Origin of the sequence: Streptococcus sanguinis (assembly GCF_026781265.1) — a bacterium.
GTDB lineage: Bacteria > Bacillota > Bacilli > Lactobacillales > Streptococcaceae > Streptococcus > Streptococcus sanguinis_T.
The window spans coordinates 634386-692056 of record NZ_JAKUVC010000002.1 but is presented as its reverse complement, the minus strand read 5'-3'; the positions used below and the strand labels follow the sequence as shown (position 1 = coordinate 692056).

Genomic DNA, 57671 nt, shown 5'->3' with positions numbered 1-57671 from the left:
CTATGCTCTTTGCCTTCATGGGAATCTTGATTGGTGTTGTGTACGGTCTCAAGGAAGACAAGATTATCTCTGCCTTTATGAACGGTGCAGCTGATCTGCTTAGCGTAGCCCTAATCGTAGCAATCGCCCGTGGTATCCAAGTAATCATGAATGACGGTATGATTACAGACACTATTCTCAACTGGGGTAAACAAGGACTCAGCGGTCTGTCATCACAAGTATTTATCGTCTTGACCTATATTTTCTACCTGCCAATGTCCTTCCTTATCCCATCATCATCTGGTCTAGCCAGTGCGACTATGGGAATCATGGCTCCTTTGGGAGAATTTGTCAATGTCAAGGCTAGCTTGATCATCACAGCTTATCAGTCTGCTTCAGGTGTGCTGAATCTGGTTGCACCAACTTCTGGTATCGTTATGGGAGCTTTGGCACTCGGACGTATCAATATCGGTACTTGGTGGAAATTTATCGGCAAGCTGATTGTAGCGATCATTGCGATCAGTATTGGTCTCTTACTCCTAGGAACTTTCCTACCATTCCTATAAGCTAGAAGCTGAGGTGATTCCATGAAAAATTTTATAACGGAAAAAGTTAAAGAAGATTTTCTTGAATCTTTGAAAACAATCGTTTCTTATCCTTCAGTACTGAAGGAAGGTCAAAATGGAACACCTTTTGGACAAGCTATCCAAGATGTCCTAGAAAAAACTTTAGAAATCTGTCGGGAGCTAGGTTTTACAACCTACCTCGACCCTAAAGGTTATTACGGATATGCAGAAATCGGTCATGGAGCTCAGCTCCTGGCCGTTCTCTGTCATTTGGATGTTGTTCCATCAGGTGATGAGTCGGACTGGCAGACGCCGCCTTTTGAAGCCACTGTCAAAGATGGCTGGATTTTCGGCCGTGGGGTGCAGGACGACAAGGGACCTTCCATGACCGCTCTTTATGCTGTAAAGGCATTGCTGGACAGCGGAGTGGAATTTAAAAAGCGGGTTCGCTTTATCTTTGGTACAGATGAGGAGACGCTTTGGCGCTGTATGGGTAGGTATAACCAGCTAGAAGAGCAGGCTGTACTTGGCTTTGCACCGGACTCTTCCTTCCCTTTGACCTATGCTGAGAAGGGGCTTCTGCAGCTCAAGCTGGAAGGGCCTGGCTCTGACACTATAGAGCTCGAAGCTGGTCAAGCTTTTAATGTTGTTCCTGCCAAGGCTTCCTATTCGGGCAGCCTACTGGAGTCAGTAGTTGCTGACTTGGAAGATTTAGGCTATGAATATGAGCGAACGGCAGAAGAAGTAACGGTTATCGGCTTGCCCAAGCATGCCAAGGATGCCGCCCAAGGAATCAACGCCATTATTCGCCTAGCTAAGGTCTTGCAGCCCTTGGATTCGCATCCGGCTCTTGCATTTCTGGCTCAGGCGGTCGGTGAAGATGCAACAGGCAGCCATCTCTTTGGTCCTGTGTCTGATGAACCGACGGGCTTTCTTTCCTTTAATGTTGCTGGTCTGACTTTAACTTCTGACCGCTCTGAGATTCGGATTGACATGCGGATTCCGGTATTGGCAGACAAGGATAAGTTGGTTGAAAATCTAGCAGAAATAGCCAGTCAATACGAGCTGACCTATCAGGAGTTTGACTACTTGGCTCCGCTCTACGTACCTTTGGACAGTGAGTTGGTCAGCACTTTGATGGAAATTTATCAGGAGAAAACAGGAGACGACAGTCTAGCTATGTCTTCTGGCGGAGCGACCTTTGCTCGTACGATGCCTAACTGTGTTGCCTTCGGTGCTCTCTTTCCGGGAGCTGACCAGACAGAGCATCAGGTCAATGAACGATTGCTCTTAGATGATCTGTATCGGGCCATGGATATTTACGCGGAAGCCGTTTATCGTTTGGCTACAACACCTTAAATGCTGACTTTTTGAAAGCATCTTCAAATCTTATTTGTACTGCATCGCTATGGTCAAGTATGGCTTGCTGATGATTTTCATTGAGGCAAAAATCGAAAATAGAAAAAGCTGAGGCAATTTGTCTCAGCTTTTATTTACTAAAGAAAAATGGTGGGGTGAATTCTTTGAGCTTCTCAAAGCAGTCAAGGGCACCTTGGTTATCCTCGCAGATAATCAGACAGACGTCATCTCCACAGACAGTAGCTACAATCTGTGGTAGCTCTAGAGCGTCTAAAATTGCACCGAAAGACTGGGCCAGACCAGGCAGGGTTTTCATGACGACTTGATTTTGAACTGGCCGCAGCATGACCAAAGCATCCTCCATATAGAAACGAAGGCGTTTTTCCCAACGGGATGGTGCGATGCTGTTGATGATATAGTAGGAAATATCGTTCTCACTGACCTTGACCAGATTGAGTGCTTTCATATCTCGTGAAAGAGTGGATTGGGTCACGACGACACCGTTTGCTTCCAAATGCTCCTGAAGTTCTTGCTGGGTATGGATTTTTTTCTCCATGATTAAGGAGCGGATGAGACGGTGTCTGCTTTCAATTTTATTCATAAATTTTCACCTATAGTTATTTGATAAACATAGCATCACCAAAGCTGAAGAAGCGATAGCGCTCAGCAATAGCGTGCTCATAAGCTTCAAGTGTTAAGGAACGTCCGGCAAAGGCAGAGACTAACATGACAAGAGTTGACTTGGGCAGGTGGAAGTTGGTTGAAAAAGCATCAACGACCTTCCAATCGTACCCCGGCTTGATGAAAATATTGGTCCAGCCAGAGTCAGCCTGAATCTGACCCTGAAATTTACTACCAATTGTCTCCAAGGTGCGGATAGATGTTGTACCGACTGCAATGATACGTCCGCCATTTGCCTTGACCTGACGGAGTATCTGGGCAGCTTCCTCGGACAGACTATAAAATTCGGAGTGCATCTCGTGATCATCTAAGCTGTCTACAGAAACCGGTCGGAAAGTTCCCAGTCCGACATGAAGGGTCAGATAGACCAGCTTGACTCCCTTAGTAGCAATCTGCTCCAATAGCTCTTCTGTGAAATGAAGTCCAGCAGTTGGCGCAGCGGCAGAGCCGTTTTCCTTGGCATAGACAGTCTGGTAGCGTTCGCGGTCTGCCAGTTTTTCGTGGATATAAGGCGGAAGCGGCATTTCTCCCAAACTTTCCAAGACCTCTAGGAAAATCCCTTCGTAGCTAAAGCGCACAATTCGGCCACCGTGCTCAAGCTCTTCTACCACATTAGCAGTTAAGCGGCCATCGCCAAAGGAAATTTGAGAACCTACTCTGAGGCGCTTGGCTGGCTTAACTAGCACTTCCCAATCATCGCCCTGAGTATTTTTAAGTAGCAGCAGCTCGACATGGCCCCCTGTCTCAGGCTTGATACCATAAAGGCGGGCAGGCAGGACACGCGTATTATTCATAACTAGGGCATCGCCGGGCTGGAGCTGATCAATAATCTGGTCAAAGTGCTGGTCGGAGAAGGCTCCCGTTTCTTTATCAACCACTAGCAAGCGGGAAGCATCCCTTTTCTCTAAAGGCGTCTGAGCAATCAGTTCTTCAGGCAGGTCAAAATCAAAATCAGCGGTATTCATCGTATCTCCTTATATTGTTTTCATCAGCCAGAGTAGGTAGGCGGCCAGTAGGAAGGGACTAGCTGTAAGCAAGCCTCCTAAAATCAAACTTACAATCTGCCAGCCTGGTTGTTTTTTCATGAGGAAACTCAAGCTGCAGAGTAAGACTCCGACTAAAAATAAAATCAATAAAACAATCAGTAAAAACATGTCTCTATTATAACACGATTTGCCGCAAAAGGAAGCGAGCACGACTAGAAAGTATGTCTATTTTGCAAACTTTTTCTTGACAAAAATTGGTCTATACCATATAATAAAGTTAAGAAAAGATGTGGAGGTGGAAAATGAAAATTATTCAAGTGGAAAACCAAGTAGAAGGTGGCAAAGTAGCTCTTGAACTGCTCAAGGAAAAGATAGCTCAAGGAGCAAAAACTTTGGGCTTGGCTACAGGAAGCAGCCCAGAAGAATTTTACAAGCAGATTGTTGAGAGCGACCTTGATTTTTCAGAGATGACCAGTGTCAATCTGGATGAATATGTCGGTTTGCAGGAGGAGGATCCTCAGTCTTATCGTTATTTCATGAATCAACACCTCTTTAACCAAAAGCCTTTTAAAGCAAGCTTCCTGCCTAATGGAGCAGCGAAAGATTTAGAAGCAGAGGTGGCGAGGTACAATCAGCTTCTTACAGAGCATCCAGCTGATTTGCAGATTTTGGGAATCGGTACGAATGGCCATATCGGCTTTAATGAGCCGGGGACTAGTTTTGACAGCCAGACTCACTTAGTAGATCTGACGCCGTCCACCATTCAGTCCAATGCTCGATTCTTTGACAAGATGGAAGATGTTCCGACTCAGGCTATTTCCATGGGGATTGTCAATATCCTCAATGCTAAGTTCATCATTCTCTTTGCTTATGGTTCAGCTAAGGCCAAAGCCATAGCAGGGACTGTTGAGGGTGAGGTGACAGAGGAGCTGCCAGGCAGTGCCCTCCAGAACCATCCAGATGTTGTGATTATCGCTGATAAGGAAGCACTTAGCTTGTTAAATCACTAAGATTTTGACGTTGTTGCTAGAAAACTGGCTTTGCCAGATAAAAGTCTCTTAATTTCCTATCTATTTTTTAGGTAGGATTTTTAGATTTATGATTGACTTTGCGTAAAATATGATATACTAGATAGGAATAATTGTTCTTTGGAGGATCCTGTGAAGAAAAAGCTTTTGTTATTGGGAATTGTGTTCCTGACCTCGTTAGCGCCACTAGCTGCTAGGGCTGATGAATTGGTGGATATGGCTAAAAAGATGTATCCGCATGATAATGTTCAGGCGATTAATCGTCCCAAGTCTTCTCTCGTTATTGACGGCAGTACAGGTGATGTTGTCTGGGAGGATAATGTCGATGAGGTGCGTGATCCCGCTAGTATGAGTAAGCTCATGACGCTTTACTTGGTCTTTGAAGCGATTAAGGAAGGAAAAATCAGCGAAAAGACGGTCATTACAGCTACACCTCAGGATCAAGCTACCGCTAATATTTATGAAATTTCTAATAATAAAATTGTCGCTGGTGTGGACTATACCGTAGCTGAGCTGATTACCATGACAATCGTGCCTTCATCCAATGCGACAACAGTCATGCTGGCCAATTATCTATCTGACAATGATCCAGATGCTTTCTTGGATCGGATGAATACCAAGGCTCAAGAGCTGGGCATGACCAATACCAAGTGGTTCAATGCCAGCGGTGCAGCAGCGGTTTCTTTCAAGGGCTATTATAATCCTCAGAATTATGATAATACTCTCAGCAATCAGACCACTGCTCGTGATTTGGGGATTCTGGCTTATAACTTTGTCAATCACCATCCTGAAATTCTAAACTATACTAATAAAGCCAAGGTTACGGTTAAAGCCGGAACTCCTTACGAGGAAACCTTTGAAACCTATAATTACTCCCTGCCGGGTGCTAAATACGCACTCAAGGGCGTAGATGGCATGAAGACAGGCTCTAGTCCTAACGGTGCTTTTAACTATATCGCAACCATTAAGCGTGGCGATCAGCGAATGATTGCTGTGATTATGGGAGTCGGTGACTGGTCTGACCAAGACGGTGAGTATTACCGCCATCCTTTTGGTAATGCTTTGATTGAGAAGGCTTATGCGGACTATGAGTACAAAAAACTCCTCTCCAAGGGTGAGCAGGAGATTGATGGACAGAAATATAAGCTGCCTGAGGATTTCTACGCTACTGTTAAAAAGGGCACCGAGCCTAAAGTCAAGGTTGAAAACAATGTTCTCAAGGCTGAAAATGGCTTGAAGACCTTGTCTAGCAAGATCTCTGATGAAATGAAAGTCGAGAAAGTTGAGAATCCTGTCGTTCAGGCCATTGAAAACGTGACTGGCAGCAAATCAGAAAGCAAGCCTTGGTATGGTGTGTTCTTCAGCGATAAGATGTTAATTCTGCTGCCTGTTGGCATCCTGCTAATCATTCTGTACTTTGAATACCGCAGTCGCCAAAAACGCAAGGCTGCAAAGCAGGAACGTCGTAGAAATACAGATGTTGAATAAAGGGAATGTCCTCTGTCACATACGAACGGAATGACTTTCCAAGCTAAAACTCAGTGATTTTGCTGAGTTTTCTTTCTGTTTTAAGGAGATTTTCATGCGAAAAAAGTTTCACAACAGCTATCTGGCTCATTTTTTACTTTTTAATTTTTTCTTTCTGGCCTATTCTCTTTTTTCGACCCTGATATCAGTCTATATGCAGGACTTAGGCTATTCTAATGCCCAAGTATCGATGGTAGTGTCAGCTTCATTCTTTGCTTCCATGTTGGCTCAGCCGATTTTTGGACTTCTCAGCGACGCTTTGGGAATTAAAAAGATCTTCCTTTTTAGCTTTCTAGTTATGATGGTTGGGGCTGTATTTTTCATGAAAGCGACTCAGCTTTGGCAGTTACTGGTCTGGTATAGCCTAGTTCTCATGTTGGTTAACGGGGTCAATCCAGTCATGGATGTTTTGGCGGCTCAAAGTCCTTATACTTATGGTAAGATTCGGATTTGGGGAACCATTGGCTATGCCTTAGGCTCTCAGCTGGCAGGATTGATTTATCAAAGAGTCGCACCACAGGCTATTTTCCCAGTCTTTATTGGTATGATGCTTATCAGTAGTTTAGGACTTTTGGGAATCCAGCCCAAGCACGACCGAGCAGCCCTAGAAAGCAAGAATACCCGCAAGCAGACAGGTCTGGGGAAGCTCTTGACCAACAAAACCTATCTCTTTTACCTGCTTTTGGTCGCCCTCTACTCAGGGGTGGGGAATACTGGTCATACCTATATCCCTGCCATGCTACAGCATAGTGGCTTAGAGGTGGATATGGCTTCGACTGTTGTTGCCCTATCAGTTCTGGTTGAAGCGCCTTTTATCTTTTATTCCTATCTCTTTATGGACAAGCTTTCGATGAAAAAGCTTCTTTATATCTGTCTGGGAATCATCTTTCTCCAGTACAGTGTTTATGCCTTGGATCTAGGTTTGATTTCGAAAATCGGGATGACTCTCCTTTCCAAGCATGTGACCGGCATGGTTTTGATTATGGTGACTTTAAAAATCGTAGCCAGCTTGGTTGATGAAAAATATCTGGTAACTGCCATTGCTCTGGTCCAGACAGCCCGCAGTCTAGGAACCATTCTCATTCAAAATCTGGCCGGCCATTTTCTAGACAGTTGGGGTTACGAAGGAATGAACCTCTTTCTAGCAGCAGTCATCTGTCTAGTCTGCTTGTTGTCCCTCTTTCTGAAATTACCAGAACGAAAAGGAAATCAATTATTTGGATAATGAAAAACGAGTCGGAGAGATGTTCTCTCGACTCGTTTTTGGTGGTGTAGATAGCTTCTCTTTTCTTTTTGCGAATATTTTAGTAAATGAGAGAAATTTTAGAGGGGACTAGGATATGTTTGTGGCGCGAAATCATAAGGGACTTTTGTGTAATGCTCTGGAGGAGAAGATTGAGAAGGGGGCTGATTTTGTCTGCCCAGCTTGTTCGGGGGCAGTCCGTTTTAAAAAAGGTAAAGTTATGCAGCCACATTTTGCACATATTTCGCTAGAAGAGTGTCGTTTTTATAGGGAAAATGAGAGTGCTGAGCACCTCAATCTTAAGGCAGAGCTTTTTCGCTGGGCTGTCCAGACAGAAGAAGTTGAGGTGGAGGCTTTTTTGCCTGCTCTGCAGCAGATTGCTGATTTGCTGGTTAATGAAAAACTGGCGCTTGAAGTCCAGTGCAGCTCCCTAAGTATAGAGCGGCTGCATGAACGGACGCTTTCGTACCGCCAGTATGGCTATCAGGTTCTCTGGCTTTTGGGGCGAAAACTTTGGCTCAAAGATTCCTTAACACGCCTGCAGAAGGATTTTCTCTATTTTAGTCAAAATATGGGCTTTCATCTTTGGGAGCTGGATCAAGAAAAGCGAGTTCTGCGTCTCAAATACCTGATTCACGAAGATCTGCATGGAAAAGTCCAGCACAAGACTAAGAACTTTCCCTTTGGTTACGGCCAGCTTTTGGACATTTTGCGTTTGCCCTTTCAAAAGCAGGAGATGACCAGCTTTCTGGCCCAGCAAGATCCGCACATCTGCAATTATATCCGTCGTCAGCTTTATTACCAGCATCCTAGATGGATGAGGCTGCAGGCCCAGCTCTACCAGGCTGGAGATAATCTCTTGACTAAGACTGCAGAGGATTTCTATCCACAGATTCGACCAATACAAGCTGCCTCCTTCTGTCAGATAACTAATGACCTGACTGGCTATTACCAGCAGTTTGAGACCTATTATGCCAATCTCCAGCAAAAAAATCTGCAAATTGTTTATTCACCGGCTTTTTATACAAGGATTTTACGTTGATTTGTGATAGAATAGGGGAGTCGGAGGATTTTTTTATGGCAAAACAAAGAAATGAAATTGAAGAAAAATATACTTGGGATTTGAGTACCATTTTCCCAACAGATGAAGCCTTTGAAGCGGAGTTGGCTCAGGTTTCAGAAGAAGTGAAGAAAGCAGCTAGTCTGGCTGGGCATTTGCTGGATTCAGCGGACAGTCTCTTAACAACGACTGAAGTACAGTTGGACTTGATGCGTCGTATTGAAAAGCTTTATTCTTATGCTCACATGAAGAATGACCAAGATACACGTGTGGCTAAGTACCAAGAGTATCAGGCTAAAGGCATGACTCTTTACAGCGATTTTGGTCAAAGCTTTGCCTTCTACGAGCCCGAATTTATGGCGATTACAGAAGAGCAGTACCAAGCTTTCTTGTCTGAGCAGCCAGCCTTGCAACTTTATCAGCATTATTTTGACAAGCTTTTGAAAAAGAAAGTCCACATCTTAACACAGCGCGAAGAGGAGCTATTGGCCGGTGCTGGTGAAATTTTTGGTGCAGCGGGCGAAACCTTTGCTATCTTGGATAATGCAGATATCGTCTTTCCCATGGTGCTTGATGAAGATGGAAATGAAGTTCAGCTCAGCCACGGTAACTATATCACCCTGGTCGAGTCTAAGAACCGAGAGGTCCGTAAGGAAGCTTATGAGGCTCTCTACAGCGTATACGAGCAGTATCAGCATACCTATGCTAAGACTCTGCAGACTAATGTCAAGGTTCACAACTACAATGCGAAAGTCCGCAAGTTTTCATCTGCCCGTGAAGCAGCCTTGTCAGCTGACTTTATTCCAGAAAGTGTTTATGATAGCCTAGTTTCAGCTGTCAATAAGCATTTGCCTCTCTTGCAGCGTTATATCGCTTTGCGAGCGAAGATTTTAGGCATTTCTGATTTGAAGATGTATGATATGTACACACCTTTGTCAGAGACAGACTACAAGTTTACTTATGAGGAAGCCTTGGCTAAGTCTGAGGAAGTCCTGGCTATTCTAGGTGAGGATTATTTGAGCCGAGTGCAGACAGCCTTCTCAGAGCGCTGGATTGATGTTCATGAAAATCAAGGCAAGCGCTCAGGGGCATACTCAGGCGGTTCTTATGATACCAATGCCTTTATGTTGCTTAACTGGCAGGATACGCTGGATAATCTCTTTACCTTGGTGCACGAGACAGGCCACAGTATGCACTCAAGTTATACTCGTGAGACCCAGCCTTATGTCTATGGAGACTATTCTATCTTCCTAGCTGAGATTGCTTCAACGACTAATGAAAATATCCTGACAGAGAAGCTCTTGGAAGAAGTAGAAGATGATGCTACCCGCTTTGCTATCCTCAATCACTTCTTGGATGGCTTTAGAGGTACGGTCTTCCGTCAAACCCAGTTTGCTGAGTTTGAGCATGCAATCCACAAGGCTGACCAAGAAGGTCAAGTTTTGACTAGCGAGTTTCTCAATGAGCTCTACGCTGACTTGAACGAAAAATACTATGGACTGAAAAAAGAAGACAATCCGCAGATTCAGTACGAATGGGCTCGGATTCCGCATTTCTACTATGATTACTATGTTTTCCAATATTCGACAGGCTTTTCAGCAGCTTCTGCCTTGGCTGAAAAGATTGTCCATGGCAATCAGGAAGACAAGGACAAGTATTTGGACTATCTCAAAGCTGGGAACTCTGACTATCCACTCAATGTCATCAAGAAAGCAGGTGTGGATATGGAAAAAGAAGACTACCTAAATGCTGCTTTTGCTGTCTTTGAGCGTCGTCTGGATGAATTTGAAGCCTTGGTAGAAAAGTTGGGATTAGCATAAGATGGTCGAGACTTATAACCAAAACTCTAATCCCAATATGCGCCGGCCAGTGGTCAAAGAAGAAATTGTAGACTTTATGAGACAGCGTCTCCAGCCGGTCGCTGGTGGACTCAAGGAGCTGGAGGATTTTGCTAAAGCTGAAAATGTACCTGTGATTCCCCATGAGACAGTGGCTTACTTCCGCCTGCTACTCGAAAGTCTCCAGCCAGAGAAGATTTTAGAAATCGGGACGGCTATTGGATTTTCGGCTCTTTTGATGGCGGAGCATGCTCCTCAGGCTCAGATTACGACTATTGATCGCAATCCAGAGATGATTGAGCTGGCCAAGGCTAATTTTGCTAAGTATGATAGCCGTCAGCAGATCACCCTGCTGGAAGGTGACGCAATGGATTTGCTTGAGACACTGGAGGATTCTTACGACCTTGTCTTTATGGACTCTGCTAAGTCTAAGTATGTGGTGTTTTTGCCTCAGGTCCTCAAGCGCCTCAATCATGGTGGGCTGATTCTCATTGATGATGTCTTCCAAGGCGGTGATGTTGCCAAGTCTTTTGAGGACATTAAGCGCGGTCAACGGGCTATTTACCGAGGTCTGCATAGTCTTTTTAACGCAACTTTGGACAGTTCAGATTTAACTTCCAGTCTTCTTCCCTTAGGAGATGGACTGCTTATGATTAGAAAAAAATGACATCTCTGATTTTTTCCTAATTTCCAAAAATTTTTAGTAAAACTTAAGATATCAATTCAAATTTGTGCTACAATAGAAAACATGAACTTTTAAGAATAAGGAGTCAATATAAAATGAAGAAAAAAATATTTGCAGGAGCTGTGACACTCTTGTCAGTCGCTGTATTAGCAGCATGTTCTAACTCAGAAGGCAAGGATATCGTGACCATGAAAGGAAACACGATTACTGTCAATGAATTTTACGATCAAGTGAAAAATAATGGTGCAGCTCAGCAGGTCTTGCTGCAGATGGCCATTAAAGATATCTTTGAAGAAAAATACGGCAAAGACGTCAAAGACAAGGATGTTAAGGATGCTTTCGAAAAGTCTAAAACGGCTTACGGTACAGCATTTGCCCAAGTCTTGGCTCAAAACGGATTGACCGAAGATGCCTACAAGGAGCAAATCCGCACCAATATGCTGGTAGAGCATGCCGTTAAGAAGGCTGCTGAAAAAGAGCTGACTGACGAAAACTACAAGGCTGCCTTTGAAAACTACACGCCAGAAGTAACAGCTCAAATCATCAAGGTTGACAGCGAAGACAAAGGTAAGGAAGTTCTCGAAAAAGCTAAAGCAGAAGGAGCAGACTTCAGTCAAATCGCTAAGGAAAACTCTACCGATGCTGCCACTAAGGAAAAAGGCGGAGAAATCAAGTTTGACTCTGGCTCTACTGATGTTCCAGATGCTGTCAAAAAAGCTGCCTTTGCTTTGGAAGAAAATGGCGTTTCAGACCTTGTGACTGTGCCAGATTCACAGTACTCAGCAAGCTACTATATTGTTAAGCTGGTCAAGAAGTCAGAGAAATCTTCTAACTGGAAAGACTACAAAGATAAACTGAAAAAGATTATCATTGCGCAAAAAGAAAAAGATACTAGCTTCATCCAAAGTGTTGTGGCGAAAGAGTTGAAAGATGCCAACATTAAGGTTAAGGACAGTGCTTTCCAATCTATCTTTGCTCAGTATATCGAAACGACAGGTTCTTCAACTTCTTCATCAAGTGCTGCCAGCAGCTCAAAGACTTCTGAATCTAGCTCAGCAGCTGAAAGCAGTTCAGCGGAAGCTTCATCATCAGCCGCAGAATAAGGTTGACGAAAAGAGAATAAGCAAGTATAATAAGACTGGTGAGAATTGATTTTTCAAGTTCTTAGTTCAGAGAATTGGCGGTGCTGCGAGCCATCTGAGATGGAGAATCATGCTACTCATCTAGCAAAATAGAATACGAAATGAGAATGACAAGTTCATTGAATGAAGGTGGTACCGCGGTTTTTCGCCCTTCGGACAAGGAACTTGTCTTTTATGTTGACTCTGGAGGTAATATAATGAAAAACTATCTTGTTAAACAGAAATTTCGCTTAGGCGGCGAACGCTTTGATATCAAGGACGATCGAGGAAATGTGGATTACCAAGTGGAAGGTTCTTTCTTCCAGATTCCTAAGACCTTTACTATCTATGATAGTCAGGGTCAAATCGTCAGTCAGATTACCAAGACCCTTATAACCCTCCTGCCCCAGTTTGAAATTAAACTCAGCAGCGGGCATAGCTTTTATATCCGTAAGAAATTCTCTTTTTTGCGTGATAAGTATAAATTTGATAATTTGGGTCTTCGAGTTGAAGGGAACATCTGGGATTTGAACTTTCGTCTGCTGGATGACAGCAATCAAGTCGTTGCAGAGATTACCAAGGAGCTCTTCCATCTAACCTCTACTTATCAGGTGAGTGTCTATGATGAGACTTATTCAGATTTGGTGATTTCCCTCTGTATCGCTATTGATTATGTCGAAATGCTGGAAAGTTCGTCCTCATAATGCAATTTTTTAGAAAAAATTTAAGGAGAAAAAACAAATGAAACAAATGTCAAGTGCTCAGGTTCGTCAAATGTGGCTGGATTTTTGGGCAACGAAAGGTCATGCAGTAGAACCATCTGTCAGCTTGGTGCCGGTCAACGATCCAACCTTGCTCTGGATTAACTCTGGTGTTGCGACCCTCAAGAAATACTTTGACGGAACCATTATTCCAGAGAATCCTCGGATTACCAATGCTCAAAAGGCCATTCGAACCAATGATATTGAAAATGTCGGAAAGACTGCCCGCCACCATACCATGTTTGAAATGCTGGGCAATTTCTCTATCGGCGATTATTTCCGTGATGAAGCGATTGAGTGGGCTTATGAGCTTTTGACTAGTCCTGAGTGGTTTGATTTTCCCAAAGACAAGCTCTATATGACCTACTATCCAGACGACAAGGACTCTTACAACCGCTGGATTGCTATGGGCGTTGAGCCTAGTCATTTGATTCCGATTGAGGACAACTTCTGGGAAATCGGTGCGGGACCTTCTGGACCAGATACAGAGATTTTCTTTGACCGAGGTGAGGCTTTCGATCCAGAAAATATTGGGGTTCGTCTCTTAGAAGAAGATATTGAAAACGACCGTTATATCGAAATCTGGAATATCGTTTTGTCACAATTCAACGCTGACCCTGCTGTACCGCGTAGCGAGTACAAGGAATTGCCACACAAGAACATTGATACGGGCGCTGGTTTGGAGCGTTTGGTCGCTGTTATCCAAGGGGCTAAGACCAACTTTGAGACTGACCTCTTTATGCCAATCATTCGTGAAGTAGAGAAGCTGTCTGGCAAGGTATATGACCAAGATGGCGACAATATGAGTTTCAAGGTTATCGCAGACCATATTCGCTCGCTTTCCTTTGCCATTGGTGATGGCGCTCTTCCTGGAAATGAAGGTCGTGGTTATGTCCTTCGTCGTTTGCTTCGTCGTGCTTCAATGCATGGCCAAAAGTTGGGTATCAATGAGCCTTTCCTTTACAAACTTGTACCAACTGTGGGCAAGATTATGGAAAGCTACTATCCAGAAGTTCTTGAAAAGCAAGACTTTATTGAAAAGATTATCAAGAGTGAGGAAGAGTCTTTTGCTCGTACTCTGCACTCTGGTCAACACTTTGCCCAAGGCATCGTAGCAGATCTGAAAGAAAAAGGTCAAACAGTCATTTCTGGTCAAGATGCCTTCAAACTCTACGATACTTACGGTTTCCCGCTGGAGTTGACTGAGGAAATCGCTGAAGAAGCAGACATGACTGTAGACCGCGCTGGCTTTGAAGCAGCTATGAAAGAGCAGCAGGATCGGGCTCGTGCGTCTGTCGTCAAGGGCGGCTCAATGGGCATGCAAAATGAAACCCTGCAGGCTATCACCGTAGAGAGTACCTTTAACTACGAAAAAGAAGAGCTGACAGCTGAACTCCTTGCTATCGTAGCGGATGATGCAGCAGTCGAATCTGTTGAGACAGGGACAACTGCTCTCATCTTTGCAGAAACGCCATTCTACGCAGAAATGGGTGGTCAGGTGGCCGACCACGGTCAAATCTTTGATGGAGCAGGCAATCTGGTAGCGCAAGTTACGGATGTGCAAAAAGCACCAAATGGTCAGCCGCTGCATACTGTAGAAGTTTTGGCTCCTCTGGCTCTGGGTCAAAGCTATAAACTGGAAATTGACCACAGCCGCCGCCATCGTGTTATGAAGAACCATACAGCGACTCACCTCTTGCATGCAGCTCTACATAATGTTCTTGGGAACCATGCAACCCAGGCAGGATCTCTGAACGAAGTAGAATTCCTGCGCTTTGACTTTACGCATTTCCAAGCGGTGACAGCAGAAGAGCTGCGCGCGATTGAGCAAGAAGTCAATGAGAAAATCTGGGAAGCCCTTGCCATTGAGACAGTAGAGACGGATATTGACACGGCTAAGGAAATGGGTGCCATGGCGCTCTTTGGTGAAAAATATGGTAAAGAAGTTCGTGTCGTAACTATCGGCGACTACTCTGTCGAGCTTTGCGGAGGAACCCACGTAGGCAACACTTCTGAAATCGGTATTTTCAAGATTGTCAAAGAAGAGGGTATCGGATCTGGAACTCGCCGTATCTTGGCAGTCACCAGCAAGGAAGCTTTCACAGCCTATCGTGAGGAAGAAGAGGCTCTTAAGGCTATCGCAGCGACCCTCAAGGCACCGCAGATCAAGGAAGTGCCTCACAAGGTAGAAGCGCTGCAAGAGCAGCTGCGTCAACTGCAAAAAGAGAATGCAGAGCTCAAGGAAAAGGCAGCAGCAGCGGCCTCTGGTGAAGTTTTCAAGAATGTTCAAGAAGCAAATGGATATAGCTTTATCGCTAGTCAGGTCTCTGTTTCTGATGCAGGTGCCCTGCGTACCTTCGCAGACACTTGGAAGCAGAAGGACTATTCAGATATTCTCGTACTGGTCGCAGCTATTGGTGACAAGGTTAATGTGCTAGTAGCCAGCAAAGTTTATGATGTTCTTGCTTTTAAACTGGTTAATGCTTTGGCACCAATTGTAGATGGTCGAGGGGGCGGTAAGTCAGATATGGCTATGGCCGGCGGCAGCAAGCAATCAGCTATTCCGGACCTGCTAGCAGCAGTTCCTGAAAAAATAGAACCTCATGTTGATTATTGATAAAAGGTCTGCTCTTTGGGCGGACCTTTTTCTGTGCTCTCAGCTCTCTTACTTCTCTATATGAGAAGCAAATAGGCCGCTTTTCGGCAAGAAATCATGAATGTTCTTTCACATAATTAATGATATTTCCAAAAATATTGCATAAAAATACAGAAAATACTTGACAAAGGGAAAATATACGAGTAAAATAAAACGCATATTTATACGGAGGTGTTTCAAAAATATGCGAATTTCGATTGTAGGAATTACTGGTTACTCAGGAATGGAACTCCTTCGTATTTTACTTCAGCATCCGCAGGCGGAGGTCGTTTCTCTTCATGCCAGTCAAGATATGGAGTCTCCTGTGTCAGAGCTTTATCCTCATTTGAAGGGGATTTGCGAACTGAAAATAGAAGCTTTCGACAGTCAGGAAATAATGCGACGAGCAGATCTTGTTTTCTTTGCAACGTCAAGCGGAGTGGCTAAAGATTTGTCAAAAGACTTTGTAGAAGCAGGATTTCCAGTCATTGACCTATCTGGTGATCATCGTTTGCCAGAGAATATTTATAAAAAATGGTATCAAAAAGAGTCCGCTGAAGACTACGTTCAAAAAGAGTTTATTTATGGGCTGTCTGAGTTTACAGATGTCAGAGGGAAGCGATTTATTGCCAATCCTGGCTGCTATGCGACGGCTACAGAGTTGGCCTTGATTCCCTTGCTGAAGGCTCAGGCTATTGAGCTGAATTCCATTATTGTCGATGCAAAAAGTGGCTTGACAGGGGCGGGGAAAAATCCAGCTGCATCCAGCCATTTTGTCCATGTGCATGACAATTATGTGACTTACAAGCTGAATCAGCATCAGCATATTCCTGAGATTGTGCAACAGCTGCAGCGTTTTGATGAGGGATTGCAGCAGATTCAGTTTTCAACATCCCTCATTCCGCTCAATCGTGGTATCGTGGCGACAGTTTATTGCAAGTTAAAAGAACCTTTGACTCGAGAAGAGCTGGCTGCTATTTACCAGGAATGCTATCAGGATAAGCCTTTTGTCCGTATCCAAGCTGCTCTGCCGAATTTGCATCAGGTTGTCGGTACTAATTATACAGATATTGGTTTTGACTATAATCCTGTGACAAACATTTTAACTGTAGTGGCTGTGCTGGATAACCTGATCAAAGGGGCTGCTGGTCAGGCAATTCAAAATATGAATTTGATGCTGGGGTTCCCTGAAACAGATGGCCTGCTCAGTCAACCGTCCTATGTCTAGATGAGAAAGGGTTAGATATGAAGATTATTGATGGAACGATTGCCAGTCCGCTAGGCTTTTCGGCTGACGGTTTACACGCTGGCTTTACGAAAAAGAAGTTGGATTTTGGCTGGATTGTATCAGAAGTGCCGGCCAGTGTGGCAGGAGTCTATACAACTAATAAGGTCATTGCTGCTCCGCTTCTAGTGACCAAAGCATCAATCCAAAAGAGCCAGAAATTGCAGGCTATAGTGGTTAATTCTGGTATTGCCAATTCCTGTACAGGCCAGCAGGGGTTGGACGCTGCCTATGAAATGCAGCGATTGACTGCCCAAAAGCTGAAGATTGAGCCTGACTTGGTAGGTCTGGCTTCTACAGGAGTCATCGGCGAGCAGCTTCCAATGAATGCTCTGAAAAATGGCCTGTCACAGATTCTGGTGAGTGGGAAGGCAGATGATTTTGCTGAGGCTATCTTGACGACGGATACTTGTACCAAGACCTGTGTAGTCACAGAAGAGTTTGGCACCGACCTGGTGACTATGGCGGGAGTAGCCAAGGGCTCGGGCATGATTCATCCGAATATGGCGACTATGCTGGCCTTTATCACTTGTGATGCTAATATTTCTAGCGTTACCTTACATAAGGCTCTCAGTCAGCATGTGGAGACAACTTTCAACCAAATCACGGTGGATGGAGATACATCGACTAATGACATGGTGCTAGTCATGGCGAACGGCTGCCGGCAAAATGAAGAAATTCTGCCAGATACGGAAGAATTTGAAAAGTTTTCCAAAATGCTCCGCTACCTTATGGCTGACTTGGCTAAGAAAATTGCCAAGGATGGCGAGGGAGCGACCAAGCTGATTGAAGTCAATGTTCGGCATGCCAAGGATGAACAGAGTGGCCGTATGATTGCCAAGAGTGTTGTTGGCTCTAGCTTGGTTAAAACCGCCATTTTTGGTCAAGATCCCAATTGGGGACGAATCTTAGCAGCTATCGGCTATGCGGGAGCAGATGTCTCGGTGGACAATATTGATATTTGGATTGAGGGGATTCCAGTCATGCAGGCTTCTAGCCCTGTGGCTTTTGACCCCGAGGAGACTAGTGATGCCATGGCAGGGGAGTTACTAACCTTGACCATTGACCTACACGATGGGGACGCTGAAGCTCAGGCTTGGGGCTGCGATTTATCCTATGATTATGTGAAAATCAATGCCCTTTATAGAACCTAAGGAGAAATGCGATGAAAGATGTGATTGTTATAAAAATTGGCGGTGTTACTGCGCAAAAGCTGTCTGATAAGTTTATCAAGCAAATGCAAGCGTGGATAACAGCTGGTAAGAAAATCGTTGTCGTTCACGGGGGTGGTCTGGTCATTAACCAGCTTATGAAAGAGCGCCAGCTGCCTACTCGCAAGGTTAAGGGGTTGCGGGTGACAGATAAGTCTGACTTACCCATTATTGAGCAGGCCTTACTAGGTCAAGTCGGCCGAACGCTGACACAAGAACTGAACGACTCAGATATTGAAAGCCTTCAGCTGGTTTCACATTTGGGGAAGACAGTTTCGGCAGATTTTATCGATAAAGATCTCTATGGCTATGTAGGTCAGGTGAAGGCGATTCAAACTGACTATCTAGAGCAGCTGCTGGCTGCGGACATGGTACCGGTGCTGGCTTCGCTTGGGGAAAATGCAGCTGGTGAGCTCTTAAATATCAATGCAGACTATTTGGCTGCGGCAGTTGCTAGCAGCTTGCAGGCAGAGAAGCTGATCCTGATGACAGATATAGAAGGAGTTTTAGAGGATAAAAAAGTCCTGCCCCAGCTTCTGACCAGTCAGGTGTCCAAGAAGATTCAGACAGGTGTCATCAAGGGCGGCATGATTCCTAAGATCGAGAGTGCTGTTCAGACTGTGCTTTCCGGTGTCGGGCAGGTTTTGATTGGCGATAATCTTTTGACGGGCACCTTGATAGCAGAGGGATAACGATGACTTATTTATTTGAAAACTACAAGCGGGCGCCTATTGAGTTTGTTAAAGCAGAGGGCACCTATCTGATTGACAGTGAGGGAAAGGCTTATTTGGACTTTTCATCGGGGATTGGCGTAACCAATCTTGGCTTTCACCCTCGGGTACAGCAGGCTTTGATCCAGCAAGCAGGGCGCATCTGGCACAGTCCCAATCTATATCTTAGCTCTCTGCAAGAGCAGGTAGCTCAGGAACTGGCAAGTCCTTATGATTATTTAACTTTTTTCTGCAATAGCGGAGCAGAAGCCAATGAAGCAGCTATTAAGCTAGCCCGCAAAGCTACTGGCAAGCAAGGAATTATTACTTTTCAGCAATCCTTTCATGGTCGGACCTTTGGCGCTATGGCCGCAACAGGACAGGATAAGATTAAGGAAGGATTTGGTGATGGGGTGCCCCATTTCAGCTATGCGGTTTACAATGATTTGGCCAGCGTAGAAGAGTTGGCCAATCGGGATACGGCAGCTGTCATGCTGGAATTGGTCCAAGGAGAATCAGGAGTTCGTCCAGCAGAAGCAACTTTTGTCAAAGATTTGGCTGATTTTTGCCAACAAGAGGGGATTTTGCTGATTGTTGATGAGGTGCAGACAGGTATGGGGCGCACGGGTCAGCTTTATTCCTTTGAGCATTATGGGATTATACCGGATATTGTGACGCTGGCTAAGGGTCTGGCCAATGGCCTGCCTGCAGGTGCTCTATTAGGAAAATCCAGCTTGGCTCCTGCTTTTGGACCTGGCAGTCATGGTTCTACCTTTGGTGGCAATAAATTAGCTATGGCAGCCGCCTTGGAGACCTTGCATATCATGAAAGAAGCGGGCTTTCTAGAAGAAGTCAGGACTAAGAGTGACATCTTGATGGAGCAACTACAGCTTGCTTTTCAGGACCATCCAAAGATTTCTGCTGTTCGAGGTCTGGGCATGATGACTGGAATTGAAACAAGCGCCAGTCTATCAAAGATTGTTGAAGCCGCTCGTCAGAAGGGCTTGATTATCCTGACAGCCGGAGAGAATGTTATCCGTCTCCTGCCACCATTGACTATCAGCATGGAGGAAATCCAGCAGGGTATTGCTATTTTAAAAGAAGTATTTTCTCAAGTAGATGAATAAAGGAAAAGAATTCAGTTTGAGCTGGATTCTTTTTTGTCTATGATAATGGTATTTCTGACAATGATTATTATTTTTTTGACAAATATACTTGTCAAAAAGAAAAGAATCTGTTACAATGATTTTATCCAAGGGAGAATAATAAATAAGGAGTTTATGATGCAGCTTAGAAATCGACTCAAGGAGTTGAGGGCGCGTGACGGTCTCAACCAGACAGAACTGGCTAGGCTGGCCGGTGTTTCCAGGCAGACAATCAGCCTTATAGAGAGAGGCGAATATACCCCATCGATTGTGATTGCCCTTAAGATTGCCCATATTTTCAACGAAAACATTGAGAATGTCTTTCAGCTGGTGGAGGAAGCAGAATGAAGAAGCAATTAGAATTCATTTCAACAGGAGCTAAAACAGTCCCTCAGCCTCAGCATTCTTGTATCGTCTATTGTAAAAAAATAAAGGAGAAGAAGTCGTGAAAGAGCAAAAACGTATGTCTACACAGAAAAGAATTTTACACAATATCCTCATATTATTGGCTGGAGCTTTAATAGGTGCCCTCTTCGGTTTCTTTTCTGGTTTAGGTGTCTTTGAAAACTTCAGCTGGTCGTCTGCTTTAAATGTCGGATTGCTGCGCCAGCTAGGCTGGGCCAGTCTAATTATTCTTTATCCTTTAACCTTTTTCTTGATTTATCGGACTCGAAAATACAATGAAGCCTATGAAAAAGAAGCAGATGAGGATAAGAATTATGAATGGTACCGGCTAACCTTTAAAAATCTGGAATATGCGGGCATTGTCTTTAATATCAGCAGTGCTGTTGCTCTTTTTACGATTTTAGTCGGAGCTGTTTATATCGGAAATATCACGAACGATAAGAGCCCTCTTCAATGGAGCCATATAGATTGGGTGATTGTGATTCTGCTCATCATTTCACAGATTGTATTTTTTAAAACACTCCAGAAAGTTCGTCATTATAACTTTTCGGCCTTCCCGACTACTAAGGAAATGCAGGAATTTGCCCTCTCTTATGATGAGTCAGAGCTACAAGCTAACTATGAGCAGAGCTATCTGATTCTTCTGAGTCTCAATCAGCGAATTCTGCCGGCCTTCTATGTCATTCTAGCAGGACTAGGAACTCTCACACCTCTCAATGTTGTTTCTGGCTTTATCATTCTGCTGGTGATTCATATCTATATCAATGTCATGTATTATCCAATAGTTAAAAAATATTTCAAATAAGTTTATTTTTCAATGAAAGGTTGAGGCTATGAAACTACTGAAAGAACTTGATTTTATCCATAATAAAAAGGTCATTCTGGCTCTGAATATAACGGCCGTGCTGCTGATCTTCCCTTTTCTAGCCCTCTTTACCTGGATTGCTATTCTAATGTATGGCAAGGGCAGCGAAGTTTTTCATTTCTTTGACTTATTCTACCTCCTTGTTCTAATGGTCATCCATGAGCTGATCCACGGCTTTTTCTTTAAGGTCTTGGGGGATGAAAATACCAAGGTCAAGTTTGGTTTTAAGAGCGGCATGGCCTATGCGACTAGCCCAGGCAGTCGTTACAGTCGGAAAAGGATGCTGGTCATTATCCTGGCACCATTCTTTCTGATTAGCCTAGTCCTGACCTTAATCTATGCCTTGCATATTTTGCCCGCCACTTCTTATATCGTCCTTGCTAGCTTTCACGCAGCTGGCTGTGTAGGAGATTTTTTCCTCGCTGCGGCTATTATTCGGCAGAAGGGGGATATCGCTATTGAGGACACAGAAGTCGGTATCAATATCTATCAAAAGGAGAATCTATAATGAACAACTTTAAAGCAATTGCCTTAGGAATCGTAAAATGGCTAGGTTTAATCCTTCTCAATATCCTTATAAATGCTACCCCGATGCTCTTCTTGATGTATGGGAAAAATGTGCCCATGTATGTAGAGATACTATTGGTAGCAATGTATCTGATTTTAGTTTTCCTGATTTTCCGTAGTTTATGGCGGCATTATCAGAAGCATGTGCCAGAAGAAAAGAAGCAGTTCAGACTGTCTGGCAAGGATATCGGTTTTGCTTTTCTATTCTTTTTCCTTGCCAGAGTGGCTGCTATTGTCGGTGTTTATCTCAATCTCATCCTGATCGGCAATTCCCAGACTAGTAATGACAGCGCCATACAAGGGCTGGGGGGAATGATGTCTTCGCAGCATATCTTTTTTGCCTTGCTCTTTGTTGCAACGATTGCCTTTATCGCTCCTATCATGGAAGAACTAATTTTCCGCGGTTTTGGTACTGCCTTCTTTTTCAAAAATAATCAAAAGGTTTTGGCTGCTATTGTGACTTCTGTGGTCTTCACTCTGCCTCATATCACCCAATTGACAGAGTTCCCAATTTATTTTGCAATTGGACTGGTTTTTTATTTATCCTATGCTCGTCGGGGGAATATAAAAGATTCCATGTTGGTTCATATCCTGAACAATCTCCCCATGGCTGTAATTCTGCTGCTAGCTATGTTTCAGTAAAGCAAACTATAAGGAGTCACTATGAAATTAAAAACTTTTCTTACTAATTTTGGATTATATTTACTAGCTTTTTTGTCTTATCTCTTTATCTTTTTTACTATAGTTGCCTATACTGTTCATTATCTGGCAGGAGGATTTTCTCAACTATTGATTTTGCCAATCTTTGTCATACTTGCTAGTCTCTATTCTTTTGCCATGTGGAAATGGTACCAGAAAGATTTGGAACTGGAAATCAAAAATACCAAGCTGACCAGCTCTATCTGTCTTCCCAGCGTCCTCTTGCTTGCTTTTATTATCTTCCAGCAGCTTGTTCCTATTGATTCTTCTGCCAATCAGAATACTGCCGTACAATTGATCCAGCAGCAACCGGGCTTTGCCTTTTTCTACATTGTAATCTTCGCTCCTATTCTTGAGGAGTTACTGGTGCGAGGATTTTTGGCTAAGTTTCTCTTTCCTGACCAAAAAAGCTTGGTGAAAATCCTGATCTATTTAACGCTATCTTCCAGCCTTTTCTCTCTTCTGCACATGCCAGGTAATCTAGTCCAGTTTCTGGTTTACTTTATCTTGGGAGCTATCTTTGGCTTAGGCTATCTAGCCAAGAAGGACCTGCGCTATGCAATGGGCCTGCATCTGGCCAATAACCTCATTGCCTTTCTTCTCCTTGTCTTCTTTTAATAGAAAGAGCAAAATATCAGACAGCACTTCTAAAGTTAGACAGAAAAATCTAACAGCAGAAGTGTTTTTCTGTGGAATGGAGTTTAAATACCAAACTGCTTTTCTGGTTTCTCGAAAGTCAGCAGTTTCAAATAGTTGTGAAAGTGTTTTCCAGATGGTATAATGAGCTATCAAATGAAAAGAGGTTTACTTATGTCTAAAGTCCTATTAATTGTCAACCCTAGTTCGGGGGGCGAAAAAGCCAAGTCCTATGAAGACTTAGCAAGGGAAAAGCTGGCAAAATGTTTCGATGAGGTAGTGGTCAAGCATACTGAAAAAGGCGGAGACGCAGCAGCTTTTGCTAAGCAAGCGGCAGAAGACCATTATGATAGCGTCTTTGTCATGGGCGGCGATGGAACGGTCAATGAAGGAATCAGCGGTCTGGCTGAACTAGACTATCGTCCGACCTTTGGTTTCTTTCCACTTGGTACGGTCAATGACTTGGCACGTGCTCTCGGCATTCCCCTAGACGCTGAAGAAGCCATCCAAAATCTCGATATTAACAAAGTCAAGCCACTTGATATCGGCAAGATTAATGACCAGTACTTTATGAATGTGGTTGCCATTGGAACTATTCCTGAGTCAATCAACAATGTAGATTCTGAAGACAAGACCAAGTGGGGCAAGTTTGCCTACTTTATCTCTGGCTTCAAGCAATTGATGGATACTAGTTTTTACGAATTTCACTTAAAGATTGATGGAGAAGAGCGCACAATAAAGAGCAGTACCCTCTTGATTGGCTCTACCAACTCAATCGGAGGTTTCGAGAGTATTCTCCCTGAGGCCACTGTCAATGACGGCTTGCTCCACCTCTTGTACCTTAAGGATAAAAATCTCTTGGACACCTTGGTTTCTGTGCCGGATTTGATTTCGGGCAATGGAGAAGAAAGCGATAATATCGAGTATCTGACCTTCAAGGAAATCACAGTTGAGTTGGCTGACGATAAGGCAGAGCTCAGCGTCAACGTTGACGGAGATGAGGGCGACCAACTGCCAGTAACGATTCGTGTTTTGCCTTCTCACTTGAATGTGTATTGCTAATTATTTTGGAGAATTCAGAAAAGCTAGATGATATTTGCTTTATCTGTATTCCTTGCTAGTTTAGATTACAAAATCCCTCTTTCCGTATTTTGGAAAGAGGGGTTCTTTGTCCTATAAACCGTAATTATAGTCGTCATCCTGCATGGCTTCAACTTCGCCTAGCAGGTAGCCGTTACCCACTTGGGAGAAGAAGTCATGGTTGGAAGTACCAGTTGAGATGCCGTTCATGACGATAGGATTGACATCGTCCGCTGAGTCTGGGAAGAGAGGATCTTGTCCCAGATTCATCAGAGCCTTGTTGGCATTGTAGCGCAGGAAGGTCTTGACCTCTTCGGTCCAGCCGACTGTGTCATATAGGCTTTCAGTGTAGCCTTCTTCATTTTCATAGAGGGTGTAGAGCAGGTCGTACATCCACTCTTTGAGTTTGTTCTGCTCGTCTTCTGGAAGCTCGTTAAAGGCCAGCTGGAACTTATAGCCGATATAGGTTCCGTGGACAGATTCATCACGGATGATGAGCTTGATAATCTCAGCAACGTTGGCCAGTTTGTTATTACCCAGATAGTAGAGCGGAGTAAAGAAACCAGAGTAGAAGAGGAAGGTTTCCAAGAAAACGCTGGCTATTTTCTTTTCCAGTGCTGTACCGTTCAGGTAAATTTCGTTGATAATCTCTGCTTTCTTTTGCAGGTATGGATTGGTGTTGGTCCAGGCAAAGATTTCATCAATTTCTGACTTGGTGTTGAGCGTAGAAAAGATAGAAGAGTAAGACTTGGCGTGAACGGACTCCATAAATTGGATGTTGTTGAAGACAGCTTCTTCGTGAGCTGTGCGGACATCCTTACGTAGGGCATCCACACCAGATTCAGACTGGAGTGTATCCAGCAGGGTTAGGCCACCGAAGACCTTGCCGACCAGGTCTTTTTCCTTGTGGGATAGCTTTCTCCAGTCATCCAGGTCATTGGATAGGGGAATCCGCGTATCCAGCCAGAATTGCTCAGTCAGTTTTTCCCAAGTGGACTTATCGATGACATCTTCGATAGCGTTCCAGTTAATGGCTTTGTAGTAAGTTTGCATTCTTTCTCCTTTAGTAGATGGTACGACCTGATGTGGTATCAGCTATCACTTCTTGGATACCGTCCCAATCTTCCACGATTTTACCTTCCTGTCCATGATGGGGAAGGTAAAATTGTGACATGGTCGAATTTCCTTTTCTTTCTTCTAAAATCTCTTGTTAGATCACACAGCTTTCACAATGGTTAGCACCTACTTCGCCACCATCATCAGTGAAGGTACGGACGTAGTAGATGGACTTGATACCCTTGTTGAAGGCGTAGTTACGCAGGATAGAAAGGTCGCGGGTTGTTTGCTTGCTTTCTTTTTTCCACTCGTAGAGGCCTTTAGGAATATCGCTGCGCATAAAGAGAGTCAGGGAAAGACCTTGGTCTACGTGCTCAGTTGCGGCTGCATAGACATCGATAACCTTGCGCATGTCCATGTCATAGGCGCTGGTGTAGTAAGGAATAGTCTCCGTTGACAGACCAGCAGCAGGATAGTAGATCTTACCGATTTTCTTTTCTTGACGTTCTTCGATCCGTTGAGTAATTGGGTGAATTGAAGCAGAAACATCATTGATGTAGCTGATAGAGCCATTTGGTGCAACAGCTAGGCGGTTTTGGTGGTAGAGGCCATCAGCCTTGACCTTGTCGCGCAACGCTGCCCAATCCTCTGCAGACGGGATAAAGATGACTGCGAAGAGTTCTTTGACACGGTCAGACTTAGGTACAAATTCACCCGTCAGGTATTTGTCAAAGTAAGTGCCATTAGCATAGTCAGATTTTTCAAAGTTATGGAAGGTTACGCCACGCTCGCGAGCGATATTGTTAGACTCAACCAAGGTCCAGTAGTTCATAAGCATGAAGTAGATGCTGGTGAACTCTACAGCTTCCGCTGATCCATAGTCAATCAATTGCTGCGCCAAATAGCTGTGCAGTCCCATAGCTCCCAAACCAAAGGTGTGCGCCAGACTATTACCGTTGTCGATAGATGGCACAGCTGTGATGTGTGAGCTGTCTGTGACAAAGGTCAAAGCGCGTGTCATAGTTCGGATGGATTTTCCGAAGTCAGGCGAAGTCATCATGTTGACAACGTTGGTAGACCCTAAGTTACATGACACATCTGTTCCTAGGTGAAGATACTCTTGCGCATCATTCAAAAGGCTAGGCTCTTGTACCTGCAGGATTTCAGAGCAAAGGTTACTCATGACGATTTTACCGTCGATTGGATTGGAACGGTTAGCTGTATCAATGTTTACGACATAAGGATAGCCAGATTCTTGTTGAAGTTTGGAAATTTCTGTTTCCAAATCACGGGCCTTGATTTTGGTCTTAGTGATATTTGGATTAGCGACCAACTCATCGTATTTTTCAGTGATGTCAAGGTAGGCAAATGGCACTCCATACTCGCGTTCAACAGAATATGGGCTGAAGAGGTACATTTCTTCATTCTTGCGCGCTAATTCATAGAACTTATCCGGAATGACAACACCGAGTGAGAGGGTTTTAACCCGAACTTTTTCGTCGGCATTTTCTTTCTTAGTAGAAAGGAAGGCGATGATATCTGGGTGGAAGACATTGAGGTAAACAACCCCAGCTCCCTGACGTTGGCCCAGCTGGTTAGAGTAAGAGAAACTGTCCTCAAAGAGTTTCATAACAGGCACAACGCCAGACGCAGCTCCTTCATAGCCCTTGATAGGTGCTCCGGCTTCCCGCAGATTGCTGAGGGAAATACCGACCCCACCTCCGATACGAGACAATTGCAGGGCAGAGTTGATGGAGCGGCCGATTGAGTTCATGTCATCTGTTACTTGGATGAGGAAGCAGGACACCAATTCACCGCGACGAGCACGACCAGCGTTGAGGAAGCTTGGTGTCGCCGGTTGGTAGCGCTGGTGGATAATTTCATTGGCAATATCCTTGGCAATGGCTTCATCTCCGTTGGCAAAGTAGAGGGCGTTGAAGAGTACCCGATCTTCCATGCTTTCCAGATAGTATTCACCATCATTGGTCTTCAATGCATACTGGTTGTAGAACTTATAAGCAGCCATGAAAGATTTAAACTTGAAATCTTGAGCATGGATGAAAGCAGTCAGCTCCTCGATGTATTCTGGAGAATAGAGCTGGATAAATTCCTTTTCTAAATAGTTTTCTTCTATTAAATACTCAATCTTTTCTGTAATAGAAGAAAATTGCTTGGTGTTCGGCTCAACATTTTCCTTAAAGAAAGCCTCCAGAGCTTCTTTATCCTTATGGAGCATAATCTGTCCGTTAATCGGACGGTTGATTTCGTTGTTGAGTCGGAAGTATGTCACATCCTCTAAATGTTTGAGTCCCATGTTTTCCCTTTTCTATATAAATAAGATAATTAGCTAGCGGAAAAATATCCGCCTTACAAAAGAAACGGCTCCTATGAGCATAGGAGCTGCAGTTTGCCCTGATAATATGTCTTTTAGTTTATCTCCCGATCAAGGCGCGCTGCCCTCAAAATAAACTACATTAAGACAGTTTTTTCAATTTACCAGGTTGGAAACCAGAAAATGCCTCAGTTGCTGTCTGAATCACAGGAGCAGCATTGAAACCGAGATCTTTGACATGGTCAATAAATTCTGGCTGTTCGTCCAAATTGATTTCGCGGTATTCTACATGATTAGTATCTAAGAAGCGCTTGGTCATTTTGCACTGAACGCAGTTGTTTTTTGAGTAAATAGTTACCATTAAAGATTCCTCTAAACTTTCTTTTTTTCTTTTAAATAAATACGAACCTAGTATATCTAAAAGCAAATAGAATGTCAATAGTTTTGAACTAAATATTGTGTGACATTTTGTTATAGGATAGATTGGAATACAATATATAGTGTTTATGTGAACAATGAAAAGGAGTGAAAAATTGCAGAAAGGGAGCAAAATGCTGATGCGGCAATGCTTAAACAAGTCTTAAAACTTTAGACAAATGACTGGTAGCTTTTCTTCCCAAAAACCAAAATCCAATATCTTGTGTTACAAAATTTAGGGAATCACTAGGAGGAGTGGAGGGGGAGTTTATATTCTTAATTTATGGAAATTAACTACTATAAAAATAAGAAATTTATGATTGAAAACTTGGTGGAAGCCATTTTTGAATAAAGCTTGAGGAATGTAGGATTTTGCTCGAAAATTTCCTCTTCAGTATAATAAGAAGAGTTTTCACTTCCTAAGAAATATTTTGTAAGCGGGCCATAAAATTCTTGAAAAAGATTTCAAAAGGTGATATAATATCAACTTGTAAGGGTTATCACAATAACTCAAAAAGAATTATTTAAAAGGAGAGTCTAACTATGGCTTCTAAAGATTTCCACATTGTAGCAGAAACAGGTATTCACGCACGTCCAGCAACTTTGTTGGTTCAAACTGCTAGCAAATTCGCTTCAGATATCACGCTTGAATACAAAGGTAAATCAGTAAACCTGAAATCAATTATGGGTGTTATGAGTCTTGGTGTAGGTCAAGGTGCAGACGTAGTTATCTCAGCTGAAGGTGCAGATGCAGACGATGCCATCGCTGCAATCTCCGAAACAATGGAAAAAGAAGGATTGGCTTAATATGACAGAAATGCTTAAAGGAATTGCAGCATCTGACGGTGTTGCCGTTGCTAAGGCATATCTATTAGTTCAACCGGATTTATCATTTGAGACTGTTTCAGTCGAAGATACGAATGCAGAAGAGGCTCGTTTGGATGCAGCTCTTGAAGCTTCACAGAACGAGCTTTCTGTTATCCGTGAGAAAGCAGTAGATAGCCTTGGTGAGGAAGCCGCTCAGGTATTTGACGCTCACTTAATGGTACTTGCTGACCCTGAAATGGTTGGGCAAATCAAAGAAACAATCCGTGCGAAAAAGACCAATGCAGAAGCTGGTCTGAAAGAAGTAACGGACATGTTTATCACTCTCTTTGAAAACATGGACGACAATCCATATATGCAAGAGCGTGCGGCAGATATCCGCGACGTGACAAAACGTGTTCTTGCTAACCTTTTGGGCAAGAAATTGCCAAACCCAGCGTCTATCAATGAAGAATCAGTTGTCATTGCTCATGACTTGACTCCTTCTGATACAGCACAGCTGGATAAGAAATTCGTTAAAGCTTTTGTAACCAATATCGGTGGCCGGACAAGCCACTCTGCTATCATGGCTCGTACGCTTGAAATCGCAGCAGTATTGGGAACTAATAATATTACTGAGCTTGTAAAAGACGGCGATGTGATTGCAGCTAACGGTATCACTGGTGAAGTAATTATCAATCCAACTGAAGAACAAATCGCAGCATTCAAGGCAGCTGGTGAGGCTTATGCTAAGCAAAAAGCTGAATGGGAATTGCTTAAAGATGCTCAGACTGTGACTGCAGATGGCAAGCACTTCGAATTGGCTGCCAACATCGGTACGCCAAAAGATGTTGAAGGTGTCAATGCTAACGGTGCAGAAGCAGTTGGTCTTTATCGGACTGAGTTCCTTTATATGGATTCTCAAGACTTCCCGACAGAAGATGAGCAGTATGAAGCATACAAGGCTGTGCTTGAAGGAATGAATGGAAAACCAGTTGTTGTTCGGACTATGGACATCGGTGGAGATAAGGAGCTTCCTTACTTTGATATGCCGCATGAAATGAACCCATTCCTTGGTTTCCGTGCTTTGCGTATCTCTATCTCTGAAACTGGTGATGATATGTTCCGTACACAAATCCGCGCTCTCTTGCGTGCTTCTGTACATGGACAATTGCGCATCATGTTCCCAATGGTAGCCCTTCTGACAGAATTCCGCAAAGCTAAAGCGGTTTATGACGAAGAGAAAGCTAAGCTGCAGGCTGAAGGCGTTGCAGTAGCAGACAATATCCAAGTGGGTATCATGATTGAAATCCCAGCAGCAGCTATGCTAGCGGATCAATTTGCCAAGGAAGTAGATTTCTTCTCAATCGGTACCAACGACTTGATCCAGTACACTATGGCAGCTGACCGGATGAATGAACAAGTCTCTTACCTCTATCAACCTTACAACCCATCTATCCTTCGCTTGATTAACAATGTTATCAAGGCAGCTCATGCTGAAGGCAAGTGGGCAGGTATGTGTGGAGAAATGGCCGGCGACCAAACTGCGGTACCATTGCTCGTAGGTATGGGCTTGGATGAATTCTCTATGAGTGCGACTTCTGTTCTTCGGACTCGTAGCCTCATGAAGAAGCTGGATACGAAGAAGATGGAAGAACTGGCTCAGCGTGCACTGACTGAATGTGCAACGATGGAAGAAGTTCTTGAGCTTGAAAAAGAATATCTTGACTTCGATTAATCTGAAAAATTAAGATCAGGGAAATTTTCCTGGTCTTTTTTAGTTTTCTTCAGGGGCATAGTGAAGCTTGTACAGAAAGTTGAAATCAAAGAAAACAGAAAATAAGCAGTTCTAATATGAACAAAATTTAATAATCTATCTTAATTGTGAAAAAATTCTTTAAATTCATAACTTTTGGTTGAAATTTTCAGAAAATTTGGTAAAATAATATTTAATAATATTTTGGAGGGGACAAGTGACACAATATAAAAACTATATAAATGGAGAGTGGAAAGTTTCTGAAAATGAAATTACCATCTCATCTCCTATCAACAATGAGATTTTAGGAACTGTGCCTGCCATGACTCAGTCAGAGGTTGACTATGCGATGACAAGCGCTCGTGCGGCTTTGCCAGCTTGGCGAGCTCTTTCAGCAGTTGAACGTGCAGCTTATTTGCATAAAGTTGCGGATATTTTGGACCGTGATCAGGAGAAGATTGGTGAAATCCTTGCTAAAGAAGTTGCCAAGGGGATCAAAGCGGCAGTCGGAGAGGTAGTCCGGACAGCAGACTTGATTCGCTATGCGGCTGAAGAGGGGATTCGTATCCACGGTCAGGTTATGGAAGGCGGTGGCTTTGAAGCTGCCAGCAAGAAAAAACTAGCTGTGGTCCGTCGTGAGCCTGTAGGAGTTGTATTGGCTATTGCGCCATTCAACTATCCAGTTAATCTGTCTGGTTCTAAGATTGCTCCTGCCCTTATCGGCGGAAATGTCGTGATGTTTAAGCCACCTACTCAAGGTTCAATCTCTGGTTTGCTCTTGGCTCAGGCTTTTGCTGAGGCTGGTCTGCCTGCTGGTGTTTTCAATACCATCACAGGACGTGGTTCAGAAATCGGGGATTACATCATTGAGCATAAGGAAGTAAACTACATTAACTTTACTGGCTCCACTCCAATTGGTGAACGCATCGGTAAGTTAGCTGGTATGCGTCCAATTATGCTTGAATTGGGTGGTAAGGATGCTGCAGTTGTGCTAGAAGATGCTGACTTGGAGCATGCAGCTAAGCAGATTGTTGGTGGGGCATACAGCTATTCCGGCCAGCGCTGTACGGCTATTAAACGTGTCATTGTTATGGAGAGCGTAGCAGATAAATTAGCGGCGCTGATTAAGGCAGAGGTAGAGAAACTGACGGTTGGTGATCCCTTTGATAATGCGGATATCACACCAGTCATTGATAATGCATCAGCAGATTTCATCTGGGGCTTGATTGAAGATGCTCAAGAAAAGGGAGCGTCAGCCTTGACAGAAATCAAACGTGAAGCAAATCTCATTTGGCCTGCCTTGTTTGACCATGTGACACTGGATATGAAATTAGCTTGGGAAGAGCCATTTGGTCCTGTTCTTCCAATTATTCGCGTGACTTCCGTTGAAGAGGCTATCCAAATCTGTAACCAGTCAGAATTTGGTCTTCAATCTTCAGTCTTTACAAATGATTTCCCTAAAGCATTTGAAATTGCTGAGAAGCTGGAAGTGGGTACTGTACACATCAATAACAAGACTCAACGTGGTCCAGATAACTTCCCATTCCTTGGTGTTAAGGGATCTGGAGCAGGAGTGCAAGGGATTCGTTACAGTATCGAAGCGATGACACAAGTGAAATCCATCGTGTTTGATGTGAAATAATGAGAAAGGCGGCTTTGTGCGGCCTTTTTTCTTACCTTGATGAACTTGTAAATCTAATAAGATTAACGCATGATTTGATAAGAATTAATCATTTATATGTTTAATTGCTTATTATTTTAAAATGTAAATTTACATATTGGTCTATATCTTTATGAAAATTTTCATCTTTTTCTTGTTTTTGATAGCTCCTATATTTAGTGAAAAAGGAATTAAAAGATATCGAGAGGCACAAAATGCAGTGTTTTCTCTCTCATTTATTACTAATTTCAGCTAATGTTCGGTTTTAGTAATTTTCCGTAAGGATATTTGAAATTTACTTGAAAAAGAGATAAAAATAATGTAGAATAGTATTATAGAAAACGCTTACAAATAGAAAGGTGATCGCATGGATAAGAACGAAGCATTAAGAACCTTTACAACAGGTGAAAACTTTCATTTACAGCATTATCTAGGGGCGCATCAGGATGAAGTGGACGGCAAGTCTGGCTACTCTTTCCGCGTTTGGGCGCCTAATGCTCAGAGTGTCCATTTGATTGGAGATTTCACCAATTGGTATGAAGAGCAGATTCCTATGGTCCGAAATGAAGCGGGTGTTTGGGAAGTCTTCACAGAGCTACCTAAGGAAGGAGATATTTACAAGTACAATATCAAGCGCAGCAGCGGTCAGGAAATTTTGAAAATTGATCCGTTGGCTATTTATCTGGAAGAACGTCCGGGAACGGGAGCAGTTATTCGCAGCATTCCCGAGAAGAAGTGGAAAGACGGTCTTTGGCTGGCACGCCGGAAGCGTTGGGGCTTCTTCTCTCGGCCGGTCAATATCTATGAAGTGCATGCCGGATCGTGGAAACGCAATGAAGACGGCAGTCCTTATAGCTTTGCCCAGTTAAAAGAAGACTTGATTCCTTATCTGGTGGAGATGAACTACACACATGTGGAATTCATGCCGCTTATGGCTCATCCGCTGGGACTTAGCTGGGGCTATCAGCTTATGGGCTACTTCGCCTTTGAGCATACCTATGGCACACCTGAGGAATTTCAAGACTTTGTCGAAGAATGTCACTTGAACAATATTGGGGTCATTGTGGACTGGGTACCAGGTCACTTCACTATTAATGATGATGCTCTGGCCTACTATGACGGGACACCGACTTTCGAGTATCAGGATCACGACCGGGCTCATAACTATGGCTGGGGTGCTCTCAACTTTGATTTGGGCAAGAATCAGGTTCAGTCCTTCTTGATTTCCAGTATAAAATTCTGGATTGATTTCTATCATTTGGACGGGATTCGGGTTGATGCTGTCAGCAATATGCTCTATCTGGACTATGACAGCGGTCCATGGCAGCCAAATAAAGATGGCGGTAATCGCAATTATGAAGGTTATTACTTCCTGCAACGCCTCAATACGGTCATTAAGCTAGCCCATCCTGATGTCATGATGATTGCAGAGGAAAGCTCCTCAGAGACCAAGATTACTGGCATGAAAGAGCTGGGTGGTCTTGGATTTGACTACAAGTGGAATATGGGCTGGATGAATGATATCCTACGCTTCTACGAGGAAGATCCGATTTATCGTAAGTACGATTTTAATCTAGTGACCTTTAGCTTTATGTACGCTTTCTCTGAAAACTTCCTCCTGCCATTCTCGCATGATGAAGTGGTTCATGGCAAGAAGAGTCTCATGCACAAGATGTGGGGTGACCGTTACAATCAATTTGCAGGGCTCCGCAACTTGCTGACCTATCAAATCTGCCATCCGGGCAAGAAACTGCTCTTTATGGGCTCAGAATTTGGTCAGTTCCTAGAATGGAAGTCAGAAGAGCAGCTAGAATGGTCTAATCTGGACGATCAGATGAACAAGAAGATGCAGGGCTTTACTGCTACGCTCAATGCTTTCTATAAAGACAATCGTCCGCTTTGGGAAATTGATCTGAGCTACGATGGCATTGAAATCATTGATGCGGATAATACCGATCAAAGTGTCCTCTCCTTTATCCGTAAGACAGAAAAAGGAGATATGTTAGTTTGTGTATTTAATATGGCGCCGGTAGAGCGGAAGAACTTTACCATTGGTGTTCCTGTGGCAGCCATTTATGAAGAGGTATGGAACACTGAATTAGAAGAATGGGGAGGTGTTTGGAAGGAACATAACGAAACAGTTCAGTCTCAAGAAGGACTTTGGAAAGATTATCCACAGACCTTGACCTTTACCTTGCCGGCTCTTGGAGCCAGCATCTGGAAGATCAAGCGTCGGATTGCTCGTAAAAATGTTAAAAAAGATTCCACAAAGGAGTAATAGTCTATGAAGAATGAAATGCTAGCTTTGATTCTTGCCGGCGGGCAAGGAACTCGTCTTGGAAAGCTCACACAGAGTATCGCAAAACCTGCGGTACAGTTTGGCGGTCGCTATCGTATTATTGACTTCGCCTTGTCTAACTGTGCCAACTCCGGTATTCATAATGTCGGTGTCATTACTCAGTACCAACCACTCGCTCTGAACAGTCATATCGGAAATGGTTCTAGCTGGGGGCTCGATGGTATTAACTCAGGCGTGTCCATTCTTCAGCCTTATTCTGCGAGCGAAGGAAATCGTTGGTTTGAAGGTACCAGCCATGCGATTTACCAAAATATCGACTATATCGACAGCATCAATCCTGAATATGTCCTGATTTTGTCTGGGGATCATATCTACAAGATGGACTATGATGACATGCTTCAGTCTCACAAGGACAACAATGCCAGCTTGACAGTAGCCGTTCTGGATGTGCCTCTCAAAGAAGCCAGCCGTTTTGGCATCATGAATACAGATGCTAATAATCGGATTGTTGAATTTGAAGAAAAACCAGAAAATCCTAAGTCAACCAAGGCTTCTATGGGGATTTATATCTTTGACTGGCAGCGTCTGCGCAATATGCTAGTAGCTGCTGAAAAGAGCAATGTGGATATGTCTGACTTTGGTAAGAATGTTATCCCTAACTACCTTGAATCTGGCGAAAGCGTTTATGCTTATGATTTTGAAGGCTATTGGAAAGACGTTGGTACGGTAGAATCTCTCTGGGAAGCCAACATGGAATACATCAGCCCAGAAAATGCTCTGGATAGCCGCAATCGTCGCTGGAAGATTTATTCTCGCAACTTGATTTCTCCGCCAAACTTCATCAGTGAAAATTCCCATGTAGAAGATTCGCTGGTCGTTGATGGCTGTTTCGTTGACGGTACAGTAAAACACTCTATTCTTTCTACTGGTGCTCAGGTCAAAAAGGGCGCAGTCATTGAAGACTCTGTCATCATGAGTGGAGCTGTTATTGGCAAAGACGCTAAGATCAAGCGGGCCATTATCGGCGAAGGTGCTATCATCTCTGATGGTGTAGAGATTGATGGTACAGAGGAAGTATATGTTGTCGGATATAACGAGAAAGTGGGGGTACCAAAAGATGAAGATTGATAAATACTCAGCAATTTTAGGAAACACAGTCGGCTTCCATGATATGTCAACTCTGACAAATCATCGTCCAGTAGCCAGCTTACCATTCGGTGGGAAATACCGCTTGATTGACTTCCCGCTTTCAAGTCTTGCCAATGCTGGTATCCGCAGTGTCTTTGGTATCTTCCAGCAGGACAATATCAGCTCTGTCTTTGACCATATTCGTTCAGGCCGCGAGTGGGGTCTGTCTACTTTGCTTAGCCACTATTACCTGGGAATCTACAATACCCGTGTAGAAAGCTCTACAGTCGGTGAGGAATACTATGATCAGCTATTGACCTACCTGAAACGTTCTGGTTCCAACCAAACAGTTGCACTTAACTGTGATATCTTGGTTAATATTGACCTCAATCAAGTTTTCCATTTGCACAATACAACAGAACAGCCGATTACAGTTGTCTATAAGAAATTGCACAAGGAAAATATCTCAGATGTAAATGCTGTCCTAGATATTGATGAGACAGACCATGTCAGAGGGCATAAACTCTTTGATGGCCGAGAAGATGCTGAGCTCTTCAATATGTCCACAGACATCTTTGTGGTAGATACTCCATGGCTGATTGAAAAACTGGAAGAAGAAGCTAAGAAAGAGCATCCGCAAAAACTGCGCTATGTCCTGCGTGATTTAGCAACTCAGGAAGGGGCATTTGCCTACGAATATACAGGCTATCTGGCGAATATCTATTCTGTAGAGACCTACTACAGATCCAATATCGATATGCTTGAAAGTAAGAAATTCTACTCTCTCTTCAGTCCGAATCAAAAGATTTACACCAAGGTTAAGAATGAAGAGCCAACTTACTATGCTAAGTCTTCAAAAGTATCTCGCTCCCAGTTTGCGTCAGGAAGCATTGTGGAAGGTGAGGTCATCGATTCTGTGATTTCACGGAATACCAAGATTAAGACTGGAAGCAGTGTCAAACACAGTGTTCTCTTCCCTCGAGTGAAGGTTGGGGAAAAAGCAACTGTCGAGTATGCGATTGTGGACAAGGGTGTTGAAATTGGCGAAGGAGTGGTGATTCGCGGAACAGCAGAAGACCCAATCGTAGTCAAGAAGGGCCAAAAAGTTACAGAGGACATAATTCGATGAAGATTTTATTTGCAGCAGCAGAAGGAGCCCCATTTTCTAAGACAGGTGGTTTGGGAGACGTTATCGGCGCTCTCCCCAAATCTCTGGTCAAGGCTGGCCATGAAGTTGGTGTCATTCTGCCTTACTATGACATGACCCATGCCAAATTTGGCGATCAGGTGGAAGACCTTTTCTACTTTGAAGTCAGTGTTGGCTGGCGTCGTCAGTATGCTGGAGTCAAAAGGCTGGTCTTGAACGGTGTATCTTTCTATTTTATAGACAATCAGCATTATTTCTTCCGCGGCCATGTTTATGGAGACTTTGATGATGGTGAGCGCTTTGCTTACTTCCAGTTAGCAGCGGTAGAATTAATGGAGCGGATTGATTTCATTCCGGATGTTCTGCATGTTCACGATTATCATACGGCTATGATTCCTTTCTTGGTTAAGGAAAAATACCATTGGATTCAAGCATATCAGAATATCAAGACTGTCTTGACCATCCATAATCTGGAGTTCCAAGGTCAATTCCCTGACAGTATGCTTTGGGAACTGTTTGGTGTAGGCTATGAGCGCTATGCAGACGGAACTCTGCGTTGGAATGACTGTCTCAACTGGATGAAGGCTGGTATTCTCTATGCGGACCGAGTGACAACTGTATCACCAAGCTATGCAGGTGAAATCCGTACACCAGAATTTGGTTGCAATTTGGATCAAATCCTTCGGATGGAGTCCGGTAAGCTGGTCGGAATTGTCAACGGTATTGATACAGATATCTATAATCCAGAAACGGATCCGCTGCTAGCCCACCACTTTGACAAATCTGACTTATCTGGTAAACTAGAAAACAAGCGGGATTTGCAAGAGCGAGTTGGTCTACCTGTGCGTGACGATGTGCCGGTTGTTGGGATTGTTTCCCGTCTGACCCGTCAGAAAGGCTTTGATTTGGTAGTGGAAGAGCTGCACAATCTCCTCCAGGAAGATGTGCAGATTATCCTCTTGGGAACAGGCGATCCAGCTTTTGAGCAGGCTTTTGCTTGGTTTGGTCATGCCTATCCTGATAAGCTTTCAGCTAATATTCTTTTTAATGTGACCTTGGCTCAGGAGATCTATGCTGCCAGCGATATTTTCCTCATGCCAAGCCGTTTCGAGCCTTGTGGACTGTCACAAATGATGGCTATGCGCTACGGAACCTTGCCTTTGGTGCATGAAGTGGGCGGTCTGCGTGATACCGTAGAGCCTTACAATGCCTATACAGGACAGGGAACTGGCTTTAGCTTCAATAACTTTTCTGGCTACTGGCTGACTTGGACCTTCAAGGAAGCACTCAGGCTTTATGTCGATGACAAGGAAGCTTGGAAATCTCTGCAAGAGCAGGCGATGGAGAGAGACTTCTCTTGGGATACAGCTAGCCAGGCTTACAGTGATTTATATCAATCACTGCTGTAACATTTACTTTGGAATCAGTATAAGAAAATCCTCTCTTGCCCATGGGACAAGGGAGGATTTCTGTGAGAATTACATTTTTATATATTATCATACTGTATTGGAGCCCCTGTTTTTAGCTTGTGGCTGAAGTGAGTGCTTCCCATCTTGATTGAAAAAAAGTATTTCTACGTTTAAATCTGCTTCCCGCTATTAAGAAAGGGAGATAACCATCCACTATGGAACTAACAAAAGAACGTTTTATTAGAGATTTTAAAGATATTCTACATGAAAGACAGCTGATTAAGGTTGCTGATGCGACTTCAGTGGAGCTCTTTCAGGCTTTGGCCAGCACTGTCCGCAAGTATATCACGCCCCTGTGGCTGGAGCGCCGCAATCAGTTGATTGAGCAGCAGCAAAAGACAGCTTATTACTTTTCTATCGAGTTTCTTCCAGGACGCATGCTGGAAACCAATCTGCTCAACTTAGGTATCCTTGATACGGTCAAGGAAGGCTTTGCCGAGTTGGGAGTTGACTTTGAGGATGTTAAGAATGCTGAGTATGACATGGCCTTGGGCAATGGCGGTCTGGGCCGCTTGGCGGCTGCCTTTATGGACTCGCTGGCAACCACTGGCTATCCAGGATTTGGAAATGGGATTCGCTATCGCTATGGCCTCTTTAAGCAACGCATCGTAGATGGCTATCAGGTAGAAATTCCTGATGCTTGGTTTGGCAGTCTAGGCAATGTCTGGGAGACCCGTAAGGACCATGATACTGTTGATGTTAAAATCTTCGGAAATGTTTCCCTCCATGCCAATGAAAAAGGTCGGATTGTGCCTCTTTATGAGAATTCTAAAACCTTGCGGGCCGTTCCTTACGATGTGCCGCAGATTGGCTTTGGCAATGATAATGTCAATAATCTCCGGCTTTGGGATGTTGAAATTCCAGAGGAGTATGAACTGGACTATCCGACCATTGAAGCTCGTCGCCGGGTGCAAGACATCACTGCCATTCTCTATCCAGACGACTCTAGCTACGAAGGAAAAGAGCTGCGCTTGATCCAGGAATACTTCATGACCAGTGCAGGTCTGCAGACCATTATCAAATCCTACCTCAAGCAAGGTCGTCCGCTCAAGGATATTCATGAGAAGGTCTCAGTCCATATCAACGATACCCACCCAGCGGTTGCACCGGCTGAATTTATGCGTCTCTTGGTGGATGAGTACGACCTGGAATGGGCAGATGCTTGGAATGCTACGGTTAAAACCATGAGCTATACCAACCATACCATTCTGTCTGAGGCCTTGGAAAAATGGGATGCAGAGCTCTTTAAGAATGTCCTGCCGCGGGTTTATCAGATTATCCTAGAAATTGACAACCGCTATGTAGCTGAAATGGCTGGGCGTGGCCTTGATCCGCAAGTCATCGAAAACACTCGGATTGTCAAGGACAATCAAATCCACATGGCTCACTTGGCTATCATTGGTGGTCATTCAATCAATGGTGTTGCTAAACTCCACACCGAACTGCTCAAAGAAGACACCTTGCGTGATTTCTACAGCATTTACCCAGAGAAGTTTAATAACAAAACCAACGGGATTATCCAGCGCCGCTGGCTGCAAATTGCGGACCAGCCTCTGTCAGCTGAGATTGATAAGCTGATTGGTCAGGGTTGGAGAAGTGATATCCATGAGCTGCGTAAGCTTTTGGAATTCAAGGATAATCAGCAAGTGCTGGGCGATTTCTACCGAGTGAAGCAGGAAGCCAAGGCTCGACTGGCTGACTTCATCAAGGAATCAACAGGAGTGGAAGTCTCTACAGAAGCCATCTTTGATGTGCAGGTGAAACGCCTCCACGCTTATAAGCGTCAGCTGCTCAATCTGCTTCATATCATCAAGCTCTACTGGGACCTCAAGGACAATCCTGATAAGGATATGGTTCCTCGCGTCTTTATCTTCGGTGCCAAGGCTGCTCCAGGCTACCACTTTGCCAAGTCGGTCATCAAGCTGATCAATGAAGTGGCTAATCTGGTCAACAAGGATGAAAGCCTGCAAGGAAAACTCAAGGTTGTCTTCTTAGAAAACTACCGCGTCAGCCTGGCTGAGCTCATCATTCCAGCTGCGGATGTATCTGAGCAGATTTCTCTGGCTTCCAAGGAAGCATCTGGTACTTCCAACATGAAGTTTATGATGACAGGTGCCATTACCTTGGCTACTCTGGACGGAGCCAATATCGAAATCAAGGACGAGGTTGGTGACGACAACATTGTCATCTTCGGGATGGACAAGGACCAAGTTTACGAGCACTATGCACGCCATGATTATTACTCACGCGGTGTCTATGAGAGCAATCCAGACATTCGTCGAGTGGTCGATACCTTTGTCAATGGCACCATTCCAAACGTCCGTGAAGAAGGCTCAGAAATCTACGAAGCCCTCATCACCCACAATGATGAATACTTCCTCTTGGAAGACTTCCATGCCTATGTAGAAGCTCAAGAGAAGATTGATGCTCTCTATCGTGACAAAAAAAATGGGCCCGCATGAGCTTAATCAACATCGCTACATCTGACAAGTTTACCTCAGACGATACCATTGAGCAATATGCCAAGGAAATCTGGAACTTGGAGAAATAATACTCTTCAGAAAACGTGAATATTGAGAGATTGGGACCTGGGTCTCAGTCTCTTTTACTATCTATCTACCATCTTGTCTAGAAATATGCTATAGTAGAGAAAGTATGAGAGTCTAACGTTTAGAAAAGCAGGGTAAGCAAGCATGAAAGACTACACCATTTTTTATCAACAATTAACAACTCCTTTTCGCAGTCGCCCTCAGTGGCTGAAAGGGCTGGTTTACTTCAATCGGGGAATGACCCTCTTCATACCTATTGTTTATGGTCTCGTTCTAATCAGTGCCTTTCTGACAGAAGGATGGAAAGGGCTGCTTGCTTTTTGCTTCCTGCCAGCTATCGGATTTGGCCTGTTGTCAGCTATTCGTAAACGACTGAATCAAGCACGCCCGTATGAAAAATGGGCTATTCAACCCTTGCTGGCCAAGGATACATCAGGCAAGTCCATGCCCAGCCGCCATGTCTTTTCGGCTACAGTGATTTCCATGTGCCTGCTCTACTTTTTCTGGTTGCCGGGGATCCTCTGCCTCTTGCTTTCAGCAGGGCTGGCTGTAGTGCGCGTGATTGGCGGAGTGCACTATCCAAAGGATGTGCTGGTCGGATATCTTTGCGGCATTTGTTGGGGAGCTTTACTCTTTTTACTATAAAAGGCTTGCTTTCAGCAGAGAGTAGACAAAGGACTTCCAGCTATATTATAATAGAAGCAGTAACAACCGTTTCGACACCAAGGATTGTTCCTTGTTGGCTCTAAAAAATATTTAAGGAGAAAACTATGTCAGAACCATTATTTCTACAGTCTGTGATGCAGGAGAAGATTTGGGGCGGCACCAAGCTGCGCGATGTCTTTGGCTATGAGATTCCCAGCGAACATGTAGGGGAGTACTGGGCTATCTCGGCTCATCCTAATGGTGTGTCAATCGTCAAGAACGGACGCTTTGCCGGTCAGAAGTTAGATGCGCTCTATGCCGAACACCGGGAGCTTTTTGGCAATCGTCCAGAACCTGTCTTTCCGCTTTTGACGAAGATTTTAGATGCCAATGACTGGCTCAGTGTTCAGGTCCATCCTGATGATGCCTATGGACTGGAGCACGAAGGGGAGCTTGGTAAGACTGAATGCTGGTATGTCATTGCTGCAGACGAAGGAGCAGAGATTATTTATGGTCATAATGCCAAGAGTAAGGAAGAGCTGCTCCAGCAGATTGAGAGCAAGGACTGGGACCATCTCCTGACTAAAATCCCAGTTAAGGCTGGCGATTTCTTCTATGTACCAAGTGGCACCATGCATGCCATTGGCTCAGGGATTCTGATTTTGGAGACTCAGCAGTCCAGTGACACAACCTACCGTGTCTATGACTTTGATCGCAAGGACGATGCTGGCAATCTTCGTGAGCTGCATTTAGAGCAGTCGATTGACGTTCTGACTATCGGTGAGCCAGCCAATAGCCGTCCTGTTACCATTCAGGCAGATAGTTTGACTTCTACTCTTTTGGTGGCCAATGACTTCTTTGCTGTTTACAAGTGGGATATCGCTGGTTCGGTTAATTTTAAAAAGACAGCAGACTATAGCTTGGTCAGTGTCTTGGAAGGTGTCGGTGAGCTAGAAGTTGGTGGAGCTGTCTACCAAATCGAAAAAGGAGAGCATTTCATCCTGCCTAGTGATGTTACAGAATGGACCTTGTCTGGGGATTTGCAGCTGATTGTCAGCCATCCATAATCATAGAAAATTCAAGAGCAAATAATCACTTTGCTCTTTTTTCTTTTAAAAATATAGGAAATAAGTAAAATTCTAGCTAGTTTCTTCTTATTTACATAGCAGAATAGTTTGTATGTTGATAATTATTTAATTGATTTTGGTAAAAAATTTTATATAACAAAAGAAAAAAACAAAAAACGCTTACAATGGTGGCAAAAGATTGACTATTCGATATTTTAGGAGTAAACTAAGGAAGTAATTTAAAAAATATTAAGGAGAAGTCATCATGAATTTAACATTTTTAGGACTTTGTTTTGCCTGCTTTGGCGTATCAATTGCTGAAGGTTTGATTATGAGTAATTTATTTAAGGCAGCGTCTCGTCAGCCAGAAATTATCGGTCAATTGAGAAGCCTCCTAATCTTGGGAATTGCCTTTGTCGAAGGTACTTTCTTTGTAACGCTGGCTATGGCCTTTGTTATCAAATAAGAAAGAATTCTCTTTAGAAAAGGGGGTGTCATCTGTTGGAAGAAAGTATCAATCCAACTATCAATGTCGGTCCTGTGACCTTTGATTTGACCCTGCTGGCCATGACCCTGCTGACGGTGCTTGTAACTTTTGGATTTGTTTATTGGGCAAGTCGAAAGATGACGATTAAGCCGTCACGAAAGCAGAATGCTCTGGAATCTGTCTATGACTTTGTCATGGATTTTACCAAGGGAAATATTGGCGAGCATTATATGAAGAATTATTCGCTCTTTCTATTCTCCCTCTTTCTTTTCGTAGTGGTGGCTAATAACTTGGGATTGATGGCTAAGGTTCAGACAACCAATGGCTTTAATCTCTGGACATCGCCGACAGCCAATCTCGCTTTTGACTTAGGATTCTCTCTTTTGGTGACGATTTTCTGTCATGTGGAAGGAGTCCGACGTCAAGGGATAAAAGGATATCTAAAAGGTTTTGTGACTCCGGGTATCATGACACCCATGAATATCTTGGAAGAATTTACCAATTTTGCTTCTCTAGCCTTGCGGATTTATGGAAACATTTTTGCAGGTGAGGTACTGGCTGGCTTGCTCCTCATGTGGGCAAATCAAGCGGCTTATTGGTATCCGATTGCCTTTATTATGAACATGGTTTGGACTGGTTTTTCCGTTTTTATCTCCTGTATCCAAGCCTATGTTTTTACCATGCTAACATCTATGTATCTTGGTAAAAAGATTAATGGTGAGGTAGAATAAAAAGAAAGGATAGAGAAAATGAATATAACCATAGGTGAAATTATTGGCAACTTTATCTTGATTGCCGGCTCCTTTCTTCTTTTAGTATTTCTCATTAAGAAGTTTGCTTGGGGCAATATTATCGGGATTTTAGATCAGCGTGCTCAAAAGATTTCAGACGATATTGACGGTGCGGAAGCGGCCCGTAAGAAAGCTGAAGACTTGGCGCAAAAGCGTGAGGAAGCTCTTGCAGGCAGTCGGGTCGAAGCAGTTTCTATCGTTGAGACAGCTAAGGAGACAGCTGAGAAGAACAAGGCTGGAATCCTAGCTGATGCAGCAGAAGAAGCAGGGCGCTTGAAGGCTAAAGCCAATCAGGAAATTGCCCAAAACAAGGCAGAGGCTATGAGCAGCATCAAAGGAGAAGTAGCTGATTTGACTGTGACTCTGGCCAGTAAGATTCTGAGCCAGGAGCTGGATAAGGAAGCTCAAAGCGAGCTCATTGACCGCTATATCAAACAGTTAGGAGATGCCTGATGGATAAGAAGCAATATGCAATCATTGAGAAATATGCTTTGCCTTTTGTTCAGACGGTCTTTGAAAAAGGTCAGCAAGAAGATGTTTTTGAAAAACTGAGTCAGATTAAGGCTGTTTTCGCGGAGACCGGCCTTGCTGACTTTTTGTCACATATCGGCATCAGTGACCATGAGAAAGAGAAGAGTCTGCGGCTCTTTCAAAACTCAGGCTCCCAGCTGCTTGATAATCTGATTGAAATCGTCATTCTCAATCATCGTGAGGACCTCTTTTATGAGATTGTGCTGGAGAGTCAGCACCAGCTTGAAAAGATCAGCAATGAGTTTGAGGTGACGCTGCGCTCTGTTCAGCCTTTGACAGCCAGTCAGAAGGAGAAGATTCGACCGGTTATTGAGCAGAAGATGGGCCTAAAAGTCCGCTCGCTCAAGGAAGAATTGGACAGCAGCTTGATTGGCGGCTTTGTCATCTCTGCCAATAACAAAACAATTGATGCAAGCATCAAACGTCAATTGCAAGTCGTAAAAGAAAAATTGAAATAGAAAGTGGTGTGAATTTTGGCGATTAACGCACAAGAAATCAGCGCTTTAATTAAGCAACAAATTGAAAATTTCCAGCCAAATTTTGACGTCACAGAAACAGGGGTCGTCACTTATATTGGTGATGGAATCGCGCGTGCTCATGGTCTGGATAAGGCTATGAGCGGAGAGCTGTTAATCTTTGAAAATGGCTCTTATGGTATGGCGCAAAATTTAGAGTCAACCGATGTTGGGATTATCATCTTGGGAGACTTTACAGACATTCGTGAGGGAGATACCATTCGCCGGACTGGCAAAATCATGGAAGTTCCTGTGGGCGAGGCCTTGATTGGGCGGGTTGTTGATCCGCTGGGTCGTCCTGTAGATGGACTTGGTGACATTGTCACGGATAAGACACGCCCGGTTGAAACACCAGCTCCGGGTGTCATGCAGCGTAAGTCAGTATCTGAGCCTTTGCAGACAGGTCTCAAGGCTATTGATGCCTTGGTTCCAATTGGCCGCGGCCAGCGGGAGCTGATTATCGGGGACCGTCAGACTGGGAAGACGACCATTGCCATTGATGCCATCCTGAACCAAAAAGGTCAGGATATGATTTGTATCTATGTGGCAATTGGTCAGAAAGAATCTACCGTTCGTACGCAGGTAGAAACGCTGCGTCAGTATGGTGCTTTGGACTATACGATTGTCGTGACAGCCTCTGCTTCACAGCCGTCGCCTTTGCTCTTCCTGGCGCCTTATGCTGGTGTAGCGATGGCAGAAGAGTTCATGTATAATGGCAAGCATGTTTTGATTGTCTATGATGACTTGTCCAAGCAGGCTGTGGCTTACCGTGAACTGTCTCTCCTGCTCCGTCGTCCGCCAGGCCGTGAGGCTTTTCCAGGAGATGTTTTCTATCTGCATAGCCGTCTCTTGGAGCGTTCAGCCAAGGTTTCTGATGAGTTGGGTGGTGGTTCGATTACAGCTCTGCCATTTATTGAAACGCAGGCAGGAGACATTTCAGCCTATATCGCGACCAACGTGATTTCAATCACTGATGGACAAATTTTCCTCAGCGATAGCTTGTTCAATGCTGGGGTACGTCCGGCCATTGATGCAGGTTCTTCTGTATCACGAGTTGGTGGCTCTGCCCAAATCAAGGCTATGAAGAAAGTAGCCGGAACCTTGCGTATCGACCTGGCTTCTTATCGGGAGCTTGAGGCCTTTACTAAGTTTGGTAGTGATTTGGATGCGGCAACGCAGGCCAAGCTCAATCGTGGCCGCAGGACTGTAGAAGTTTTGAAGCAGCCGATTCACGAGCCGCTGCCGGTTGAAAAGCAGGTAGTGATTCTCTATGCTTTGACCCATGGTTTTTTAGACAGTGTGCCAGTAGACGATATTCTGCGCTTTGAGTCAGAATTATTTGCCTATTTTGATGCACATCAAGAAAGCATTTATGAAACCATTCGGACAACGAAAGACCTTCCAAGTGAGGAAGTCTTGGATGCTGCCATTACTGAGTTTATAGACCAGTCTAGCTTCAAATAAGAATAGAGGTGTCAGATGGCAGTTTCATTAAATGATATTAAAAATAAAATTGCATCCACGAAAAATACCAGTCAAATCACCAATGCCATGCAGATGGTTTCTGCTGCTAAGCTGGGAAAATCTGAGGAAGCAGCTAAGAACTTTCAGGTCTATGCCCAGAAAGTGCGTAAGTTAGTTACAGATATGCTGCATGGCCACGAGGCTGAAAATGCTCATCATCACTCGATGTTAATCAGTCGGCCAGTTAAGAAATCAGCCTATATCGTCATTACTTCTGACCGCGGTCTGGTAGGTGGCTATAATGCGACCATCCTTAAGGCTTTGATGGAGCTGAAAGCTGAGTACCATCCAACTGGAGAGGACTTTGAAGTCATCTGTATCGGAAGTGTCGGTGCTGATTTCTTCCGAGCTCGGGGCATTCAGCCAGTTTATGAGCTGCGTGGCCTTGCAGACCAGCCTAGTTTTGATGAGGTCCGTAAAATTATTAGCAAGACCATTGAGATGTATCAGAATGAGCTCTTTGATGAGCTCTATGTCTGCTATAACCACCACGTCAACAGTCTGACCAGTCAGATGCGGGTGGAGCAGATGCTGCCAATCATTGACTTGGACCCTAATGAAGCTGATGAAGATTATACGCTGAATCTGGAACTGGAATCCAGTCGGGATTCTATCTTGGACCAACTGCTACCCCAATTTGCAGAGAGCATGATTTACGGTGCCATTATTGATGCCAAGACGGCGGAGAATGCTGCCGGTATGACTGCTATGCAGACAGCGACAGACAATGCTAAAAAGGTCATCAGTGATTTGACTATTCAGTATAACCGCGCTCGGCAGGCTGCCATTACGCAGGAAATTACTGAAATCGTGGCGGGTGCAAGTGCCCTAGAATAAGGCCACAAATGAATTAGAAATTAAACGAGGGAAAAAACATGAGCTCAGGCAAAATTGCTCAGGTTATCGGGCCGGTCGTAGACGTTGCGTTTGCTGCTGGAGACAAGCTACCTGAGATAAATAATGCACTTGTAGTCTATAAAAATGATGAGAAAAAATCAAAAATCGTCCTTGAAGTAGCTCTTGAGCTTGGTGACGGTGTGGTGCGGACCATTGCCATGGAGTCGACTGATGGCTTGACGCGTGGTTTGGAGGTCTTGGATACTGGCCGTCCGATTTCTGTGCCAGTCGGCAAGGAAACTCTGGGCCGGGTGTTCAATGTCCTAGGAGACACTATTGACTTGGATGCGCCTTTTGCAGAGGATGCAGAGCGCCAGCCGATTCATAAAAAGGCACCGACCTTTGATGAACTATCGACTTCATCCGAAATCCTGGAAACAGGGATCAAGGTTATCGACCTTCTAGCACCTTATCTGAAAGGTGGGAAGGTTGGACTCTTTGGTGGTGCCGGAGTAGGGAAAACAGTCCTGATTCAGGAATTGATTCACAACATTGCCCAAGAGCACGGTGGGATTTCTGTCTTCACAGGTGTTGGTGAACGGACGCGTGAAGGGAATGACCTCTACTGGGAAATGAAAGAGTCTGGCGTTATCGAAAAGACCGCTATGGTCTTTGGTCAGATGAATGAGCCGCCAGGAGCTCGGATGCGGGTTGCTCTTACCGGACTGACCATCGCGGAATATTTCCGTGATGTGGAAGGTCAGGACGTGCTGCTCTTTATTGACAACATCTTCCGCTTCACGCAGGCTGGTTCGGAAGTATCTGCCCTCTTGGGCCGCATGCCATCAGCCGTTGGTTACCAGCCAACACTTGCGACAGAGATGGGACAGTTACAAGAGCGGATTACCTCAACTAAGAAAGGTTCCGTTACTTCTATCCAGGCTATCTATGTGCCAGCGGATGACTATACTGACCCAGCGCCAGCGACAGCTTTTGCTCACTTGGACTCTACGACCAACCTAGAACGGAAATTGGTTCAGCTGGGGATTTATCCAGCCGTGGATCCCTTAGCTTCCAGCTCGCGTGCCCTTTCACCAGAGATTGTCGGAGAAGAGCACTATGCAGTGGCAGCAGAGGTTAAGCGGGTCTTGCAACGTTATCATGAATTGCAGGATATCATTGCTATCCTTGGTATGGACGAGTTGTCTGACGATGAGAAGACTTTGGTTGCACGTGCGCGGCGGATTCAGTTCTTCCTGTCACAGAACTTCAACGTGGCGGAGCAATTTACCGGCCAGCCAGGTTCCTATGTGCCAGTAGCTGAAACGGTTCGTGGCTTCAAAGAAATCCTTGAAGGTAAGCACGATAAGCTGCCAGAAGACGCCTTCCGTGGCGTAGGCTCCATCGAGGATGTATTGGCCAAGGCTGAGAAAATGGGATTCTAAGAGGTGAATGATGGCTCAAATGACAGTACAAATCGTGACACCGGATGGTCTTATTTATGATCACCATGCTGCATTTGTTTCCGTAAAGACCATTGATGGTGAGCTGGGGATTTTGCCCCGCCACATCAATACCATCGCTGTTTTAGAAGTAGATCAGGTCAAGGTGCGCCGGATTGATGATGACAAGCATATCGACTGGATTGCGGTTAATGGCGGAATCATTGAAATTGCAGATAATGTCATTACTATTGTGGCGGACTCAGCTGAGCGTGAGCGAGATATCGACATTAGTCGGGCTGAGCGTGCTAAGCTCCGAGCTGAGCAAGAAATTGAAGAAGCACATGATAAGCATTTGATTGACCAAGAACGCCGGGCTAAGATTGCCCTGCAGCGGGCGATTAACCGGATCAATGTCGGAACAAGATTATAAGAAGTTATTTTGCCTAGATTGATGGAAGTCATCCTTCATCTGACGAGATTTGGTTTCTTGAATACAAACTGAATACGAAAAACTGAGGCAGGTCTGTCTCAGTTTTCTTTTCCAAAGAAAAAGGGAAGGACTGTTTAGTTCGTCCTTGACTGGAGTCTTGTGGTATAATAAAAGTTATGGTAGAAGTTATTTTTAAATTATGCAGTCATTTGCTCTTTATTTTCTTTGCCTTTCATCTGCTGTCAACGGTTGTTGAGTGGGAGAGGTTTTTCAAGGTTAATGCCGAAAATGCGATGAAGATTCGCTTTTTGATTCTCTTGTTCAGTATTGCCTTGGGCTATTTAGTCAGCCTTTTCTTCATTGGTATTTACGATATGAGCCGGGCGATTTTTAATGGTACTTTATAAGGTCATATTTTTGATTTTATGGTATGATAGTATGGATGATTTTAAAAATTTAGAGTAAGGAATCGGTATGGAAAAAATTATTATTCAAGGTGGAGATAATCGCTTGGTCGGAAGGGTCAAGATTGAAGGAGCAAAAAATGCGGTGCTGCCTCTCTTGGCAGCAACAGTCTTGGCTAGTGAGGGCCAGTCTGTTTTGAAAAATGTTCCGGTCTTGTCTGATGTCTTTACTATGAACAATGTGGTCCGCGGTTTAAACACTCAGGTGGATTTTAATCAGGAAGAAAATACAGTTGTTGTGGACGCCACTCAACCTCTGTCAGAGGAGGCGCCATATAAATACGTCAGCAAAATGCGGGCGTCTATCGTTGTTTTGGGTCCAGTCCTGGCTCGTAATGGTCACGCTAAGGTTTCCATGCCAGGCGGCTGTACGATTGGCAGTCGGCCTATTGACTTGCACCTAAAAGGTCTTGAAGCCATGGGCGCTCAGATTACCCAAACAGCGGGTTACATCGAAGCGAAGGCAGAGCGGCTCAAGGGGGCCCACATTTACATGGACTTTCCCAGTGTGGGAGCAACGCAAAACATCATGATGGCTGCAACACTGGCTCAAGGTACGACAGTGATTGAAAATGCTGCTCGGGAGCCTGAAATCGTTGACCTAGCTCTCTTTTTGAATGAAATGGGAGCCAAGGTCAGAGGAGCAGGTACTGAGACTCTGACTATTGTTGGAGTGGATCAGCTGCGCGGGGCTAAGCATAATGTGGTTCAAGACCGTATTGAAGCAGGAACTTTTATGGTTGCTGCAGCTATGACCAGCGGTGACTTGCTGATTGAGGATGCCATTTGGGAGCACAATCGTCCCCTGCTTTCCAAAATGCAGGAAATGGGAGTGGAAGTGACAGAGGAAGATGAAGGGATTCGGATTCGTTCTGATGTTTCGAAGCTGAGACCAGTTTCGGTCAAGACCCTTCCTTATCCGGGCTTCCCTACCGACATGCAGGCTCAGTTTACGGCGCTCATGGCCATGGCCAAGGGCGAGTCTACGATGATTGAGACCGTCTTTGAGAACCGCTTCCAGCATCTAGAGGAAATGCGTCGGATGGGGTTGCACTCTGATATCATGCGTGACACAGCTCGCATCTGGGGCGGCGGCAGTCTTCAGGGAGCTGAAGTCATGTCAACAGACCTCCGGGCCAGTGCGACTTTGATTCTGATGGGCTTGATTGCTGAAGGCGAGACTAAGGTCAGCAAGCTTGTACACTTAGACCGAGGCTACTATAAATTCCATGAGAAATTGGCAGCCTTGGGAGCCAAAATGAAGCGTGTAAAGGAAGAAGACGATGAGTGAAAATCTTAAATATTTAGGGCGACAGATTGGCCTTGTTTTACTGGTTCTCTTGGTAGCCGTGATTCTCTTTTTCGTGGCTTTGATGATTGGTTATAATGTTATAGGAAACGGTAAGGGCTCTATCTGGTCACCAGAAACCTGGCAAGAATTAATCGGGAAGTTTACTGGAAACTAGCTCCTAGTTGAAAAGACTGGCTGAAATGAATCCAGTTTGCTAAGTTGAAAGAAAGAAGATGAAAAGAAAGACTAGTCAGAAAAGGAATTCTAAGAGCCTGCAAGGCTGGGCTGGGTTGACTCTAGCCTTGATTTTGGCTCTGGCTGGCTATTTCTGGGGACAGGATGGTCAGCAGCCACTTCAGAGTCCAAATTCAGAAATCAGGGTTGGGCAAGTCCAAGATCAGGGCACCCCTAGCCAGGAACTGGCTGAGAGCGTTCTGACGGATGCTGTCCGAGCTCAGCTCAAAGGCAGCATTGAATGGAATGGAGCTGGCGCCTTTATCGTGAATGGAAATAAGACAGACTTGGATGCGGGGATTTCTAGTAAGCCCTACGCTGACAATAAGACCAAGCTTGTTCAAGGGAAAACCCTTCCGACGGCGGCGAATGCCTTTTTATCCAAGTCTACCCGCCAATACAAAAAACGGGAAGAAACTGGAAATGCCAACACTTCATGGGTACCGGCAGGCTGGCATCAACTCAAGAACCTCCCTGGTGAGTACAATCATGCTGTGGACCGAGGACATCTCTTGGCTTATTCGCTGATCGGTGGTTTGAAGGGCTTTGATGCCTCTACCAGCAATCCTGCCAATATCGCTGTGCAGACAGCCTGGTCCAACCAAGCCAATGAAGCGGACTCAACAGGGCAGAATTACTATGAGACAAAGATCCGGAAGGCTTTGGATAAGAACAAGCGGGTGCGCTACCGGGTAACCTTGATTTATGCCACGGAGACGGATTTAGTACCGGTTGGGTCTCATCTAGAGGCCAAGTCCAGCGATGGCAGTCTGGAATTCAATGTCTTTATCCCGAATGTGCAAAAAGGGATTCGTCTGGACTATAATAGTGGCAGGATCAGTCTGGATAGAGGTTCTTAATTTGATACTCAAAAATGGATTTGCAAAGAGTATTTATTAGAATGAAAAGAAATGGTTGCAGATTTGTAGTCATTTTCTTTTATACTAATAGAATAGAAAGAAGGCTAATTTTTCAGCCTTCTTTAAGAAAGCGGTGGTAAAATCAACGTTCTCTTACAATCTAGTAAAGGAGGTTGCAATGGGACTTATTTTTAAAAGCATCCGGTTCCTCATGCGTCTGATTGGGCGCGTGGTTTGGGGCCTTGCCTGGTCCTTTGTCCTGAGCTTTATGGTTATTGTCGGAATTTTCTATTTTACCACTTCGACAGAGCCGGGCACCGAGGGACTGACGCAGGCTGTTCAGACAGCTGTTGGCAGAGTGGATCAATTTTTAAATCACCAAGGCATTTCCACGGGGCTTCACAGCAGTGAGGAAACACAGACGGATCAGCTGACAGATGAGCATGCAACAACAGGGGCTCGTTGGGATCAGCCAAGCGCCACGATTTATATTGATACAAATAATGAAACCTTCCGTTCAGCCTATAAGGAGGCCATTGATTCTTGGAATCAAACAGGTGCCTTCACCTTTCAAATCATCAATGATAAAGACAAGGCGGACATTGTTGCGACGGAGATGAACGATGGCAACATCAGTGCAGCTGGTGAAGCTGAGTCGCAGACCAATCTCTTAACCAAGCGGTTTACCCATGTCACGGTTCGCCTTAATAGTTACTACTTGCTGGACAGTCGCTATGCCTATTCTCATGAGCGGATTGTCAATACAGCAGCGCACGAATTGGGCCATGCTATCGGATTAGACCATAATGAGGAGGAATCAGTGATGCAGTCAGCAGGCTCATTTTACAGTATCCAGCCCACAGATATCCAGGCTGTAAAAGACTTGTATCAATCGTAAGCCTATGTTAAAATCTATTTTTTACTTGATTCGACACTTTCCAGAGCAAGTTTTTCTCTTTGTTTTTAACTCAGGAATCTTTGTCTGGTTATGGAAAAGCGGCAATGAGATTGCCAACCAGCTAGGAGTGACAGCAGCTTGGGAAAATCATGTTCCAGCGCCCATTCAGGTCTTCTTCGGTCAGAATATTGAGGCAGTTCAGGGATTTTTTCACAATTCCGCCTTTATGTGGCTAGTCGGGTCCATGATTATCCTTCTGGTTATTCGTCTGATTAAGGGAATGATTAAATTTGTTGTCTTTGCGGTTCTGATTCTGCTGGGAATTTATCTGATTTTGCAGAATCAATTCATTCTCAATAGTTTTATGTAAGGCAGTCAGGTATGGCTGTCTTTTTTCTTTTGGGGAGCTGAGTTCGCTTTCTCTTGAATTCTGATAGCTGTGCTTCTGGAAATCTGCTATAATGGTCTTATGATTATTTTACAAGCAAGCAAGATTGAGCGCTCTTTTGCAGGGGAGCTTCTTTTTGACAATATTAACCTGCAGGTGGATGAGGGTGACCGGATTGCTCTCGTCGGTAAAAATGGAGCTGGGAAGTCAACTTTGCTCAAGATTTTGGTGGGCGAGGAAGAGCCTACTTCTGGTCAGATTAATAAAAAACGAGATCTTTCCCTGTCCTATCTGGCACAGGACAGCCGCTTTGAGTCGGAGAATACTATCTACGATGAGATGCTGCTGGTCTTTGATAGTCTGCTTCAGCAAGAGAAGCGCTTGCGGCAGATGGAGCTGCAAATGGGAGAATTGTCAGGGGAAGATCTGACTGCTCTCATGACCCAGTATGACGAGCTTTCAGAGGATTTTCGCCAGAAAGGTGGTTTTACCTACGAGGCCGATATTCGAGCTATTTTGAATGGCTTCAAGTTTGACCAGTCCATGTGGCAGATGAAGATTTCTGAACTGTCAGGCGGTCAGAATACCCGTCTGGCTCTGGCCAAGATGCTTTTGGAAAAGCCAGAACTGCTGGTCCTGGACGAGCCGACCAACCATTTGGATATCGAGACCATTGCCTGGCTAGAGACTTACTTAGTCAACTACAGCGGTGCCCTGATCATCGTCAGCCACGACCGTTATTTCCTAGACAAGGTTGCGACCATCACGCTGGATTTGACCAAGCATTCCTTGGATCGCTATGTGGGTAATTACTCTAGCTTTGTGGTCCAAAAGGAGCAGAAGCTAGCCACTGAAGCTAAGAACTATGAAAAGCAACAGAAAGAAATCGCTGCGCTGGAGGACTTTGTCAATCGCAATCTGGTTCGGGCTTCCACAACCAAGCGGGCTCAGTCCCGTCGCAAGCAGCTGGAAAAGATGGCGCGTTTGGACAGGCCGGAGACCGGCAATCGCTCGGCTAATATGACCTTCAAATCGGATAAGGTTTCAGGCAATGTTGTTCTGACCTTGGAAGACGCAGCTATTGGCTACGGCGAGGAAGTCCTGTCGGAGCCGATTAACCTTGACATTCGCAAGTTTAATGCGGTAGCTATTGTCGGACCAAATGGGATTGGAAAGACGACCTTGATTAAATCACTAATCGGTCAAGTGCCCTTCATCAGAGGCAAGGAGCAGTTGGGAGCTAATGTGGAAGTGGGCTACTATGACCAAACCCAGAGCAAACTGACTGCCAGCAACACGGTACTTGACGAGCTATGGAATGACTTCAAGCTGACGCCAGAGGTCGAAATTCGCAATCGCTTAGGCGCTTTCCTCTTCTCGGGAGACGATGTCAAGAAGTCTGTCGGCATGCTATCAGGTGGAGAGCGGGCGCGGCTACTTCTAGCCAAGCTGTCTATGGAAAACAACAACTTCCTCATCCTAGACGAGCCGACCAACCACCTGGACATTGACAGCAAGGAAGTGCTGGAAAATGCCCTGATTGACTTTGACGGCACCCTGCTCTTTGTCAGCCATGACCGTTACTTTATCAACCGCGTGGCCACACAGATTATTGAGCTCTCTGAGACAGGCTCCACCCTTTATCTGGGTGATTATGACTACTACCTAGAGAAAAAGGCAGAGCAGGAAGCCTTGCGTGAGGAGACGGAGCAGACTAGTCCTGACAAGCCAGCACCTGCTAATGACTATCAGCTTCAAAAGGAAAACCAGAAAGAACAGCGCCGTTTGGCCCGTCGCTTAGAGCAATTAGAAGCGCAAATCGAGGACTTGGACAGCCAGATCAGTCAGCTTCAGGAAGCCATGGAGGAAACCAACGACACCGCTGAACTCATGGAGAGCCAGAAGCAAATTGACCAGCTGACTGCTGCCCAAGAAGAAGCCATGCTAGAATGGGAAGAACTGGCGGAGAAGGTGTAGGAGTATGCAGTTTCTGTGAGAAATGAGCTCCCCAGAGCTCAGAATGCTTAATTTACATGCGAAATCAGCCAAAAAAGAGTAAAAAACGAATTTTTACATGTGTTCTGAGATTTTTTCGAGGAAAATAAACTATTCTTCATGCAATCTAAGTTCTTTTAGAGAAAAGTCAGTCCGTCAGATTTTCTGAAAAGTTATTTTGGAGCAAAATGACTCTGTCAGATTTTCTGACGGTTGGTCTGAGAGCAAATCCCGAACTTTCTGTTTTCTGACGAGTTCTTTTAGCAGAATTTGCCTTTTCTGACTTTCAGCCGATAAGATTTTGACGAAAAGAGCCTCGTCTGAAAATAAAATCCGAACAAGGGGCGGTGAAGGTAGTTTTGAAAGAGCGACTAGGGAAGCGAAACAGCAATTAAAGGAATTTAAGTGGTAAACAAATGGAAGATTTAGGCAAAGTTTTTCGTGATTTTCGTTTAAATGGACATTATTCATTGAAGGAAGCGGCGGGTCAGGTTTGCTCGACTTCTCAGCTGTCTCGTTTTGAGCTGTGTGAGTCGGACATGACCCTCTCGAAATTTTTAGATCTCTTGGATAATATTCATGTGACCCTTGAAAATTTTATAGACAAGGCACGGAATTTCCAGCAGCATGAGCACGTGGCCATGATGGGTAAGATTATCCCTCTTTACTACTCAAATGACATCAAGGGATTTCAAGACTTGCAAGCGGAGCAGTTGGAAAAGGCCAAGGCCAGCAGTGCGCCTCTTTACTATGAGCTGAATTGGATTTTGATGCAGGGCTTGATTTGTCAGCGAGACAGTCAGTTTCGCATGAGGCAAGAGGATTTAGATAAGGTGGCTGATTATCTCTTCCAAGTGGAAGACTGGACCATGTATGAGCTGATCCTATTTGGTAATCTCTATAGCTTCTATGATGTGGACTACGTCTACCGTCTGGGCAAGGAAGTCATGGAGCGGGAGGACTACTACAAAGAAATTGGTCGCCATAAGAGACTAGTCTTGATTCTAGCTCTCAATTGTTACCAGCATTGTTTGGAAAGTCGTTCTTTTGATAAGGCTAGTTATTTCGAGTCTTATATAGAGAAGATTGTTGGCAAAGGCATCAAACTCTATGAACGCAATGTGTTCCTTTATCTAAAAGGTTTTGCAGCTTATCAGAAGGGGCAGAAGAAGCAGGGAATCAAGCAAATGCAGGAAGCCATGCACATCTTTGAAGTGCTGAATTTACCTGAGCAAGTCGCCTATTATCAAGAGCACTTCGATAAGTTTGTAAAAGTATAATTTCCCAAATATGGGAAAAATAAAGAACTTCCCTCCATTCCTGATACAATAGTTTCAGAAATGGAAGGAGGTATTTTTATGAATCGACAGGCGGCGCAGCTGATTACACGGGCTGCTATTAATAAAATTGGAAATATGCTTTATGACTATGGGAATAGCATCTGGCTTGCTTCTTTGGGAGCTCTGGGACAGACGCTCTTGGGCATTTATCAGATATCGGAGCTAGTCACTTCCATCTTATTCAATCCTTTGGGGGGAGCCATTACGGACCGCTTTTCCAGACGTAAGGTGCTAATGGTAACGGACTTGATTTGTGCTGGACTTTGTCTGCTGATTTCTTTTATTTCTAATGACCACCTCATGATTGGAGCGCTGATTTTTGCCAATGTGGTTCAGGCTATAGCCTTTGCTTTTTCTAGGCCAGCTAATAAGTCTTATATTACCGAAATTGTGGACAAGGAAGACATCGTGGCCTACAATTCTCATCTGGAATTGGCCTTGCAGGTTATCAGTGTCTCAGCTCCAGTTTTGTCTTTTATCGTGATGCAGTATGCAAATCTGCGCATGACTCTTCAGCTGGATGCCCTTAGCTTCTTTCTGGCTTTTGCCTTGGTTTACTTTCTGCCGAATCATGAGCCAAGCAAGCAGAAGTCTCCCATCAATCTTGGCAATATTCTGGGAGATATCAAGGAAGGTTTAGTTTATATCCGTCAGCAAAAAGAAATCTTCTTTATGCTCTTGGTAGCTTCTGCAGTTAACTTTTTCTTTGCGGCCTTTAATTATCTATTGCCTTTTACCAATCAGCTCTATGAAAAGACGGGATCTTATGCAAGCATTCTGAGTTTGGGTGCTATAGGCTCAGTCATTGGAGCTATTCTAGCCAGCAAGGTTAAGGCCAGTATGGGCAATTTACTTGTAGCCCTGCTATTGACCGGTGTTGGAGTCGCAGTCATGGGCGTCTCTGCTTTGCTACCGGTTCATCCCTATTTTTCTTATTCTGGTAATCTTATCTGTGAGCTCTTTATGACTGTGTTCAACATTCATTTCTTCAGCCAGGTTCAGACCAAGGTGGACAAGCAGTATCTAGGCCGCGTTTTCTCAACGATCTACACGCTGGCAATTCTTTTCATGCCTCCCGCGACTTTTCTAATGACTGTTCTGCCGAGTGTCCACACCCTTTCCTTTCTTCTGATTGGTTTCGGAGTGATGGGATTGGCTTTGATTTCCTACCTTTATCAAAAGAGAATACAAAAAGACTAGGCTGGAGTGATTTCCAACCTAGTTTTCTGTATGGGAATTT

53 protein-coding genes and 2 pseudogenes (2 of these 55 cut by a window edge) are annotated in these 57671 nt (G+C 44.3%); 48 read left to right on the top strand and 7 right to left on the bottom strand.

Going from position 1 to position 57671, the window contains the following annotated elements:
• A protein-coding gene (locus MK370_RS03960; protein WP_268684245.1) for a YfcC family protein crosses the window boundary here: on the top strand, positions 1 to 545 show its 3' end. The gene continues 967 nt to the left of window position 1, outside the view; 545 of the gene's 1512 nt are visible here — the last part of the coding sequence; its start codon lies beyond the left edge, outside the window; its stop codon occupies positions 543 to 545.
• Between the two features lie 21 nt (positions 546 to 566).
• Positions 567 to 1904, top strand: a complete 1338-nt coding sequence (locus tag MK370_RS03955) for a dipeptidase (protein ID WP_268684244.1) — start codon at positions 567 to 569, stop codon at positions 1902 to 1904.
• Between the two features lie 130 nt (positions 1905 to 2034).
• On the opposite strand, the gene MK370_RS03950 is transcribed toward MK370_RS03955, so the two are convergent.
• Genes MK370_RS03950 through MK370_RS03940 form a run of 3 tightly spaced genes read right to left on the bottom strand, consistent with a single transcriptional unit; the run spans position 2035 to position 3739 of the window.
• The gene (locus MK370_RS03950) at positions 2035 to 2505 is read right to left on the bottom strand and encodes an arginine repressor (protein WP_268684243.1); all 471 of its coding nucleotides are present in this window, start codon (positions 2503 to 2505) and stop codon (positions 2035 to 2037) included.
• A gap of 16 nt (positions 2506 to 2521) precedes the next feature.
• A complete protein-coding gene (gene queA / locus MK370_RS03945) occupies positions 2522 to 3550 on the bottom strand; it encodes a tRNA preQ1(34) S-adenosylmethionine ribosyltransferase-isomerase QueA (protein WP_268684242.1) in 1029 nt (342 codons plus the stop codon).
• Between the two features lie 9 nt (positions 3551 to 3559).
• Positions 3560 to 3739, bottom strand: coding sequence for a hypothetical protein (locus tag MK370_RS03940; protein WP_002897949.1), 180 nt, complete (start codon positions 3737 to 3739; stop codon positions 3560 to 3562).
• A 134-nt stretch (positions 3740 to 3873) separates the two neighbouring features.
• Here MK370_RS03940 and MK370_RS03935 point away from each other — a divergent pair, with 134 nt between their 5' ends.
• From MK370_RS03935 to MK370_RS03845, 19 genes are all read left to right on the top strand, one after another.
• The gene (locus tag MK370_RS03935) at positions 3874 to 4581 is read left to right on the top strand and encodes a glucosamine-6-phosphate deaminase (protein WP_268684241.1); all 708 of its coding nucleotides are present in this window, start codon (positions 3874 to 3876) and stop codon (positions 4579 to 4581) included.
• A 150-nt stretch (positions 4582 to 4731) separates the two neighbouring features.
• The gene (locus MK370_RS03930; protein WP_268684240.1) at positions 4732 to 6087 is read left to right on the top strand and encodes a DUF1958 domain-containing protein; all 1356 of its coding nucleotides are present in this window, start codon (positions 4732 to 4734) and stop codon (positions 6085 to 6087) included.
• Positions 6088 to 6181: 94 nt separating this feature from the next.
• Positions 6182 to 7351 carry an MFS transporter gene (locus tag MK370_RS03925; RefSeq protein WP_268684239.1) on the top strand — a complete coding sequence of 390 codons (1170 nt, stop codon included), beginning with the start codon at positions 6182 to 6184 and terminating at the stop codon, positions 7349 to 7351.
• A gap of 115 nt (positions 7352 to 7466) precedes the next feature.
• Positions 7467 to 8411, top strand: coding sequence for a competence protein CoiA (locus tag MK370_RS03920; RefSeq protein ID WP_268684238.1), 945 nt, complete (start codon positions 7467 to 7469; stop codon positions 8409 to 8411).
• 35 nt (positions 8412 to 8446) lie between these two features.
• Entirely contained in the window at positions 8447 to 10249 is a 1803-nt protein-coding gene (pepF, locus tag MK370_RS03915; protein WP_268684237.1) for an oligoendopeptidase F, read from the top strand.
• A gap of 1 nt (position 10250) precedes the next feature.
• Complete coding sequence (locus MK370_RS03910) at positions 10251 to 10934, top strand: O-methyltransferase (RefSeq protein WP_268684236.1); 684 nt, start codon at positions 10251 to 10253, stop codon at positions 10932 to 10934.
• Positions 10935 to 11047: 113 nt separating this feature from the next.
• Complete coding sequence (prsA, locus tag MK370_RS03905) at positions 11048 to 12055, top strand: peptidylprolyl isomerase PrsA (RefSeq protein WP_002904120.1); 1008 nt, start codon at positions 11048 to 11050, stop codon at positions 12053 to 12055.
• 140 nt (positions 12056 to 12195) lie between these two features.
• On the top strand, positions 12196 to 12777 hold the full coding sequence (locus MK370_RS03900) for an LURP-one-related/scramblase family protein (protein ID WP_268684235.1): 582 nt from the start codon (positions 12196 to 12198) through the stop codon (positions 12775 to 12777).
• A gap of 37 nt (positions 12778 to 12814) precedes the next feature.
• Positions 12815 to 15451 carry an alanine--tRNA ligase gene (gene alaS / locus MK370_RS03895; RefSeq protein WP_268684234.1) on the top strand — a complete coding sequence of 879 codons (2637 nt, stop codon included), beginning with the start codon at positions 12815 to 12817 and terminating at the stop codon, positions 15449 to 15451.
• 223 nt (positions 15452 to 15674) lie between these two features.
• On the top strand, positions 15675 to 16697 hold the full coding sequence (gene argC / locus MK370_RS03890; protein ID WP_268684233.1) for an N-acetyl-gamma-glutamyl-phosphate reductase: 1023 nt from the start codon (positions 15675 to 15677) through the stop codon (positions 16695 to 16697).
• 17 nt (positions 16698 to 16714) lie between these two features.
• Positions 16715 to 17908 carry a bifunctional glutamate N-acetyltransferase/amino-acid acetyltransferase ArgJ gene (argJ, locus tag MK370_RS03885; RefSeq protein WP_268684232.1) on the top strand — a complete coding sequence of 398 codons (1194 nt, stop codon included), beginning with the start codon at positions 16715 to 16717 and terminating at the stop codon, positions 17906 to 17908.
• Positions 17909 to 17919: 11 nt separating this feature from the next.
• Positions 17920 to 18657 (top strand): acetylglutamate kinase, encoded by a 738-nt coding sequence (argB, locus tag MK370_RS03880; RefSeq protein WP_268684231.1) that lies wholly within the window; start codon positions 17920 to 17922, stop codon positions 18655 to 18657.
• A 2-nt stretch (positions 18658 to 18659) separates the two neighbouring features.
• Positions 18660 to 19802 carry an acetylornithine transaminase gene (locus tag MK370_RS03875; protein ID WP_268684230.1) on the top strand — a complete coding sequence of 381 codons (1143 nt, stop codon included), beginning with the start codon at positions 18660 to 18662 and terminating at the stop codon, positions 19800 to 19802.
• Between the two features lie 156 nt (positions 19803 to 19958).
• Positions 19959 to 20168, top strand: coding sequence for a helix-turn-helix transcriptional regulator (locus tag MK370_RS11310; protein ID WP_326845072.1), 210 nt, complete (start codon positions 19959 to 19961; stop codon positions 20166 to 20168).
• Between the two features lie 97 nt (positions 20169 to 20265).
• The gene (locus MK370_RS03865; protein WP_268684228.1) at positions 20266 to 21030 is read left to right on the top strand and encodes a DUF3169 family protein; all 765 of its coding nucleotides are present in this window, start codon (positions 20266 to 20268) and stop codon (positions 21028 to 21030) included.
• 28 nt (positions 21031 to 21058) lie between these two features.
• Entirely contained in the window at positions 21059 to 21598 is a 540-nt protein-coding gene (locus MK370_RS03860) for a DUF3267 domain-containing protein (RefSeq protein WP_268684227.1), read from the top strand.
• The gene (locus MK370_RS03855) at positions 21598 to 22299 is read left to right on the top strand and encodes a CPBP family intramembrane glutamic endopeptidase (protein ID WP_268684226.1); all 702 of its coding nucleotides are present in this window, start codon (positions 21598 to 21600) and stop codon (positions 22297 to 22299) included. The genes MK370_RS03860 and MK370_RS03855 overlap by 1 nt, the downstream gene beginning before the upstream one ends.
• 21 nt (positions 22300 to 22320) lie before the next feature.
• Entirely contained in the window at positions 22321 to 22974 is a 654-nt protein-coding gene (locus MK370_RS03850) for a CPBP family intramembrane glutamic endopeptidase (protein WP_268684225.1), read from the top strand.
• A gap of 162 nt (positions 22975 to 23136) precedes the next feature.
• Complete coding sequence (locus MK370_RS03845; protein ID WP_268684224.1) at positions 23137 to 24054, top strand: diacylglycerol/lipid kinase family protein; 918 nt, start codon at positions 23137 to 23139, stop codon at positions 24052 to 24054.
• A gap of 111 nt (positions 24055 to 24165) precedes the next feature.
• On the opposite strand, the gene nrdF is transcribed toward MK370_RS03845, so the two are convergent.
• From nrdF to nrdH, 3 genes are all read right to left on the bottom strand, one after another.
• The gene (gene nrdF / locus MK370_RS03840; RefSeq protein ID WP_002915597.1) at positions 24166 to 25125 is read right to left on the bottom strand and encodes a class 1b ribonucleoside-diphosphate reductase subunit beta; all 960 of its coding nucleotides are present in this window, start codon (positions 25123 to 25125) and stop codon (positions 24166 to 24168) included.
• A 157-nt stretch (positions 25126 to 25282) separates the two neighbouring features.
• Positions 25283 to 27442: a class 1b ribonucleoside-diphosphate reductase subunit alpha gene (gene nrdE, locus MK370_RS03835; RefSeq protein WP_268684223.1), complete on the bottom strand. Its 2160-nt coding sequence runs from the start codon at positions 27440 to 27442 to the stop codon at positions 25283 to 25285.
• Between the two features lie 160 nt (positions 27443 to 27602).
• Positions 27603 to 27821: a glutaredoxin-like protein NrdH gene (gene nrdH, locus MK370_RS03830; protein ID WP_002897920.1), complete on the bottom strand. Its 219-nt coding sequence runs from the start codon at positions 27819 to 27821 to the stop codon at positions 27603 to 27605.
• Between the two features lie 599 nt (positions 27822 to 28420).
• On the opposite strand from nrdH, the gene MK370_RS03825 reads away from it, so the two are divergent.
• The 27 genes and pseudogenes from MK370_RS03825 to MK370_RS03695 all read left to right on the top strand — a co-directional run bounded on the left by MK370_RS03825 (position 28421) and on the right by MK370_RS03695 (position 57631).
• A complete protein-coding gene (locus tag MK370_RS03825; protein WP_002929889.1) occupies positions 28421 to 28684 on the top strand; it encodes a phosphocarrier protein HPr in 264 nt (87 codons plus the stop codon).
• 1 nt (position 28685) lies between these two features.
• Positions 28686 to 30419, top strand: coding sequence for a phosphoenolpyruvate--protein phosphotransferase (ptsP, locus tag MK370_RS03820; protein ID WP_268684222.1), 1734 nt, complete (start codon positions 28686 to 28688; stop codon positions 30417 to 30419).
• 235 nt (positions 30420 to 30654) lie between these two features.
• A complete protein-coding gene (locus MK370_RS03815) occupies positions 30655 to 32079 on the top strand; it encodes an NADP-dependent glyceraldehyde-3-phosphate dehydrogenase (RefSeq protein WP_268684221.1) in 1425 nt (474 codons plus the stop codon).
• A gap of 385 nt (positions 32080 to 32464) precedes the next feature.
• On the top strand, positions 32465 to 34375 hold the full coding sequence (glgB, locus tag MK370_RS03810) for a 1,4-alpha-glucan branching protein GlgB (protein ID WP_268684220.1): 1911 nt from the start codon (positions 32465 to 32467) through the stop codon (positions 34373 to 34375).
• 6 nt (positions 34376 to 34381) lie between these two features.
• Positions 34382 to 35524: a glucose-1-phosphate adenylyltransferase gene (locus MK370_RS03805; protein ID WP_004187682.1), complete on the top strand. Its 1143-nt coding sequence runs from the start codon at positions 34382 to 34384 to the stop codon at positions 35522 to 35524.
• Complete coding sequence (gene glgD / locus MK370_RS03800) at positions 35514 to 36653, top strand: glucose-1-phosphate adenylyltransferase subunit GlgD (RefSeq protein ID WP_268684219.1); 1140 nt, start codon at positions 35514 to 35516, stop codon at positions 36651 to 36653. Before MK370_RS03805 ends, glgD begins: the two co-directional genes overlap by 11 nt.
• Positions 36650 to 38080 (top strand): glycogen synthase GlgA, encoded by a 1431-nt coding sequence (gene glgA / locus MK370_RS03795; RefSeq protein WP_268684218.1) that lies wholly within the window; start codon positions 36650 to 36652, stop codon positions 38078 to 38080. Before glgD ends, glgA begins: the two co-directional genes overlap by 4 nt.
• Before the next feature lie 215 nt (positions 38081 to 38295).
• A pseudogene (locus MK370_RS03790) lies at positions 38296 to 40691 on the top strand (glycogen/starch/alpha-glucan phosphorylase).
• Between the two features lie 142 nt (positions 40692 to 40833).
• A complete protein-coding gene (locus tag MK370_RS03785; protein ID WP_268684217.1) occupies positions 40834 to 41334 on the top strand; it encodes a phosphatase PAP2 family protein in 501 nt (166 codons plus the stop codon).
• 125 nt (positions 41335 to 41459) lie between these two features.
• The gene (manA, locus tag MK370_RS03780) at positions 41460 to 42401 is read left to right on the top strand and encodes a mannose-6-phosphate isomerase, class I (protein WP_268684216.1); all 942 of its coding nucleotides are present in this window, start codon (positions 41460 to 41462) and stop codon (positions 42399 to 42401) included.
• Between the two features lie 265 nt (positions 42402 to 42666).
• Entirely contained in the window at positions 42667 to 42867 is a 201-nt protein-coding gene (locus MK370_RS03775; protein ID WP_006596628.1) for a F0F1 ATP synthase subunit C, read from the top strand.
• A 35-nt stretch (positions 42868 to 42902) separates the two neighbouring features.
• Positions 42903 to 43619, top strand: a complete 717-nt coding sequence (atpB, locus tag MK370_RS03770; RefSeq protein ID WP_268684215.1) for a F0F1 ATP synthase subunit A — start codon at positions 42903 to 42905, stop codon at positions 43617 to 43619.
• An 18-nt stretch (positions 43620 to 43637) separates the two neighbouring features.
• Positions 43638 to 44132 (top strand): F0F1 ATP synthase subunit B, encoded by a 495-nt coding sequence (atpF, locus tag MK370_RS03765; protein WP_268684214.1) that lies wholly within the window; start codon positions 43638 to 43640, stop codon positions 44130 to 44132.
• Complete coding sequence (locus MK370_RS03760) at positions 44132 to 44668, top strand: F0F1 ATP synthase subunit delta (protein ID WP_268684213.1); 537 nt, start codon at positions 44132 to 44134, stop codon at positions 44666 to 44668. The genes atpF and MK370_RS03760 overlap by 1 nt, the downstream gene beginning before the upstream one ends.
• A 15-nt stretch (positions 44669 to 44683) precedes the next feature.
• Positions 44684 to 46189: a F0F1 ATP synthase subunit alpha gene (gene atpA, locus MK370_RS03755; protein WP_002895997.1), complete on the top strand. Its 1506-nt coding sequence runs from the start codon at positions 44684 to 44686 to the stop codon at positions 46187 to 46189.
• 15 nt (positions 46190 to 46204) lie between these two features.
• Positions 46205 to 47086 (top strand): F0F1 ATP synthase subunit gamma, encoded by an 882-nt coding sequence (locus tag MK370_RS03750; RefSeq protein ID WP_268684212.1) that lies wholly within the window; start codon positions 46205 to 46207, stop codon positions 47084 to 47086.
• A 38-nt stretch (positions 47087 to 47124) separates the two neighbouring features.
• Entirely contained in the window at positions 47125 to 48531 is a 1407-nt protein-coding gene (atpD, locus tag MK370_RS03745; RefSeq protein WP_002895993.1) for a F0F1 ATP synthase subunit beta, read from the top strand.
• Positions 48532 to 48538: 7 nt separating this feature from the next.
• Positions 48539 to 48961: a F0F1 ATP synthase subunit epsilon gene (locus tag MK370_RS03740; RefSeq protein ID WP_002900740.1), complete on the top strand. Its 423-nt coding sequence runs from the start codon at positions 48539 to 48541 to the stop codon at positions 48959 to 48961.
• Between the two features lie 176 nt (positions 48962 to 49137).
• Positions 49138 to 49368: a DUF1146 family protein gene (locus tag MK370_RS03735; RefSeq protein ID WP_268684211.1), complete on the top strand. Its 231-nt coding sequence runs from the start codon at positions 49138 to 49140 to the stop codon at positions 49366 to 49368.
• 67 nt (positions 49369 to 49435) lie between these two features.
• Positions 49436 to 50716 (top strand): UDP-N-acetylglucosamine 1-carboxyvinyltransferase, encoded by a 1281-nt coding sequence (murA, locus tag MK370_RS03730; RefSeq protein WP_268684210.1) that lies wholly within the window; start codon positions 49436 to 49438, stop codon positions 50714 to 50716.
• A complete protein-coding gene (locus tag MK370_RS03725) occupies positions 50709 to 50891 on the top strand; it encodes a DNA-directed RNA polymerase subunit beta (protein WP_002917490.1) in 183 nt (60 codons plus the stop codon). Before murA ends, MK370_RS03725 begins: the two co-directional genes overlap by 8 nt.
• A 58-nt stretch (positions 50892 to 50949) precedes the next feature.
• Positions 50950 to 51810, top strand: a complete 861-nt coding sequence (locus tag MK370_RS03720; RefSeq protein ID WP_268684209.1) for a DNA/RNA non-specific endonuclease — start codon at positions 50950 to 50952, stop codon at positions 51808 to 51810.
• A gap of 178 nt (positions 51811 to 51988) precedes the next feature.
• Entirely contained in the window at positions 51989 to 52708 is a 720-nt protein-coding gene (locus tag MK370_RS03715) for a matrixin family metalloprotease (protein WP_002904157.1), read from the top strand.
• 4 nt (positions 52709 to 52712) lie between these two features.
• Positions 52713 to 53078: a hypothetical protein gene (locus MK370_RS03710; protein ID WP_268684208.1), complete on the top strand. Its 366-nt coding sequence runs from the start codon at positions 52713 to 52715 to the stop codon at positions 53076 to 53078.
• 99 nt (positions 53079 to 53177) lie between these two features.
• Complete coding sequence (locus MK370_RS03705; RefSeq protein ID WP_268684207.1) at positions 53178 to 55073, top strand: ABC-F family ATP-binding cassette domain-containing protein; 1896 nt, start codon at positions 53178 to 53180, stop codon at positions 55071 to 55073.
• Positions 55074 to 55507: 434 nt separating this feature from the next.
• Positions 55508 to 56371, top strand: coding sequence for a MutR family transcriptional regulator (locus MK370_RS03700; RefSeq protein WP_268684206.1), 864 nt, complete (start codon positions 55508 to 55510; stop codon positions 56369 to 56371).
• 78 nt (positions 56372 to 56449) lie between these two features.
• Positions 56450 to 57631 (top strand): MFS transporter, encoded by a 1182-nt coding sequence (locus MK370_RS03695; protein WP_326845071.1) that lies wholly within the window; start codon positions 56450 to 56452, stop codon positions 57629 to 57631.
• Between the two features lie 18 nt (positions 57632 to 57649).
• Here MK370_RS03695 and MK370_RS03690 read toward each other — a convergent pair.
• Positions 57650 to 57671, bottom strand: a pseudogene (locus MK370_RS03690) (LapA family protein); it runs 237 nt beyond the window's last position.

Bases quoted from the DNA above. Each gene is read 5' to 3' on its own strand.
- MK370_RS03955 (WP_268684244.1), top strand. From the start codon at position 567: ATGAAAAATTTTATAACGGAAAAAGTTAAAGAAGATTTTCTTGAATCT.
- MK370_RS03950 (WP_268684243.1), bottom strand. From the start codon at position 2,505: ATGAATAAAATTGAAAGCAGACACCGTCTCATCCGCTCCTTAATCATG.
- queA (WP_268684242.1), bottom strand. From the start codon at position 3,550: ATGAATACCGCTGATTTTGATTTTGACCTGCCTGAAGAACTGATTGCT.
- MK370_RS03940 (WP_002897949.1), bottom strand. From the start codon at position 3,739: ATGTTTTTACTGATTGTTTTATTGATTTTATTTTTAGTCGGAGTCTTA.
- MK370_RS03935 (WP_268684241.1), top strand. From the start codon at position 3,874: ATGAAAATTATTCAAGTGGAAAACCAAGTAGAAGGTGGCAAAGTAGCT.
- MK370_RS03925 (WP_268684239.1), top strand. From the start codon at position 6,182: ATGCGAAAAAAGTTTCACAACAGCTATCTGGCTCATTTTTTACTTTTT.
- MK370_RS03920 (WP_268684238.1), top strand. From the start codon at position 7,467: ATGTTTGTGGCGCGAAATCATAAGGGACTTTTGTGTAATGCTCTGGAG.
- pepF (WP_268684237.1), top strand. From the start codon at position 8,447: ATGGCAAAACAAAGAAATGAAATTGAAGAAAAATATACTTGGGATTTG.
- MK370_RS03910 (WP_268684236.1), top strand. From the start codon at position 10,251: ATGGTCGAGACTTATAACCAAAACTCTAATCCCAATATGCGCCGGCCA.
- prsA (WP_002904120.1), top strand. From the start codon at position 11,048: ATGAAGAAAAAAATATTTGCAGGAGCTGTGACACTCTTGTCAGTCGCT.
- MK370_RS03900 (WP_268684235.1), top strand. From the start codon at position 12,196: ATGAGAATGACAAGTTCATTGAATGAAGGTGGTACCGCGGTTTTTCGC.
- alaS (WP_268684234.1), top strand. From the start codon at position 12,815: ATGAAACAAATGTCAAGTGCTCAGGTTCGTCAAATGTGGCTGGATTTT.
- argC (WP_268684233.1), top strand. From the start codon at position 15,675: ATGCGAATTTCGATTGTAGGAATTACTGGTTACTCAGGAATGGAACTC.
- argJ (WP_268684232.1), top strand. From the start codon at position 16,715: ATGAAGATTATTGATGGAACGATTGCCAGTCCGCTAGGCTTTTCGGCT.
- argB (WP_268684231.1), top strand. From the start codon at position 17,920: ATGAAAGATGTGATTGTTATAAAAATTGGCGGTGTTACTGCGCAAAAG.
- MK370_RS03875 (WP_268684230.1), top strand. From the start codon at position 18,660: ATGACTTATTTATTTGAAAACTACAAGCGGGCGCCTATTGAGTTTGTT.
- MK370_RS11310 (WP_326845072.1), top strand. From the start codon at position 19,959: ATGCAGCTTAGAAATCGACTCAAGGAGTTGAGGGCGCGTGACGGTCTC.
- MK370_RS03860 (WP_268684227.1), top strand. From the start codon at position 21,059: ATGAAACTACTGAAAGAACTTGATTTTATCCATAATAAAAAGGTCATT.
- MK370_RS03855 (WP_268684226.1), top strand. From the start codon at position 21,598: ATGAACAACTTTAAAGCAATTGCCTTAGGAATCGTAAAATGGCTAGGT.
- MK370_RS03850 (WP_268684225.1), top strand. From the start codon at position 22,321: ATGAAATTAAAAACTTTTCTTACTAATTTTGGATTATATTTACTAGCT.
- MK370_RS03845 (WP_268684224.1), top strand. From the start codon at position 23,137: ATGAGCTATCAAATGAAAAGAGGTTTACTTATGTCTAAAGTCCTATTA.
- nrdF (WP_002915597.1), bottom strand. From the start codon at position 25,125: ATGCAAACTTACTACAAAGCCATTAACTGGAACGCTATCGAAGATGTC.
- nrdE (WP_268684223.1), bottom strand. From the start codon at position 27,442: ATGGGACTCAAACATTTAGAGGATGTGACATACTTCCGACTCAACAAC.
- nrdH (WP_002897920.1), bottom strand. From the start codon at position 27,821: ATGGTAACTATTTACTCAAAAAACAACTGCGTTCAGTGCAAAATGACC.
- MK370_RS03825 (WP_002929889.1), top strand. From the start codon at position 28,421: ATGGCTTCTAAAGATTTCCACATTGTAGCAGAAACAGGTATTCACGCA.
- ptsP (WP_268684222.1), top strand. From the start codon at position 28,686: ATGACAGAAATGCTTAAAGGAATTGCAGCATCTGACGGTGTTGCCGTT.
- glgB (WP_268684220.1), top strand. From the start codon at position 32,465: ATGGATAAGAACGAAGCATTAAGAACCTTTACAACAGGTGAAAACTTT.
- MK370_RS03805 (WP_004187682.1), top strand. From the start codon at position 34,382: ATGAAGAATGAAATGCTAGCTTTGATTCTTGCCGGCGGGCAAGGAACT.
- glgD (WP_268684219.1), top strand. From the start codon at position 35,514: ATGAAGATTGATAAATACTCAGCAATTTTAGGAAACACAGTCGGCTTC.
- glgA (WP_268684218.1), top strand. From the start codon at position 36,650: ATGAAGATTTTATTTGCAGCAGCAGAAGGAGCCCCATTTTCTAAGACA.
- MK370_RS03785 (WP_268684217.1), top strand. From the start codon at position 40,834: ATGAAAGACTACACCATTTTTTATCAACAATTAACAACTCCTTTTCGC.
- manA (WP_268684216.1), top strand. From the start codon at position 41,460: ATGTCAGAACCATTATTTCTACAGTCTGTGATGCAGGAGAAGATTTGG.
- MK370_RS03775 (WP_006596628.1), top strand. From the start codon at position 42,667: ATGAATTTAACATTTTTAGGACTTTGTTTTGCCTGCTTTGGCGTATCA.
- atpF (WP_268684214.1), top strand. From the start codon at position 43,638: ATGAATATAACCATAGGTGAAATTATTGGCAACTTTATCTTGATTGCC.
- MK370_RS03760 (WP_268684213.1), top strand. From the start codon at position 44,132: ATGGATAAGAAGCAATATGCAATCATTGAGAAATATGCTTTGCCTTTT.
- MK370_RS03750 (WP_268684212.1), top strand. From the start codon at position 46,205: ATGGCAGTTTCATTAAATGATATTAAAAATAAAATTGCATCCACGAAA.
- atpD (WP_002895993.1), top strand. From the start codon at position 47,125: ATGAGCTCAGGCAAAATTGCTCAGGTTATCGGGCCGGTCGTAGACGTT.
- MK370_RS03740 (WP_002900740.1), top strand. From the start codon at position 48,539: ATGATGGCTCAAATGACAGTACAAATCGTGACACCGGATGGTCTTATT.
- MK370_RS03735 (WP_268684211.1), top strand. From the start codon at position 49,138: ATGGTAGAAGTTATTTTTAAATTATGCAGTCATTTGCTCTTTATTTTC.
- murA (WP_268684210.1), top strand. From the start codon at position 49,436: ATGGAAAAAATTATTATTCAAGGTGGAGATAATCGCTTGGTCGGAAGG.
- MK370_RS03725 (WP_002917490.1), top strand. From the start codon at position 50,709: ATGAGTGAAAATCTTAAATATTTAGGGCGACAGATTGGCCTTGTTTTA.
- MK370_RS03720 (WP_268684209.1), top strand. From the start codon at position 50,950: ATGAAAAGAAAGACTAGTCAGAAAAGGAATTCTAAGAGCCTGCAAGGC.
- MK370_RS03715 (WP_002904157.1), top strand. From the start codon at position 51,989: ATGGGACTTATTTTTAAAAGCATCCGGTTCCTCATGCGTCTGATTGGG.
- MK370_RS03710 (WP_268684208.1), top strand. From the start codon at position 52,713: ATGTTAAAATCTATTTTTTACTTGATTCGACACTTTCCAGAGCAAGTT.
- MK370_RS03705 (WP_268684207.1), top strand. From the start codon at position 53,178: ATGATTATTTTACAAGCAAGCAAGATTGAGCGCTCTTTTGCAGGGGAG.
- MK370_RS03700 (WP_268684206.1), top strand. From the start codon at position 55,508: ATGGAAGATTTAGGCAAAGTTTTTCGTGATTTTCGTTTAAATGGACAT.
- MK370_RS03695 (WP_326845071.1), top strand. From the start codon at position 56,450: ATGAATCGACAGGCGGCGCAGCTGATTACACGGGCTGCTATTAATAAA.